The organism is Pseudomonas sp. Sample_21, assembly GCF_004307525.1.
In the GTDB taxonomy this organism is placed as follows: Bacteria; Pseudomonadota; Gammaproteobacteria; order Pseudomonadales; family Pseudomonadaceae; genus Aquipseudomonas; species Aquipseudomonas atacamensis.
The window spans coordinates 43,918-96,078 of sequence record NZ_RCNZ01000092.1 but is presented as its reverse complement, the minus strand read 5'-3'; the positions used below and the strand labels follow the sequence as shown (position 1 = coordinate 96,078).

Below are 52,161 nucleotides of genomic sequence, written 5' to 3'. Positions count from 1 at the left end.
CTCCCACAGGGGAATGCATTTCAAATGTGGGAGCGAGCCTGCTCGCGAAGAGGCCGGCAAGCTCACCACATTATTTTACCGTTTCACTTTTTCTTCAGACACTCACTCATGAACGCCTTGCGCGCATCGCCGGTCAGCGCTTTGGTTTTCGCGTCGGCATTGCAGGTGGTCATCTTCTGCTGCTGCGGGGTCAGCTCCTTGCCATCGTTGGCCGCTGGTGCCGCTTTCAGGCAGGTGCTCATGAACGCCTTGCGCTCGTCGCCCTTCAAGCTCTTGGCGGTCGCATCGGCATTGCAGGTGGTCATCTTGTTCTGTTGCGCCGTGGCGGCGAAACCCTGGGAACACACAAGCAGCCCGATCATCAACAACGGCACACGCAACATCTTCATGGAGTTTTCTCCTTGTTGCCGCACCGATGGATGCGGCCTCTGTCGCAGTGTAGTCAAAGCTTGTTACACCTTCCTGCCCTCGAGGTGGCTGCGCCGATACTGCTCCGGCGTGCACCCGGCCTGGCGGGCGAACATGGCGATGAACGCCGAGCCGCTGCTGTAGCCGAGGTCGAAAGCGATTTCCTGCACCGAACGCGAGGTTTCCAGCGCCTCGATCGCCGCCAGATAACGCAAGCGCTGACGCCATTCGCCAAAGCTCATGCCCAGCTCGCGGACAAACTGCCGGGCCAGGGTGCGCTCGCTGACATGCACTTGCGCGGCCCAATGCGCCAACGGTTGGTTGTCGCCCGGCGCGGCCTGCAAGGCGTCGAGAACCGTCAGCAAGCCCGGGCTGCTCGCATACGGCAGGTAACATTCCTGCACCGGTGCCTGTTGCAGTTGATCGACCAGTACCTGGGCCAGACGCTGATCGGCTTCATGCTCGGGGATCTTCACATCGCGGGCGGCGAAGTCCTTGAGAATCGCCTTGAGAATGTCACTGATCGCCAAGGTGCAGGCCCGCGCCGGCAATCGTGTGCAAACGCTTGGATCAAGACACACCGCGCGGTAGTTGACCGGCTGATGGCTGTAGAAACTGTGCTCGACCTCGGGCGGCACCCACACGGCGTACTGCGGCGGCGACATGAAGCGGCTGCCGTCGACATCCATGTGCAACACGCCATGGGCCGCGTATTCCAGCGTGCCCCAAGGATGGCGATGCGGCGCGGCATATTCGTGGGCATTGAAATCGGCGTAGCGGAAATACACCGCTGACGGCAATTCGCTGAAATCGAGCAGATCGATGTGTTTGCTGTTCATGCTGTCCGGATGCAGAGGCAGGTTGTCCGGTTCGCAGTATAGGCCTGCATCCAGACAGGCGATAATCGCGCTTCATCAACGTTCTGGTTTTTGTCCCATGCAATACGCGTTTCCCCTGCTGGCGATTTTCATCTGGGCCGGCAACACCGTGATCAACAAACTGGCGGTCGGCGTGATCTTCCCCGCCGAGATCGGTTTCTATCGCTGGCTACTGGCCGGCGTGCTGTTCACGCCATTCATGCTCACGAAAGTCATCGCCCACTGGCCGCAGATTCGGCCGAACCTGAGGCGGATTTTCGTCCTCGGCGTGCTCGGCATGGCGGTGTATCAGAGCCTCGCCTATTTCGCCGCAACACTGACCACCGCGACCAACATGGGCATCATCCTGTCGTTGATGCCATTGATGTCGCTGGCCATGGCGATCATCAGCCTTGGCCAGCGCCTGACCGCTGGTGCGTTGGTCGGTGCGGTGCTGTCGTTCGCTGGCGTGCTGGTGGTGGTGTCATCCGGCAGCCTCGATGCGCTGCTGCAACACGGGGTCAATCTGGGCGATGCGATGATGCTGGTCGCGACGCTGGCCTATGCGGTTTACAGCACGCTGCTGAAAAAGTGGCAACTGCGCCTGCCGCCGCTGGTGCTGCTGTACTTGCAGGTGCTGGTGGCGATTGTGGTGTTGTTTCCGCTGTTCGCGATGTCGCCGAAGACCGGGCTGAACCTGCAGAACGTGCCGCTGGTGCTGTATGCATGCCTGCTGGCCTCGATGGTCGCGCCGCTGGCGTGGATGCAGGCGGTGCAGCGACTGGGGCCGAGCCGGACGACGCTGTTTTTCAATCTGCTGCCATTGATTACCGCGCTGATTGCGGCGGTGGTGTTGAAGGAACAGTTGGCGATGTATCACCTGGTGGGTGGGTTGCTGACCTTGGCTGGGGTGGTTTTGTCGGAGCGCTGGACCACGGTGCTGGGCCGGCGGGTCGGCGTTGCCTGATAAGGCCCCTCCCACGTTGAAATGCAGACACCTGTGGGAGCGAGCCTGCTCGCGAAGAACGATGACGCGGTCTGTTTGGCTATAACCCTGCAGCCTCCAGCCGCGCCGCATGCTCGACAAACAGCCTTACCGGATCTGCGCCCTTGCCCACCAGCCCCAGCGACTGATTGACGATGTCGAAATGATCCAGCGGATAGTCATCACCGATCACCGTGCCCAGATGCGAGCTGTAACGGCCGACCATGCCGTCGCACTGCCCCGGCTCGCGAACGAAGGTCCTGGCGAACAAGCGACAACTGCGGTTGGTGCCGTCAAAAAGATTGCCGCCACGATCGGTCTTGCCCGGTTGCAGCGTCCCTGACCAGGAGTAATAGCGCACACCGTTGACCTCTTCCGGCCCCTGCCCGCCCCACGTTTCCGGCAGCCCTTGTGGATAACGCTGATTGAATATTGCAACGCCCGCCGTCGTCAGCGATTGGTGAGAGGCGTGGATATCCACCGGCAGTTTCGGCCCGTGATAACCCGTGTCGAGCAGTGCCATGATCCAGCCGATCAGGCGCAGCAACGCTTCGAGCAAGCGCCCCTTGGCGCTGTTGGCGGGATAGTGCTTTTCCAGATAATCCGCCAGTTCGGAGCCGTGATTAGGCCCGGCGACCGAAGTCACCGAGGCCACCAGATCCGGGCGCTTCGCCGCCGCATACCGTGCGGTCAACGCGCCTTGGCTGTGACCGAACAGATTGACCTTCGGCGCCCCTGTCTCGCGGAGAATTTCCTCGATCCGCGTAAGCAACTGCTCGCCGCGCACTTCCGTGGAATTGAGTGGCGAAACCTGCACCGCGACCACCGTCGCACCACCACGGCGCAAGGCCTTGATGATGCCGAACCAATACGGATAAAGCACCAGCCGGACAAAGCCGAGCATGCCCGGCACCAGCACCAGTGGATAACGTGTTGACATGGGGTACATCCTTGTGTGCGGTGGGTGGAGGCCAGACGTGCAAGACGCTCGCCAAGCATCCACCTCGACGATGACAACTCAACGATAAGCCTATTCCAGCTCTGACCCTGCCGACATCGCAGTCCTCAGCAGTTCCTGAACCGAGTCCGGCGTAAATCGCATAAAACTTTTCGCTTCGCTCAAGACTCACACCCTGAGTAGCGACCGCGTCTTCAGAACGTGGCGCCTATCGGATTAGCCTCCAGGAGAATGAAATGAGTGACGTGCATTTGTCTGATGTTCAAACCCTGCGCGAACGCGCGCGGCAACACGTGGAAAACGGCGCGGTCACCGAGGGCTACAACGCCAACCGTGAGGAAATACTGCGTTTGCTCAATGAGTCGCTGGCCACCGAGCTGGTGTGCACCTTGCGCTACAAGCGCCACTACTTCATGGCCAACGGCCTGAAAGCCAACGTCGCCGCCGACGAATTCCTCGAGCACGCCAACCAGGAAGCCGAGCACGCCGATCGCCTCGCCGAACGCATCGTGCAACTGGGCGGCGAGCCTGAGTTCAACCCTGACCTGCTGAGCAAGATGTCCCACGCGCAATACGTGGCCGGCAATACGCTCAAGGAAATGGTTTACGAAGATCTGGTGGCCGAGCGGATCGCCATCGACAGCTACCGCGAAATCATCCAGTACATCGGTGACAAGGACCCGACCACCCGCCGCATCTTCGAAGACATCCTCGCCCAGGAAGAAGAACACGCCGACGACATGGCGGATATCCTTAACGATCTGTAATCCCGTCACACCGCTTTCGCGAGCAGGCTCGCTCCCACACTGGAACGTATTTCAATTGAAGGAATGCGTTCGAATGTGGGAGCGAGCCTGCTCGCGAAGGCGCCCTCAGAGACGCCGCATTACTTGCTGGGTTTAACGGTCACCGGCGCCTTGCCCTGCTTCATCTGCTCCAGTAACGGCGCGCACTGATTCGGCTCGCCACCGCTAGGCGCCACCAGCGCCAGCAATCCCGCCGCCGGTGCGGCTATCACGCCCAGCGCAACCATCCCCGCCCCGCGCAGCATCAACGGTACGGCTTTGACACCGGCATCCGGTTTGATGAACTTGCCGCGCACATACAGCGGCGAGCGCAGGGAGATCAGACGCCAGCCTTTCGACTCTGGGGTCACAGTCAGATCGAGTTGCTCGGTGGCCATGTTCGCTGTGCCATCGATGTAGATGATCGCGTTCTCGGTATCGAAGACAAACAGCCGTGTCGTGGCCAGGCCGGTCTTGATGTCGAAGTCCGCGGCCGCGCAATTGATCTTCACTTCCTTGTCGCCAAAGATCTTGCCGACCACGTAGTTGCCGACGTTGAGCCCGGCCAGTTCCATCAGCTCGCGGCTGATCGCACCGTCGTTGATCAGCATCTTCAGATTGCCGTTGGCGCCACCGAGGAGCTTGGCCACGGAGTTGCCCCGGCCACTGATGTCGGCATCGCCATTGAGCTCACCGAAACTGGTTTTCATCGGCTCGAAGGTCGGGAACAGCTCTTTGAGTTTGAATTTGCGTGCGGTCAAACGCGCCCGGCCTTCCAGCGGCTCGGTGCGGCCATTGAGGCGGATCAGCGCATCCAGGGTGCCACCGGCCACGCCAAAGCGCAGCGGTTCCAGGCTGAGTTCGCCGTCGTTGAGTTTCAGATGGGTATAGAGGTCGTTGAACGGCAGCTTCTCGCTGTGAACGATGCGCTTGCCGGTGAACTCGACATCGGCATCCATGGCGCGCCAGCGATCAGTCTTAAACTCTTCGACCGGCAGGACCTTATCTGCCGGCTGCTTGCTCGCGCCGCCACGGGCCTTTTGCTCGGTGTTGGAATCAGCGCCGATCAACGGTGCAAGGTCGGCGAACAGCAGCTGATTGGAGAGCAACGCACCCGTGAGTTTCGGCCGTGGCTGGCTGGCCACGTAGGTCAAGTCGCCGTGAATATCGCTGTCGCCGATCTTGCCGTTGAATTTTTCATAAGTGAATTTCGCTCCGGCTTCGTCATGCAGCTTGGCGATCAGGTGGCCGTCGGTGGAATACGGTGGAGTGTCCGGCAGCGTCACGCCGGTCAGCGGGTAAAGATTGCCGAGGCTGTCGCCAGCGAGCTTCAAGCGCAGGTCGAGGGCGCCGAGATTCAGCGGGTCAGTCAGGGTGCCGGCCAGTTCGATACGGGTATCGCCGATCTTCGCCTGGGCCTGCAACGGGAACGGCTTGCTCGCGTCCTGCAAGGCCAGCAGCCCGCCGATCTTGCCCTGACCGGTGAGGTTCTGCGCGTGGTATTGGCCTTTGACCTTGAGTGCAAAGGCATAGTCCTGCGGTGCGCCGCCCTTGTCCTGAGCGGTTTTCGCCGCTTTTTCGCCGACAATCTCGCTGAAGGGAATCGGCTTGCCGAGCGGGTCGATCAGCACATCGAGGTTGGTCTTCAGGGTCTGGTCGTCGAGGGTCACGTGGCCCTTGTCGAAACCGATCGCGCCGATATCGACCACCCAGCTCGACGGCTCGGCGTTCGGGTCCTTGGGATCGAATTTGAACGTCCAATTGGCGCGGCCATCGGCCAGACGTTGCAGTTCGGCATTCGGCTCGGTCAGGTCGATACGCGGAATCACCACGCGCTGGGCCAGCAGGGCCAGCGGCGAAATGCGCAGTTCGACGCGTTTAAGCGTGACCATCTGCGGCTGCTTCGACCAGTCAGGATTACCCAGGCTCAGATCCTCGGCGACCACGTGCGGCCAAGGCACCCAAGAGCGCCAGCCGCCTTCTTCCGGCTCGCGCTGCCAGATCACCGCGAGGTTGCCATTGATGGCAAACGCCCGGTGCAGTTCTTCCGAAACTTTGGCGTTGATCGTGGGTTTGATCCGGTTCCAGTCGAAAAACGCGATGATCAGAATCAAGGCTGCCAGCAGCAGCGCGAGGATGGCGAAGGTCCAGCTGAAGATTTTTCCAGTGCGCGTCATGCACAAAGCTCCTGATCACGACCGCACGCCGACATCCCGACGCACAGCTGAAACGGCAGACCGAAGCGGCCCCTATGCAGTCTGTGACTGGCGAAAGGCCCGCAGGTTTAATTGAAAGGCAGTTTAAGCCATAAAAAGCCCGGCAAAACTGACCGATCGGTCGAGCAGTGTTACCGGGACCCGCACTTTTACGAGGCGCGAGTGAGTCGAAAATACCCACGACGGTGCAAAACCGTCGACCGCAAAGGCCCGATCTAGAGCCTTCGCGCGGAACAATCAATTCTGTTGATTATTACCATTGCGTTTATGAACTTTTATATCGACTTATCGAGAGTAGCATTGCCCTCGTACCCACTTTATCGCCCTCCCAAGGAGCCACTATCATGAAACGCCAATTACTGCTCAGCCTTACCCTGTCGATGCTAGCCAGCACTGCTTTCGCCCTGCCCGCTGCCGATCAGGCCACTCCGCAAGTCAAAGACAGCCACTCGGTGTTCAGCCAGACTCTGGCTGAAGACGGCTACGACAAAACCCCACAAGGCCAGACTCTGGCTGAAGACGGCTATGACAAAACCCCACAAGGTCAGACTCTGGCTGAAAACGGTCGCAACCGCCTCCAAGAAAAAGGTCTGGTTGAAGATGGCTATGACAAGACGCCACAAGGCCAGGCTGTAGCCGAAAACGGCCGCAATCGTCTCGAAGAAAAAGGTCTGGTGGAAGACGGCTACGACAAGACGCCACAAGGTCAAGCCCTCGCCGAAGGTGGTGGTGACCGTGTGATCGAACGCAACAGCGCCGTGAGCTGAGCCTATGACGGCCCAGCGAAAAAGCCCAATCAGCGGATTGGGCTTTTGACTTTTCAGCTTCTGTGAATCCCTCGCTGCATGACTCCCCGTTCGACGCCGACAAAGCCTATTTGCTAGAGTGCGGCGCTTGTCCTGCCGAAGAACACACCCTGCGATGCTGCCCCGCGCCGAACAGAAACAACAGACCCGCAACGCCCTGATGGACGCTGCCCGCCACCTGATGGAAAGCGGCCGAGGATTCGGCAGCCTGAGCCTGCGCGAAGTGAGCAAGACCGCCGGCATCGTGCCCACCGGTTTCTACCGGCACTTCGCCGATATGGACGAGTTGGGGCTGGTGCTGGTCAGTGAAGTCGGCCAGACCTTCCGCGAGACCATCCGCCTGGTGCGCCACAATGAATTCGTCATGGGCGGCATCATCGACGCTTCGGTGCGCATCTTCCTTGATGTGGTCAACGCCAACCGCTCGCAGTTCCTGTTTCTCGCTCGCGAACAATACGGCGGCTCGCTGCCGGTACGTCAGGCAATCGGACGCCTGCGGGAGAACATCAGCGCCGACCTCGCGGCGGACCTGGCGCTGATGCCCAAGCTGCAACATCTGGATCTGGCCGGCCTCAGCGTGATGGCCGACCTGATCGTCAAATCGGTGTTCGCCACCCTCCCCGACATCATCGACCCACCCGCCGAGGCCTTGCCGGAGCATCTGACTCCGCAGGCGAAGATCACCCAGCAACTGCGCTTCATCTTCATCGGCCTCAAGCACTGGCAAGGGCTGGGCAGTACCGAGTAATCCCTTCTCTATCTGACACAGCGCAAAGCCCCCGTGGGAGCGAGCCTGCTCGCGAAAGCGCTGGGTCAGCTGAATACATCTGTCTGACACGGCGCATTCGCGAGCAGGCTCGCTCCCACATTGAACATCTGTCATGGCCTCGCTTTGGTGCATGACAAATCCTTCATGCACCAAAACCTTCCAGAATCGCCGCGCCTGTTGAAAGATCAGGCACGCGCCGACAGCTATTTCCTACAGATCGCCCGATTGGCGCGGCGCTTGCTCTAGCCCAATCAACGTTCATTGCTGGAAGCTTTCCGATGCTGGTGATTCATCGCAGAATCGACCCTCAACCCGTCTGGGCCGCCGAGCTGCACCTGACCTTCGAAGCGCGCAGCAAAAGCCGTTTGCGCTGTTTCAGTGCCGAAGGCGAAGACGTCGGGTTGTTTTTGGAGCGCGGCCAGCCACCGCTGTATGACGGCGAATGTCTGCAGGCCGAAGACGGCCGTGTCGTGCGCGTCTGCGCCCGTCCCGAACAACTGCTCCACGTCACGTGCGCCAATGCGTTCGAACTGACGCGCGCGGCCTATCACCTCGGCAACCGCCACGTCGCCCTGCAAGTCGGCGATGGCTGGCTACGCCTGCTCGACGATTACGTGCTCAAGGCGATGCTCGAACAGCTCGGCGCCCGGGTCGAGGATATCGAAGCGCCGTTCCAGCCGGAACACGGCGCTTACGGCGGCGGCCATCATCATTCCCGCCACGGTGACGAAGACTTCAACTACGCGCCAAAACTTCACCAGTTCGGCGTGCGCCTGTGAATCCGGCCTGGGCGCTGCTGCGTCTGGCCAGTCCGCAACTGCCGATTGGCGGCTACAGCTATTCCCAGGGTCTGGAAATGGCGGTGGATAACGGCCGGGTCCACAACCCTGATGCCGCCCGGCGCTGGATCAGCGATCAACTGCTGCTCAATCTCGCCCGCTTCGAAGCGCCGCTGCTGTTGGCGCATTGCCAAGCCGCAGCAAATGAAAACTGGGCCGAATTACGACAACTCTGCGAGAGCCACCGCGTCAGCCGCGAAACCCGCGAGTTGCATCTGGAGAGCCGGCAGATGGGTTACTCCTTGCAGCAGTTGTTGAACGGTTTGCCGGAACTCGATGCGCCCGCCCGCGACTTTCTTGACCAGACCACAGAACCGCACCTGGCCTTGTGCTGGGCGCTGGCAGCACGCGCCTGGAGCATCAGCCCGCAGGACGCTCTTGCCGCGTGGCTGTGGAGCTGGCTGGAAAACCAGCTCGCCGTGTTGATGAAAACCCTGCCGTTGGGCCAGCAAGCCGCCCAGCGCCTGACCAGCGAACTGCTGCCGCTGCTGCAACAGGCGCAGCACGATGCAACCTGCATAAATCCCGAACATATCGGCAGCGCCGCGTTTGGCCTGTCCCTGGCGTGCATGGCCCACGAGCGCCAGTACAGCCGTCTCTTCCGCTCTTAGGGCTGTTTATTTTGGAGAATGAAATGGATACACAACCTCTGCGCGTCGGCATCGGCGGCCCGGTCGGTTCCGGCAAGACCGCGCTGACCCTGGCCCTGTGCCTGGCCCTGCGCGAGCGTTACAACCTCGCCGTGGTCACCAACGACATCTACACCCGCGAAGACGCCGATTTCCTGGTGCGCAACGAAGCCCTCGCGCCGGAGCGGATCATCGGCGTGGAAACCGGCGGCTGCCCGCACACGGCGATCCGTGAAGACGCCTCGATCAACCTCGAAGCGGTCGATCAACTGAACCGGCGCTTTCCCGGGCTGGATCTGATCCTGGTGGAGTCCGGCGGCGACAACCTCTCGGCGACCTTCAGCCCGGAGCTGTCCGACCTGACCATCTACGTGATCGACGTCTCCGCCGGCGACAAGCTGCCGCGCAAGGGCGGCCCGGGGATCTGCAAGTCCGACCTGCTGGTGATCAACAAGATCGACCTCGCGCCACTGGTGGGCGCCTCGCTGGAAATGATGGACAGCGACACGAAACGCATGCGCAACGGCAAGCCGTTCGTGTTCAGCAACCAGAAAACCGGTCAGGGCCTCGAGGAAATCATCGCCTTCATCGAACGTCAGGGCCTGCTGACCGCCGCCTGATCCACTTATCCACAAGGAAGCTTATCCATGACACTCAAACGCATTCGTGGCGCTCTGGCGTTGCTGCTGACACCGGCACTGGCGTTCGCTCACCCGGGCCATGGCGACAGTGGCCTCGTCGCGGGCATCAGCCACCCGATCGGCGGGCTCGACCACTTGCTGGCAATGCTCGCCGTCGGTTTGTGGGCGGCGCAGCAACAAGGCGCGGCGCGCTGGGCGCTGCCGTGCACTTTTGTCGGCACCATGTTGCTCGGAGGTTTGCTCGGTTTTGAAGGGCTGGAGTTGCCGGCGCTGGAGAGCGGGATAGCCGCCTCGGTATTGGCGCTGGGCCTGGCCGTGGCACTGGCGGTACGTCCGCCACTGGTGATGGCGGTGGCCGCGACGGCGCTGTTTGCGCTGTTCCATGGCGTGGCGCATGGGCTGGAGTTGCCGGACATGAGCAGTCCGTGGGCGTATGCGGCCGGGTTTGTCGCGGCGACAGCGGTTTTGCATGCGCTCGGTTATGGCGTGGTGCGAGTTCTTCCGCAGGCAGCGGCGCCGCTGGTGCGGTTGGCGGGTGCGGCTTCGGCGGCGACTGGCGTCTGGTTGTTGGCAGGCTGATTTTTAGCGCCTGCACTGGCCTCTTCGCGAGCAGGCTCGCTCCCACAGGTTTTGTGTACGCTGCAAATCCACTGTGGGAGTGAGCCTGCTCGCGAAGACGGCCTGACAGACACCGCCTCTCTCAAGCGGTGCTCTCTGCTACCATGTCGCGCAATCGCCCAAGCCCGTGACGCCCGCCCATGCCCCACGCTTCCCGCTCCACCGCCCTGCCCGAATTGACCGCCCTGTTTGGCCAAGTGCAGCAGCACTTCCTCGACGTGATCGTGCCGCTGTGGCAAGGCCCGGGCTGGAATGCCGACATGGCGTTGCCCTATGAGGCGCTGGACGCTACACACCAGCCGTTGCCAGCGCAACGCTATCGGGCGATGGCCTGCGCACGGCAGCTGTATCTGTTCTCCAGCCTGATCGGGGTTGTGGATAACGCCGAAGTCCGCGCCGCCGCGCTGTTCCGTTCCCTGCAACGGCACTTCCATGATGCCGAGCACGGCGGCTGGTTTTACAGCATCGACGCACAGGGCAAGCCGCTGGACCAGCGCAAGGATCTCTACACCCACGCCTTCATCCTCTTTGCCTGCGCGCATTATTGGGACAAGTCCCGGGATTCGCTGGCCGAATCGACACTCAACGCCGCGCTGGAAATCATCGGCCGCCGATTCGCCACCGGCGACGGTTTGTACGAAGCCTGCCTTGAGCGTGATTGGCTCACCCTGCAAACCGGCCCACTGCAAAATCCACTGATGCACTTGGCCGAAGCCTTCCTCGCCACTCTGACGGTGCGCGAAGACCCGCAGACGCAGAAGGCCCTGCTTGAGTTATGCACAGCCATGCACAAGCAATTCGTCGATCCGCAATATGGCGTATTGATGGAGAAGCCACTGGGGGCTGTGGATAACTGGTACGAACCGGGGCACCAGTTCGAATGGTATTTCCTGCTCGAATCGTCGGCGTTGTTGCGCGATTCGAAACTGCATCGGGCGCTGGATCGGGCATTTGCCTTTACCGAGCAGTACGGCGTGCTGGAGTCCTGCGGCGCGGTGCGGGCGATGCTCGATCTGGATGGCAATGGACGGCCGAGGGATTCGACCCAGCGCATCTGGGCTCAGGCCGAATACCTGCGCGCGCTGACCTTGCGGGCGGACAGCGAAGCGGTAGTGCTGCGCCAGTTGCAGGCGTTGCAGCAGCGGTTTCTGCATGCCGGCGGCTGGCATGAGTGTCGGGATGAAAATGGGGAGGTCAGCCGCAAGGACATGCCTTCGACTACGCCTTATCATTTGGCGACTTGCTATCACGGTTTGGCTGAATATCTGCGTTGACCTGTGCAAAGCAGGAATTTGGGGCTAGAGGGTTACTGTGTTCTCAGCAGACATCCGGGTCAGATCAGGCAATCCACTTCTTGTCCCCGGTGAAGCTGATCGTCAGCCACCTCGCCGCATCCGGTTCACCCAACTGCGCCGATATCTGCTCACGTAGCGCGTCCAGCTGCGCGACATCGCGCAGCGGATAATCCGCCGGCAACACCACATGAATTTCGATGAACCGCGCCCGACCGTGCTTTTGCACGTAGGACACGTAATCGTCGAAACCATGCTCGACCTTCGCCACCTCCATCACCTGCCTGACTTGCTCATCCAGCGTGTCCGGGGCGATTCCCAGCACATCACGCAATGCCGGCCCGAGGATCTTCAACGCCGGGGGCAGCATGGTCAGCGCCAGCACGATCAGGATCAGCGGATCGACATACACCGCCCACTCGCCATAGCCCTGGGACTTGAGCAGCAGCGCGGCGAGGAAACTGATCAACAGGCCCACCGAGAGCATCGCGTCGACCAGCCAACTGATGTTGTCGAACTGGATCAGGCTGGATTTGAGCGTGCGATTGCGCTGACGCACGTAGAAGAAGTAGGCGAACTCGACGACGGTGAATACCGCCGCGTAGACGATCACCAGACCCAGCTCGATATCGCGGCCACCATTGATGATGCCGAACACGCCGTTGAGAAAGGCGTAGATGGCGATCAACAGCAGGAAGCTGCCCTCGATCAGCAACACCATCGGCTCCAGATGCCAGAAGCCGAACTGGAAACGCTGATTGCTTTGCTTGGCAATCAGCCGGGCGGTGATCAGCATCAGGATTTTGATGAACGTCGCGATCAGCGAAAAAAAGCCATCGAACAGGATGGATTGCGAACCTGAAACAAAACCGGTGACGATCCCGGCAATCGACACCGCCAGCATCAGCAGCGTCGACTGTTTGAGCAGTGCCTGCTCACCTCGGTTACTCACTTGAACTCCTCATGAAACCTTGCACACCGCCGAATGCAGTGGGCTGGTTGAGTGCGGAGTTTAGCTTATCGTCCTGTTTTGCCTGTGCCGGCCTTTTCGCGAGCAGGCTCGCTCCCACAGTTTGAAATGCATTCTCCTGTGGGAGCGAGCCTGCTCGCGAATGGCTCAGCGCCGTATCAAGCCTTGTTACGCTCGATGGCAAACCCGGCCCAGGTCTGGCTCACCGGCATCAGCTCCAGGCTGTTGATGTTGATATGCGCCGGGGTGTTCATGACCCAGAAAATCGTCTCGGCGATGTCCTGCGGCTGGATCGGCTCGGCCCCAGCATAAGTGGCGTTGTAGCGCTCCTGATCACCGGCGAAACGCACCAGCGAGAACTCGCTTTCGCACAGGCCGGGCTCGATGTTGCTGACCCGCACGCCAGTGCCCTGCAAATCGCAACGCAGGTTCAGCGAGAACTGTTTGACGAAGGCTTTGCTCGCGCCGTACACGTGGCTGCCCGGGTACGGATAGTTGCCGGCGATGGAACCGAGGTTGACGATACCGGCGCCACGGCCGTGGGCGATCAGCCGAGGCAGCAGCAGGCGGGTGGCGTACATCAGGCCTTTGACGTTGGTGTCGACCATGGTGTCCCAGTCATCCAGATCGCACTTCGGCGCCGGGTCGACGCCGAGCGCCAGGCCAGCGTTGTTGATCAGGCCACGGAGTTTGGCGAACGACGGCGGCAGGTTGGCGATTGCCTCCTCCATCGCCTTGCGATCGCGCACATCGAGGACCAGACCATGCACTTCGGTCTGCTTCGACAGTTCGGCGCATAGGGCATTGAGGCGTTCTTCACGACGGCCGGTCAGGACCAGCTTCCAGCCAGCCTCGGCAAAACGCCGGGCACAGGCTTCACCAAAACCGGACGTCGCGCCGGTGATAAACAGGGTGTCGGACATCGTGTTCTCCTTGCTTCGGCCGCCACGGCAGCCCTTGGAATAGAAAATCAGCAGGCAGCATGCCCGCCCTCGCGAATACGGGCAACACTTGCCAGCTGTACAAAAAACAACCAGACCTGCCAAGGCCATAGCCAGCGTGGCCTGTAGCCATGTGCACGCATGTTATCCACAGTCTGCTCCACAGTTTCCGGGGGCAAGTGCAAACGCGCAAAGCCGCGCCACACAAGGCTTTGCGGGCGAAATGGAAAGTTTTTTGCTTGACCGTGAGGCGGGGGATGTGCGGCACAGGGCATTTTGCACGACGGACGGTGCAACCGGGTGATTGCGCGAGGCCAGCAATTACGGCGCTCCGCGAGGTCTTTCCAGAGTTTAGTCACAGACTTATCCACAGGCTTTTACACTCAACAGTACCCGACCTGGATGCGCTATAAAAAGGTTGACAATGGCGCCTCACGCCTGCCTGAAACTGACTGATCAAAAAACAATCACAAGCCTGCAGGCCACGGATTAAAAGGCCTGCAACCATATACACCCACGTTATTCACAGCCAGTTCCACAGTAACCGGGGACAAGTCAAAACTGTGGAAAAACAGCCGTTTGCAGCGTCTATATGTCGCGCTTTGGCAGCTTGGGGAATTTGTTTTCCACAATTTCGGGAATTAGCCAATTTACCTGTGGTGGATTCAAAAAAAAAAGCCCCGGGACTCTCGTCGCCGGGGCTGTGTACAACCGCGAGAAGAATCAGTGCCCGCCCAGATAGGCGTTACGCACCTCCTCATTCACCAACAGTTCTTTACCGGTGCCGGTCAGGCGAATCTCGCCGTTGACCATCACATACGCCCGATCCGACAGCTTCAGCGCATGGTTGGCGTTCTGCTCGACCAGAAAAATGGTCATGCCGGTTTTCGCCAGTTCCCGCAGCGTGGCGAAGATCTGCTTCACCACGATCGGTGCCAGACCCAGGCTCGGCTCATCGAGCAGCAACAGCTTCGGCCGGCTCATCAGCGCACGGGCGATGGCAAGCATCTGCTGTTCACCGCCAGACATGGTCATCGCCCGCTGATTGCGTCGCTCTTCAAGCCGTGGAAACAGCTCGAACATGCGCTGCATGTCCTCTTTGGCGTACTTGTCGCCAATCGGGATGGTGCCCATCAGCAGGTTTTCCTCGACGGTCATGTCGGGGAAAACCCGCCGCCCTTCCGGCGACTGCGCGATGCCGTTGGAGGCGATGTAGTGCGAAGACTTCTGCGTGATGTCGACGCCCTGATAGAGAATCTGCCCGCCCGCCGCTCTGGGCTGGCCGAAGATCGACATCAGCAGGGTCGACTTGCCGGCGCCGTTGGAGCCAATCAGGCTGACGGTCTCGCCTTCGTTGATCTGCAAAGAAACGCCTTTGAGCGCCTGAATCGGGCCGTAGAACACGTCCAGATTGCGTAGTTCGAGGATCGGTTGGCTCATACCAGCTCCTCTTCGTCGGCGCCCAGATAGGCCGCGATCACTTTCGGATCGTTGCGGATCGCTTCCGGCCCGCCTTCGGCGATGACGATGCCGTGGTCGAGAACCACGATGTGATCGGAAATGCTCATGACCATGCCCATGTCGTGTTCGATCAGCACCACGGTCAGATCGTGCTCGTCGCGCAGCAGCCGGATCATCGCGCTGAGCGCTTCGGTTTCCTGAGGGTTGAGGCCGGCGGCCGGTTCGTCGAGGCAGATGATTTGCGGCCGCGTGCACATGGCCCGGGCAATTTCCAGACGGCGTTGTTGGCCGTACGAGAGTTCACCGGCGAGACGGTTGGCGCAGTCGACCAGATCGACCACTTCGAGCCAGTAGAACGCGACATCCAGCGCATCGCTCTCGGCCTTGCGATAGCCCTTGGTGTTGAGAATACCGGCGAGCATGTTGCGGTTGACCCACATGTGCTGCGCGACCAGCAGGTTTTCCAGTACCGACATTTCCTTGAACAGGCGAATGTTCTGGAACGTACGGGCGAGACCGGCACGGTTCACCAGGTGAGTACCGCCGAACATCTTGTAGTACATGCGGCTGAGGAAGGATTTCGGCGAGACGAAATCAGTCGGTTTGAACGACTCGCCCAGCAACTGGATGACGTTGGTCTGCTGGCCGCGCACATTGAGTTCGATCTTGCCGCCTGTGGCCTTGTAGAAACCGGTCAGGCAGTTGAACACCGTGGTCTTGCCGGCGCCATTGGGACCGATCAGGGCGAAAATCGAATTGCGTTTGACCTTCAGGCTGACATCGCTCAAAGCCTTGATGCCACCGAAATGCATCATCAATTTTTCAACAGAGAGTACGACTTCACTCATGGCGCAGTCCTCTCGTAGTGAATGGCACCTTTGCGTGGTTTGACCCCGGTGCGGCTGATGCGGATCAGCCCGCGTGGTCGCCAGATCATCATCAACACCATCAGGATGCCGAACAGCAGCACGCGGTATTCAGCGAAGCCGCGCAGCAGTTCCGGAGCGACGGTGAGCACGAATGCGGCGATGACCACGCCAATGGTCGAGCCCATGCCGCCGAGCACGACGATGGCGAGGATCAGCGCCGATTCGAAGAAGGTGAACGAGGTCGGGTTGACGAAGCCTTGGTAGGTCGCGAAGAACACCCCGGCCAGACCCGCCGTCGACGCACCGATGGTGAACGCCGAGAGTTTGACCAGTACGTGGTTGAGGCCCATCGAACGGCAGGCGATTTCATCTTCGCGCAGGGCTTCCCAGGCGCGACCCACCGGCATCTTCACCAGCCGATGCTTGACGTACAACACCGCCAGCACCACCAGGAACAGCACTGCGTAGATGAAGTAATACTTCACGTCGGGGTTGTAGGTCAGACCGAAGAACTCATGGAACGGTACTCCGCCATCCTTCGCCCGCTTGCCGAACTCCAGGCCGAAGAACGTCGGCAGTGGCGCCGGCATGCCGTTCGGGCCGCCAGTCAGGGACAGCCAGTTGTTCAACACCAGACGAATGATTTCGCCGAAGCCCAGGGTCACGATCGCCAGATAGTCACCGTGCAGACGCAACACCGGGAAACCGAGAATGCAGCCAGCCAGGCCTGCGGTGATTGCCGCCAGCGGCAGCACGGTCCAGAAACCCAGACCCAGATATTGATAACCCAATGCCAGACCGTAGGCGCCGATGGCGTAGAACGCCACGTAACCGAGATCGAGCAGCCCGGCCAGACCGACCACAATGTTCAGCCCCAGCCCCAGCAGCACGTAGATCAAACCGAGGATAACCACCCCCAGCAGATAGGAGTTGGAGACAAACGGCACGATGATCGCCAGCACGATAATCAGCGGGATGATCCAGCGCAGCCGCGATTTGTAGTCCGCCGGCAGCACGTGCACGCCGGAACCGCTGCTCTCGAACCCGTCGAGGATCTTCAGGCCCTTGGGGGTTTGCAGGAACAGGCTGAGGGCAAAGCGACCGGCCATGACGATGGCAATGATCCACGCCACGCGAGTCGCTTCGAGGTTGAAGCTGTAGCCGTCGAGGACCACGCCGACAATCGGCCCGAACACGATCAGCGCAATCAGGCCGGCAAGAATCGCCTCGACCAGACTTTTTTTGATATCGATGGATTTTTCAGTGGTTGCAGACATCGCTTACACCTTCGACACAAGAGGACGGCCCAACAGGCCCTGCGGCCGGAAGACCAGTACGAGGACGAGCAGCGAGAAACTGAACACGTCTTTGTAGTCGGAGTTGACCAGACCGGAGAACAGCGACTCGGAGATGCCGAGGATGATCCCGCCGAGCATCGCGCCGGGCAGTGAACCGATGCCGCCCAGAACCGCTGCGGTGAACGCCTTGATGCCGATGATGAAGCCGGCATAGAAGTCGAACGTGCCGTAGTTCATGGTGATCAGCACACCGGCCAGTGCGGCCATGGCTGCACCGATGATGAACACGTAGGAAATCACCCGGTCGGTGTTGATCCCCAGGATCGAGGCCATCTTGCGGTCTTGCTGGGTCGCGCGGCACATGCGGCCGAGCTTGGTGTATTTGATGACGTAGGTCAGCAGCCCCATGCCGACGAACGCGGCGATCAGGATGAAGACTTTGGTGTAGGTCAGTTGTACGAAGCCGGTACCGACTTCAACACGCCAGGCACCGGTCAGCAGCGTAGGCACGCCCTGTTGTTTGGCGCCCTGAGCGATCTGTGCGTAGTTCTGCAGAATCAGCGAAATACCGATAGCGCTGATCAGCGGCGCCAGGCGGGTCGAGTTACGCAGGGGTTTGTAGGCAACACGCTCGATGACCCAGCCATACACCGCCGTGACGACGATGGTGAAGATCAGCGTGCCGAGCATCAGCAGCGGGAAGGATTCGATACCGAAGTAAGCCAGCAGAGCCAGACTGATTGCCGCCAGGTAAGCGGAAATCATGTAAACCTCGCCATGGGCGAAGTTGATCATGCCGATGATGCCGTAGACCATTGTGTAGCCGATGGCGATCAGGCCATAGACCGACCCGAGGGTCAGGCCATTGACCAGTTGCTGCAGGAAAATACCATCCATAACGCAATCTCACGCAGTGAGAACCTGCGCGCCATCGGCACGCGGTTCTTCTAGGAAAAATACAGATGTACGTCGGAGCAATGTCGGAGCGTGATCAGCCCTGACCACACGGAACCCCTTTGTGGGAGCGAGCCTGCTCGCGAAAGCGGTTGCACATTCAACGCAGAGGTTGTTTGTCAGTGCGTCTTCGCGAGCAGGCTCGCTCCCACAGGGGATCGGTAGTGATCAGATGATCGCTTCAGCCCTTACTTCTGCTTTTCCAGCTGGTGGTATTTGCCATCCTTGTCCCACTGGTAAACCACGTAGTCGGAGACTTTCAGGTCGCCTTTGGCGTCCCAGGTCTTCTCGCCCATCACGGTTTTCACCGGGTTGGCCTTCAGCCACTTGGCAGCGGCTTCGCCGTCGTTTTTCTTCGCGCCGTTGAACGCTGCCGCCAGGGTCTGAACCGAGGCGTAGGCGTACAGGGTGTACCCTTCAGGCTCGGTGCCGGCCTTGCGGAACGCGTCCACTACGGTCTTGCTTTCCGGCAACAGGCGCGGGTCGGCGCCGAAGGTCATCAGCACGCCATCGGTGAATTGCGGGCCGCCAGCGGTGGTCACCAGCTCGTCGGTCACGATGCCGTCGTCGGACATGAACTTGACGTCTTTCAGGCCTTGTTCACGCAGCTGGCGAACCAGCGGACCGGCTTCCGGGTGCAGGCCGCCGAAGTAGACGACATCGGCGCCGGCGCCACGGATCTTGGTGACGATGGTGCTGAAGTCTTTCTCGCCACGGGTCAGACCTTCGTACAGCACAGGCTTGACGCCGCGTTTTTCCAGCTGAGCCTTGGTAGCGTCCGCCAGGCCTTGGCCGTAGGTGTCCTTGTCGTGCAGCACGACGACTTTCTTGCCCTTGAGCATGTCGACGATGTAGTCGCCGGCAACGATGCCTTGCTGGTCGTCACGTCCGCACATACGGAACATGGCGCTGAGGCCACGCTCGGTAACTTGCGGGTTGGTCGAGCCCGGGGTGATCGCGATGATCCCGGCTTCGTCGTAGATTTCCGAGGCTGGAATGGTCGACGAGGAGCAGAAGTGACCGACCACACCGGCGACTTTCTGGTTGGTGAGGTCCTTGGCGACCGTCACCGCCTGCTTCGGTTCGCAGGCGTCATCACCTTTGACCAGGACGATTTTTTCCCCGTTGACGCCGCCCGCCGCGTTGACCGCATCGGCCGCCGCCTGTGCACCCTTCATGTACTGCTCGCCGAATGCCGCGTTGGCACCGGTCATCGGACCCGCTACACCGATCTTGATATCAGCTTGAGCAAACGCAGAAACACCCAGCGCAGTAGCGACTGCGAGGGCCAGAAAGCCTTTCTTGTAAAACGTCTGGGACATGAGGTGGTGCTCCAAGGTTTTTTTTAGTTGGCACTGCGACTTCACTTCACTCAAAGCTCAGAGCAAGGCCCGTGCCATCGGTTTTTTATTCTTCAAAAAGTCGCTGCGTTGTTGTTATTTCGACTGTTTCGGTCCCATTTTCATTGGGCGTGCAACCGTCTAAACCGCGGAAGGTGAAACCATTTGTTTTTTCAGGCGCAACCCGCACGCGCCATCATTGCAACCGCAGCGGCAAACGACGTGCAACCAGCCTGTAACAGCCCGCGTCACCGAACTGCACACTGCTGGTGCGGGACTGCTACAACCCGCACCATTACAGGCTAGTCGCTGGATGCAAAAGCGCCGCTTGCGGCAACAAATTTCAACACTCAAATGACGATGCGCAGGCACTGGCCCGCGTGATACAGGGAAAACCCGGCCTCGTACAGGCAACTGCGCAAGCCCACACCGGCCAGGGGCTGCATCGGTGCGAAGGGAATCGGCAGTGCCTGCGGATTGCCATTGCACAGGTAATCGGCGAAGGCTTTGCCGACCACCGTGCCGGTGGTGACGCCGCGACCGTTATAACCGGTGACGGCCACCAGTCCGGGCGCGGGCTCGAACAGCCGCATCAGGTGATCAGGAGTAAACGCAATGCGCCCGGTCCAGGTGCATTCCCACTCGACCGGCTTCAGATTGGGGAAGTAATGCTGCTGCACCCGATCGGCCCAGGCCTTGAGAAACCAGGTCGGTTTCTGGTTGCCATTGCCCAGGCTACCGAGCAACAGGCGCCCGTCCTTGTCGCGACGGATGCTGCTCAATACCTGACGGGTGTCCCACGAGCCCTGCCCGCCGGGAAGAATTTCCTGCGCGGCGTCTTCGCTGAGCGGCACCGAGGCGACCTGGTAGTAATAACCGGGAAAGAAATTGCGCTTGAGTTCGGTCCAGTCGCCTTCGGTGTAGGCGTTGGAGGCGATGACCACTTGTTCAGCGAGCACCGAACCCTGGGCGGTCTGTACCGACCACTTCTGCCCGACGCGCTCGAGGCGAGTCACTGGCGAATGATCGAACATCTGCCCGCCGAGCCCGAGCACGGCATTGGCCAGCCCGGTGACATAGGCCATCGGATTGAGCGTGCCGGCGCGGCGATCAAGCAACGCGGCGGCGATTTTCTGCGTGCCGGTGGCTTGCTCGCAGGCCTTGCCGGTGAGCAGTTCGACCGGTGCGCCACGGCGCTTCCACTGCTGCTCGCGACTGCGCAGATCCGCCTCGCCCTTGGCGTTATGCGCCATGTGCAAAGTGCCTTCGCGGCGCAATTGGCAATCGATGGCGTATTTATCCACAAGGCTGAACACCAGCGCCGGCGCCGCACCGAGCATGCGGTTGAGCTGACTGCCGACCGCCTCGCCGAACCCGGCTTCGATCTCGTCCGGAGGAATCCACATGCCGGCGTTGACCAGCCCGACATTGCGCCCGGAGCCACCGTGCCCTGCGCGATGCGCTTCCAGCACGCAGACGCTTTTGCCTTTTTCCAACAGATGCAGCGCCGCCGACAACCCGGTGAACCCGGCGCCGATCACGCAGACATCGACCTTGACCTCGCCCCTGAGCGCGGCGTTATCCGGGCGTTGTGGCGTGAGCGTTTCCCACAGACATTCTTCGCGTAACGGCATTGCCAGACTCCAACAGAAACCCAACAAACACACAAACCTGAGTGAGCCCCCTGTGGCGAGGGGATTTAGCGAAACGTCGCACCGCCCCGCTGGGTCGCGGAGCGGCCCCAAAATTTCAAAAGCGACGACTGCTTCGCAGCCGAACGGGGATAAATCCCCTCGCCACAGTGCTCACTCCTACAGACGATCTCCACCTTTCAGTCGAATGTAATGCCCTGCGCCAACGGCAATTCCAGCGAGTAGTTGACGGTGTTGGTCTGCCGGCGCATGTACGCGCGCCAGGCATCGGAGCCGGACTCACGGCCGCCGCCGGTCTCTTTCTCGCCACCAAAGGCACCGCCGATTTCCGCGCCGCTCGGGCCGATGTTGACGTTGGCGATGCCGCAGTCGCTGCCGACCGCCGACATGAACCGCTCGGCCTCACGCACGTCGGTGGTGAAGATGCACGATGACAGGCCTTGCGGCACGGCGTTGTTCAGGCGCAGCGCTTCCTCGAAATCGCTGTAGCCAACCACATAGAGAATCGGCGCGAAGGTTTCGCTGCAGACCACGTCGCTCTGCTCGGGCATTTCCACGATGGCCGGCGACACGTAGTAGGCGTTGGGGAATTGCTCTTCCAGTTGACGCTTGCCACCGAACACCCGGCCGCCTTCGCTCAGTGCCTGTTCCAGCGCATCCTGCATGTTTTCGAAGCTGTGCTTGTCGATCAGCGGGCCGACCAGATTGCCTTCCAGCGGATGGCCGATGCGTACTTTCGAATAGGCAGCCTTGAGGCGGGTGACGATTTCTTCCTTGACCGATTCATGGGCGATCAGACGACGCAAAGTCGTGCAGCGTTGCCCGGCGGTGCCGACGGCGCTGAACAGAATCGCGCGCACCGCCATGTCCAGATCGGCGCTCGGGCCGAGGATCATAGCGTTGTTGCCGCCCAGTTCGAGAATGCTGCGGGCAAATCGCGCGGCGACTTTCGGCGCCACTTCGCGGCCCATGCGCGTGCTGCCGGTGGCACTGATCAGCGCGACACGGGGATCATCGACCAGCGCTTCGCCGGCATCACGACCGCCGATCACCACCTGGCACAGACTCGGTGGGGCATCACTGAAATTTTTCACTACGCGATCAAACAGCGCCTGACAGGCCAGCGCGGTCAGCGGGGTTTTCTCTGATGGCTTCCACACCACCGGGTTGCCGCAGACCAGCGCCAGGGTGGTGTTCCACGCCCACACTGCGACCGGGAAGTTGAATGCGCTGATGACGCCGACCACGCCAAGCGGATGCCAGGTTTCACGCATATGGTGGCCCGGGCGCTCGGAGGCGATGGTCAGACCGTACAACTGGCGCGACAGGCCAACGGCGAAGTCGCAGATGTCGATCATCTCCTGCACTTCACCCAGACCTTCCTGAGTGATCTTGCCGGCCTCCCACGATACCAGCTCGCCAAGGTCGGCCTTGTACTCGCGCAACACTTCGCCGAACTGGCGCACCAGCTCACCGCGACGCGGCGCCGGCACCTTGCGCCAGTGCTCGAATGCATGATCTGCGCGACTGATGTGCTGCTCGACTTCGGCTGCGCCCTCCCAGTTCACCGAGGCAATTTCGCTGCCATCGATGGGTGAATGCACCGGCACTTTGCCGTTCTGGTACAGGGCCGGGTTGACTCCCAGACGATCAAGCAATGCGGCTACCATCGGTCTCTCCTCAAGCAAAAACAGAATGTGTGCGGCCATCCTTCGCATGGCCGGGCAGGCCTTTAGTTGTAGCCTCACTGCGGCGATGCAACAAACGACCTTTACGCCAGATATCATTCCGTTTATTCATGCTGCCTAGCGAAAGACAAGAAAAAGGACTGGCCATGCTGAACAAACGCCACTTGCCCTCGATCACCGCGCTGCAATGCTTCGAGGCCGTGACCCGGCACCTGAGTTTTACCCGCGCCGCCGAAGAGCTGAACCTGACCCAGAGTGCGGTGAGCAAACAGGTCGCGCAGCTTGAAGAACTGTTGCAGCACTTGCTGTTCCGCCGCGTGCGTCGGCGCTTGCAGATGACGCCGGCCGGGGATTTGTATCTGGTCGAGGTCAGAAAAATCCTCAGCCAAGTGGAGATGTCGACGCATTACCTGCGTTCCTACGGCGGCGAGACCGAAGTCCTGCGAGTCTCTACCCCTTCCACCTTCGGCGCCCGTTGGCTGGTGCCGCGCCTGAAAGGCTGGCGCCTGCGCCATCCGTCGATTCATCTGGATCTGTGCAACGAACAGGAGGCCGACGATCTGTTGCAAGGGCGCAGCGATCTGGCTTTCTATTTCGGCCAGGCTTCGCGTCCGGGCACCGAATGCCTGAAATTGTTCGGCGAACAACTGGTGCCGGTCTGCGCCCCGGCCAGCCTGCCGGACACACCATTCACTGACCCGACGCAACTCACCGACCTGGTGCTGCTGCAAAATGCCTCGCGACCGCAGGCCTGGCACGACTGGTTCGACAGTCAGGGCTACCACACCGAACACAGCTACCACGGGCCGCGTTTCGAAACCTTTTACATGTGCATCCGCGCCGCCCAGGTCGGTTGTGGCGTGGCGCTGCTGCCGCGGTTTCTGGTGGAAGAGGAATTGGCCGAAGGCAAACTGGTCATACCCTGGCAGCATGCAATGCCCAGCAGCGATGCCTATTACCTGGCCTACCCGGAGCACGCGGCGGAAGTGCCGAAGGTGCGGGATTTTGTGAAATGGATGCTTGAACAAATCGATAGCCCGGTGTGAGGTCAACCGGGATCCCTGTGGGAGCGAGCCTCCTCGCGAAAGCGTCGGGTCAGCCACATCATCTTTAACTGACACACCGCATTCGCGAGCAGGCTCGCTCCCACAGTGGATCTGCGGCGCTCTGAAAAAATGCTGGCAATCCCCACCGCCGATATGCGCCACTAGCGCCATCGATATAGACCGCGCCAGGCGCGGCGCAACTGGAGACCCGTTTATGAGCGAGAGTGTGTTTGCCGATCGCATCGTGCAGAACCTGCTCGACACCGACTTCTACAAGCTGACGATGATGCAGGCGGTGCTGCACAACTACCCCAACGTCGAAGTCGAATGGGAGTTCCGTTGCCGCAACGCCGAGGATCTGCGCCCGTATCTGGCCGAGATTCGTCATCAGATCGAGCGTCTGGCCGAGCTGAGCCTGAGTGCCGATCAGTTGAGTTTTCTCGAGCGCATCAGCTTTCTGAAACCGGATTTTCTGCGCTTCCTCGGCCTGTTCCGCTTCAACCTGCGCTACCTGCACACCGGCATCGAGAACGGAGAACTGTTCATCCGTCTGCGCGGGCCATGGCTGCATGTGATCCTCTACGAAGTGCCGCTGCTGGCGATCGTCAGCGAAGTGCGCAATCGCTATCGCTACCGGGAGACTTCGCTGGAGCAGGCACGCGAACAGCTGTATCGCAAGTTCGACTGGCTGACCGCCAATGCCTCGGCCGATGAGCTGTCGCAATTGCAGGTTGCCGATTTCGGCACGCGCCGGCGCTTTTCCTTTGGCGTCCAGGCCGAAGTGGTCAACGTCCTCAAGCATGACTTCCCCGGGCGTTTCGTCGGTACCAGCAACGTACATCTGTCCCGCGAGCTGGACATGAAACCGCTGGGCACCATGGCTCACGAGTGGATCATGGCCCATCAGCAACTTGGCCCGCGCCTGATCGACAGCCAGATCGCCGCGCTCGATTGCTGGGTGCGCGAGTATCGCGGTCTGCTCGGCATCGCCCTCACCGACTGCATCACTACCGATGCGTTTCTTGGCGATTTCGATCTGTTCTTCGCCAAGCTCTTCGACGGTCTGCGCCACGATTCCGGGGACCCGGTGGCGTGGGGCGAAAAGTGCATCGCGCACTACCACAAGCTCGGCATCGACCCGATGAGCAAGACCCTGGTGTTCTCCGACAGTCTGACCCTGCCGAAATCGTTGGAGATTTTCCGCGCGCTGCACGGTCGCATCAATGTGAGCTTCGGCATCGGTACCAACCTCACCTGCGATATCCCGGGTGTCGAACCGATGAGCATCGTGCTTAAAATGACCGCCTGCAACGGCCAGCCGGTGGCGAAGATCTCCGACGAGCCTGGCAAGACCCACTGCAAAGATCCGAATTTCGTCGCCTATTTGCGACATGTGTTTCAGGTTCCTGCCGAATCCAGTCTATCTAGCAAGGAGTGAATTCATGCAAGCCGTACAGCGTGAGATTGCTGAGCAGCTCAAGGTGCAACCACCGTTCGCCGACGATCAGGCCCTGCAGGCCGAAGTCGCCCGGCGCCTGACGTTCATTCAGGATTGTCTGGTCAATTCCGGGCTCAAGACCCTGGTGCTGGGCATCAGCGGCGGCGTCGATTCACTGACCGCCGGCCTCCTGGCCCAGCGCGCGGTACGTGAACTGCGCGAAAAAACCGGCGACGACCGCTACAAATTCATCGCCGTGCGCCTGCCCTACGAAACCCAGTTTGACGAGCACGACGCCAAGGCCTCGCTCGACTGCATCGCCCCTGACGAAATCCACACCGTGAACATCGGCCCGGCGGTCAAGGCGCTGGCGGCTCAGGTGTCGGCGTTCGAAGGCAAACCGGCGGCGTCAGTGGATTTCGTGCTGGGCAATACCAAGGCACGGATGCGCATGGTGGCGCAGTACACGATTGCCGGGGTGGCGGGCGGTCTGGTGATTGGCACCGACCACGCGGCGGAAGCAGTGATGGGTTTCTTCACCAAATTCGGCGATGGCGCCTGCGACCTCGCCCCGCTCAGCGGTCTGGTGAAAAATCAGGTGCGTGCGATTGCCCGCAGCTTTGGCGCGCCGGAAACGCTGGTCGAGAAAGTGCCGACGGCAGACCTGGAAGATCTTTCGCCGGGCAAACCGGACGAAGCAGCGCATGGCGTGACCTATGCCGAGATCGATGCGTTTCTGCACGGGGAAACGGTGCGGGACGAGGCGGCGAAGATCATTGTCGATACGTACAACAAGACTCATCACAAGCGGGTCATGCCGTTTGCGCCTTGATTTTTCAAAGGCATGAAAAAGCCCGCGGAGGAGTGATCCTCAGCGGGCTTTTTCTTTGGCCATCAGTGAAGCGGATGGCCTCTTCGCGAGCAGGCTCGCTCCCACATTGGCCCTGATTACTTGACGACGATGGTGCCTTTCATCATCGAGATGTGGCCAGGGAACGAGCAGAAGAAGCCGTAGCCACCGTCAGCCACCTTGGCAACGTCAAAGGTCACCGAATCGGTTTCCTTGGCGCCGATGATCTTGGTGTGGGCGATGATTCGTGCGTCGCCATCTTTCAGGTAGTTCTTGTCGATACCGGCTGCCAGGCCGTCGGTAGCGATTGGCTGCATGTCAGCTTCTTTGCTGATCACCAGGTTATGACCCATGACGTTCTTCGGCAGGCTGCCGGAGTGGGTCAGTTCGACGGTGAAGGTCTTGCAGCTCTTGTCGATCACGATTTCCTTGGTGTTAAAGGACATCTGATCGGTGGAATCAACGGTGGTTTTGCACTCGGCAGCCATCAATTGGCTGCTGGCCAGCGCCAGCAGGGATACCGCAACAACTTTGGAAAACATGGTGAATCTCCAAGGCAGGGTTAACAAAAACACTAGTGGTGGAAAGACTGCCTGAAATCATCGCAAGTTCATATGACTTGAGTCAAAAATTGTATACAACTTTCAGGCTATGACACTCATCGACACAATCTAACGGCCATTTCGTTGGCCCAGACCTATGATCGGCCCACCTACTGAAACGGAGTGCCAGTCATGTTCTTTAACGGCCTGTTGTGCAGCTTGCTCGCCGCCTACGCCTGTGGCGCCAGCGGTACTTTTGAATCACCCGAACGCGAAGTCTAGACCTTGGAGCGCAGCGTGCCAGCCGTTACCCTGTGCGACTGATCGACTCAGGAGTAACGCATGTCGCTGAAATCCGTTTGTGTGTTTTGCGGTGCCAACGCCGGTACCGTGCCGGCCTACACCGAAGCTGCCGTGACCCTCGGCCGGGCATTGGCCGAGCGTAATCTGACGCTGGTCTACGGCGGTGGTGCCGTCGGTTTGATGGGCATTGTCGCTGATGCCGCGCTGGCGGCTGGCGGCGAAGTGATCGGCATCATTCCGCAAAGCCTGATGGACAAGGAGATCGGCCACAAGAGCCTGACGCGCCTGGAAGTGGTCGACGGCATGCATGCGCGCAAGGCGCGGATGGCTGAGCTGAGCGATGCGTTCATCGCCCTGCCCGGCGGCCTCGGCACGCTGGAAGAGCTGTTCGAAGTCTGGACCTGGGGCCAGCTCGGCTATCACGGCAAGCCTTTGGGGCTGCTGGAAGTGAACGGTTTCTACAGCAAACTCACGGCTTTTCTCGATCATATCGTCGGCGAAGGCTTCGTTCGCGCGCCACACCGTGACATGCTGCAAGTGAGCGAATCGCCAGATTCCCTGCTCGACGCCCTCGATCAGTGGCAGCCGACCGTCACGCCCAAGTGGGTCGACCAAAAACCCGGTTAACCCCCGGACACCGATACAGGGCAGAATACGCGCCGCTCAACCTCACCTTCGACCCCAGAGGATCGCCCATGGCCAAACCCAATTACTCCTTCGCCAAACGTCAACGAGACCTGGCAAAGGAACAGAAGAAAGAGGAAAAGCTTCAGCGCAAGAAGCAAACCGCTGAAGAAGCGGCACTGAACCCTGACGGTGAAGTGGCGACCGATGATGATGTTGATGCATCCGATGCACCGAAAGATCAGACGCCCGACGCCTGAGCCCCACCGGGTTTGATGATCGAATCAGACCCTGCGGATTTGTGACGGGGCTGGCAGTTCTGCTGCCGGCCCTCACAGCCCTGCTTTCCCTGACACACCAAAATCACTGTGGGAGCGAGCCTGCTCGCGAAAGCGGTGTATCTGTTACAAATCCATTGGCTGACCTGACGCTATCGCGAGCAGGCTCGCTCCCACATCTGAAAACCCATCAATTCTGAGGCATCACCGTAACCCGCACTTCCGGGTCGTGATTACCGCCACCGAGAATCACCCCCCGCAACGGCGACACATCGGAGAAATCCCTTCCCCACGCCAGCGTGATGTGTTCCAGCGCCGGCTGCACATTATTGGTCGGATCGAAATCCACCCAGCCCGATACCGGACAGAACACCGATACCCACGCATGCGAGGCGTCGGCGCCGATCAGGCGTGGCTGCCCCGGCGGCGGCTGGGTCAGCAGGTAGCCGCTGACATAACGCGCCGCCAGACCGCGCGAGCGCACACAGGCCAGCATCAGATGAGCGAAGTCCTGACAGACGCCGCGTCGACGCTCCAGCACTTCCACCAGCGGCGTCGCCACCTGGGTGGCTTCGGCATCGAAGGTGAATTCGCTGAAGATCTTCTGCATCAGCGCCTGCACCCCGAGCAGCAACGGTCGCCCTGGCGGAAAACAGCTTTGCGAGAACTCGACGAAGCTGCGCTTCAAATGCACATAAGGCGACTGAAACCGGTAGCGACAGGCTTCGAGCAAGTCGGCGGACAACGGCTGACTGCTGTAGGTCAGCGCATCGCGGGTCTGCTCCCACGCGGGCGACTGGTTGAAATCCAGCGCCGGTCGCGCCAGCACCTCCACCGTCAGCCGGGCGTTGACCTGCAATTCATCATGGGGCCGCTCAAACGCCAGACGCGTCAACGGATTGCCGAATACGTCCAGTTCATCACGGCGCATGGTCGGCTCGGGGCTGATCAGCAACTGCTGCTCGGTGCAGCGCTGCCAGCTGCATTCGCGCGGCCACAAGTGCGCCAGTTGCTGCGCGAGGGAGACCGGGCTGTCGTAGTGATAACAGGTGTCGTGAAAGATCTGATATTGAGCGCTCATCACACGGACACCGTACGCTGACTAACATCATCGACATGGGCGAAATGGCGCAGGGCCAGACGATCCGATACCTGGCCGCTGGCTTCGGCGATTTCCTGCAACAGATCGGCCAGACCATCCAGCGCGGCACGTACGCTGGATTTGCTGAACAAAGGATTTTCCAGACAACCGAGATCAAACCGCGACAGGCGCTCGACCAGTTGCGGCAGCGCGGTTTCCCGAGGCGCGGCGAAATCGTCGTTCAGGCGTTTCAGCGTGCGGGTCACCAGTTTCAGCTGAAACAGCACCGCGTGGGGGTTCTGCTCATCCAGCAGCAGCAAATCCAGCACCGGAATCAGTTGCGCCACCGCCAGATAGCGCGAGCGATAGGTAATGCTGCTGTTACCCAACTCCAGCAACCACTCCAGCCCCGCCTGATCGAACGCACCCGCACCGCGCAGAAACGCCGCCAGACTGCTGCTGAGAAATTGCAGGCGTTCGATGCGCCGGCCGATCATCAGAAAGCGCCAGCCTTCGTCGCGGGTCATGTCATCCAGGGCAAACCCCGACAGCGCTGCCAGCGACATCACCAGACGGTTGAGGAAGTCCAGCAGTTCGCCGAAGTCCGGTTCATCGACTTCCAGCTCCAGCGCCTCGCGCTGCAATTCGACCAGCGCCTGCCAGTTTTCCCGGGACAGCTTGCCGCGCACTTGCGAGGCGGCCCATTGCAGGCGTTGCAAATTGGAACGCAGGCTGAACGACCAATCCTCGCCCAGCAACGCAGCGAGCAGGCGCTCCGGCAGTTCGCCCTCATCCGGCAACAGCGCCAGCCGCTCGCCGAGATCGACCGCTGCTTGCAGCGCCTGCGGATCATCGCCATCGACGTAACGCGTGAGCATGATGCGCAGCAGCCGCGCGCTGTCGTCACAGCGCTCGCAGTAGCGGCCGAACCAGAACAGATTTTCCACCACCCGCGACGGCAGATATGGATCGCGGCGGACCAGATCGTGCACGCCGACATTGCGCTGCGCCTTCCACTGCTCGCCACTCGGCGCACGGTCGCTGAGCACCCAGGTGTCCTTGCTCGCCCCGCCGCGCTGCATCGACACCACCTCGGCATCGGCGTCGGCCGCCACTCGGGTCAGACCACCCGGCAACACGCGGTAGCCGTCGTGGCTGGCCACCGCATACATGCGCATGCCGATCGCGCGGGGTTGCAGATGACCGTCCTCGGCTTGCCAGACCGGCGCCTGCGACAGTTGCGCAAGCTCTTGCGCGACGTAGGCATAAGGCCTTGCCTGCATACGCTGCGCCAGCTCGAGGCGCTGGCTTTCATTCAAGTCACGGCCGAAAACAGGCGCGAAGCTCTGCGACGGGAACGCCGGTTTGATCAGCAGCTCCGGAAGTTTTTCCAACGCCTGCGCCAGCACTGGCGCTTCACCGCACCACCAGGTGGCGATCGACGGCAGGATCAGTTCTTCGTCAAACAGGAACTGGTTGATCTTCGGCAAAAACCCCAGCAGCCCCGGCGATTCCAGCACCCCGCTGCCTAGCGCATTGGCCACCAGCACCCGCCCCTGACGCACCGCCTCCAGCAGACCGGGGACCCCGAGCGCCGAGTCGGTCCGCAGTTCCAGCGGGTCGCAGAAATCATCGTCGAGGCGGCGCATGATCGCGTGCACCCGGCGCAGGCCGCTGAGGGTTTTCAGGTACACCGTGGCATTACGCACAGTCAGATCGCCGCCCTCGACCAGCGGATAACCGAGCTGGCGCGCCAGATACAGGTGCTCGAAATAACTTTCATTGAACCGCCCCGGCGTCAGCAGCACCACCAGCGGTGCGTCATCGCCCTGCGGTGCCTGACGGGCCAGGGTTTCCTGCAAGGTGCGGAAGAAACCGGCCAGATGCTGAACCTTCAGATCACGGTACAAATCGGGAAAGGCGCGGGAGACGATGGTGCGGTTTTCCAGCGCATAGCCGGCCCCGGACGGCGCCTGGGTGCGATCGGCAGTGACCCACCAGCGACCATCCGGCGTGCGCGCCAGATCCACGGCATACAAATGCAGAAAGGCTGACTCGGGCGGGGCAATGCCCTGACAGGGCCAGAGAAAATTGTTGTGCCCGAACACCAGCTCGGCGGGCAGCAGGCCTTCGCTGATCAACCGCTGCGGACCGTACAGATCCGCCAGCACTGCATTGAGCAAGCGCGCACGCTGAGCGATGCCAGCGGACAATTGCTGCCATTCATCAGCCGCGATCACATGGGGCAGCAGATCCAGCTCCCACGGCCGGTCAGCGCCCTTGGGATCGGCATAGACGTTATAGGTGACGCCGTTTTCCTGAATCTGCCGCGCCAGCAAGGCCTGACGCTGCACCAGTTGCGCCGGGCTGCTGCGCTGCAACTGATCGAACAGGCGCTGCCAATGCGCACGCACTGCGCCGCTGCCGTCGAGCAGTTCGTGATAGGTGCCCGCAGTCAGCGGGTAGCGGTCTAACAGGTCAGGCATGGAAAGCTCGGCAGACAGCAGGGAACGGTCAGACTAACGCAGGCACATGACACGCGGATATACGAAAAATCCGCGTGTTGCGTAGGCTCTAGTAACGGCGCAGGTCGATGGTCATCGGTAGCTCGTCATTGATTTCTACCTTGGGTACGGGAAGTTTCCCCGGCGTGTGTCCGAGGCGGAAAAACCGCGCCATGCGCCGGCTCTCCGCTTCATTGGCATTGACCGGCAAGGTCTCGTAATTGCGCCCGCCGGGATGGGCGACGTGGTACTGGCAACCACCCAGCGAACGCCCCATCCAGGTATCGAGCAGGTCGAACACCAACGGCGCGTGCACCGGTATGGTCGGATGCAGACAGTTGGCTGGTTGCCACGCCCGAAAGCGCACCCCGGCGACAAACTCACCCACCCGCCCGGTCGGGTGCAACGGCACCGCGACGCCATTGCAAGTCAGCAGATAGCGCTGTGGCGGCAAGCCGTTGAGTTTGACCTGCAAGCGCTCCAGCGATGAATCGACGTAGCGCACCGTGCCGCCCGCCGAGCCCTCCTCGCCCAGCACGTGCCAGGGTTCGAGCGCCTGACGCAGCTCCAGCTCGATGCCATTGACGGCGTAGTCACCGACCTTGGGAAAACGAAACTCGAGATGCGCCGCGAACCACTCCGCACGCAACGGATAGCCGGCGTTGTTGAGCTCGACGATGACGTCGGCGAAATCCTGCTCGATAAAGTGCGGCAGCAAAAAGCGATCGTGCAGCTCGGTGCCCCAGCGTGCCAGTTTCGCCGGCGCATAAGGCTCGCGCCAAAAGCGCGCGACCAGCGCCCGCAGCAGCAACTGCTGAGCCAGACTCATGCGCGCATGGGGCGGCATTTCAAAAGCGCGCAGTTCCAGCAAGCCGAGACGCCCGGTGGCGCCGTCCGGTGAATACAGTTTGTCGATGCAGAATTCGGCGCGATGGGTATTGCCGGTGACGTCGATCAGCAGATTGCGCAACAGTCGATCGACCAGCCACGGTGCACATTCCTCGCCCGGTTCCGGCATCTGCGCGAAAGCGATTTCCAGTTCGTACAAGGCGTCATTACGCGCCTCGTCGACGCGTGGCGCCTGGGACGTCGGGCCGATGAAGAGGCCGGAAAACAGGTACGACAGCGAAGGATGGTTGTGCCAGTAACTGATCAGACTGCGCAGCAGATCCGGCCGCCGCAGAAACGGTGAGTCCGCCGGTGTCGCGCCGCCAAGGACGAAATGGTTGCCGCCGCCGGTGCCGGTGTGGCGCCCGTCGATCATGAACTTCTCGGTGGTCAGCCGGGTCTGTCGTGCCTGTTCATAGAGAAACTCAGTGCGCTCGACCAACTCGTCCCAGGTCGCCGATGGCTGCACGTTGACCTCGATCACGCCCGGGTCCGGAGTGACACGGAAATTGCTCAGGCGCGGATCACTTGGTGGTTCATAGCCTTCCAGCAGCACCGGGCAATGCAGTTCTTCAGCGGTGGCCTCAATGGCCGAGACCAGTTCCAGATAATCCTCGACCCGCTCCAGCGGCGGCATGAACAGATACAGCCGGCCTTCGCGGGCCTCGGCGCAGAATGCGGTACGGGTCAGCCAGTCAGCGGACTCGTCGATTTTCGGCACCCGCTCATCCAGCGCAGCAGGTTCGCCGTGCACACCGAGCTGCGCGGCATCCGGTAGTTCAGCGAAGTCCTGATTCGGATCGTTGGGATGGATGAACGGATATTCCGCCGCTTTCACCCACGGCTGCGACGCCAGCGGCAAGCGATAACCCAGCGGCGAATCCCCCGGCACCAAGCGACAGTGCTCATCGCGCAGATACCATCGCCCGCTCTGCCATTGATCGCCCTTTGCCGTGCGCGCCAGCGGCAGCACCTGGCCGATCACCTTGTTCAGGCCCTGACTGAAGACCTTGCGCAATCGCGCGCGCTCCAGCGGTTCTTCCAGCCGCGAATCTTCGGCGCTGACGTTGCCGGGCAACGCGCCCTCGCGCCAGAGGTAATAGAGATGATCCTCGTAGGCCGGGAAGACGAAGCGTGCAGGCAACTTCAGGCGCTCGGCGACGCTGGCAAGAAAGCGTCCGGCCAGTTCGCCGTCGGCGCCGTAGTCCTGCTGTTCGTCGGCGATCAATGCGTCGTTGTGCCAGATCGGCTGACCGTCGCGGCGCCAGTAACAATTGAGCGACCAGCGCGGCAATTGCTCGCCGGGATACCACTTGCCCTGACCGAAATGCACCAGCCCCTGCGGTGCATATTGCTTGCGCATGCGTTGAAACAGTTCGGCGGACAGCCGACGCTTGTCCGGCCCCAGCGCGGCAGTGTTCCATTCGGCGCCGTCCGGGTCGTCAATGGAGACGAAGGTCGGTTCGCCGCCCATGGTCAGGCGCACATCGCCTTCGAGCAGATCGGCATCGATCTGCCGCCCCAGCGCCTGGATCGCCCGCCACTGTTCATCGGTGTAGGGCTTGGTGACACGTGGCGCTTCCCAGATTCGCTCGACCGACATTTCGTGGCTGAACTGTGTCTCGCAAGGTTCGACCAGACCACTGATCGGCGCCGCCGAGGACGGATCGGGACTGCACGCCAACGGTATATGCCCTTCCCCGGCGAACAACCCGGACGTCGCATCAAGGCCAATCCAGCCGGCCCCCGGCAGATACACCTCGCACCAGGCGTGCAGGTCGGTGAAGTCGACTTCGGTGCCCGACGGGCCGTCGAGGCTTTTCACGTCGGCGGTCAGTTGAATCAGGTAGCCGGAAACAAACCGCGCCGCCAGACCGAGATTACGCAACAGCTGCACCAGCAACCATGCCGAATCACGGCAGGAACCGGAGGCGTGTTGCAGTGTGTGCTCCGGAGTCTGCACGCCGGGCTCCATGCGGATCAGGTAGCCGATGTCTTCGCTGAGGCGCTGATTGAGCGCCACCAGAAAATCCACCGCCGGCAGTGGCGTGCGGTCGATGCTGTCCAGGTAAGCCTTGAACGTTGGCGTCAGCGGCAGGGTTTCGAGGTATGGCGCCAACTCCTTGCGCTCGTCGGCGGCGTAGCTGAACGGGATTCGCTCGGCGTACGGTTCGAGGAAGAAATCGAACGGATTGAACACCGCCATTTCCGCGACCAGATCGACTTCGATGCGCAGCTCTGCGGTTTTTTCCGGGAACACCAGACGTGCCAGGTAATTGCCTTGGGGGTCTTGCTGCCAGTTGATGAAATGCTGCTCGGGCGAGACTTTCAGCGCATAGGAAAGAATTCGCGTGCGGCTGTGGGGCGCCGGGCGCAGGCGGACGATCTGCGGGCCGAGTTCGACAGCGCGGTCGTAGCGATAATGCGTGACGTGATGCAATGCGACATGAATCGACACGGCGTGCCTCCTGCGAGCCTTGGGCGTATGGGAAAGCGCGCAAGACTTATGCCATGCACGGGCTTGCGCGCTTTCGCGAAATGCTCAAGGCAGTACAGCACCAAAACCGGGCGATGCGAGGAAATGGTTTGGCTCAGTTGCACGCAAATGTTGCGAACGCTGATTCTTGCGGTGTTTGATCGGACGCTTTCGCGAGCAGGCTCGCTCCCACATGTGCAATGCGTTCCCCTGTGGGAGCGAGCCTGCTCGCGAAGAGGCCAGCGGCAACAACTTGATCGTTCCCACGTTCTGCGTGGGAATGCAGCCGGTGACGCTCCGCGTCACAACCATGTTCGACAATACTGCGAGTAACGGCTGGAACGCGGAGCGTCCCGAGAAGCATTCCCACGCGGAGCGTGGGAACGATCAGCAAAACGCCAACCCGAAGGTTGGCGTTCTGTTCAGCTCAAGCAGTGTTTAGCGCGGCACGACCGGCTTGCGTGTCGGCTTCGGCCCTTTGCCTTTGGCCGCATCCTTGCGCTCCTTGGCCGCCTGCTGGTTGCGGGCGAATGCCGCAGCCTTGGCCTGTTCACGCTTGTCCCACGGATTACCGCCATCACTGGCACGCGGCGGCAGACCGGTGTGCTGGGTGAGAATCTTGGTGGTCTTCTCTTTGGCGACCTTGTGGCTGCCGGCCGGCGTCGAGTTCTTGCGACGGGCGCTCTGGTAGCTGTCGGTGGCTGGCTGATGCGCCGGTATCAGTTGATCCTTGCCCGGGCCGATCAGATCGGCGCGGCCCATGCGGATCAGCGCTTCACGCAGCATCGGCCAGCCTTTCGGGTCGTGATAACGCAAGAATGCTTTGTGCAGACGACGCTGATCTTCGCTCTTGACGATGGTCACGCCGTCGCTCTTGTACGTCACCTTGCGCAGCGGGTTCTTGCCCGAGTGGTACATCGCCGTAGCGGTGGCCATCGGCGACGGATAGAACGCCTGCACCTGGTCGGCGCGGAAGCCATTGCCCTTGAGCCACAGGGCGAGGTTCATCATGTCTTCGTCGGTGGTGCCCGGGTGGGCGGCGATGAAGTACGGAATCAGGTACTGCTCCTTGCCCGCTTCCTTGGTGTACTTCTCGAACATGCGCTTGAACTTGTCATAGCTGCCGATGCCCGGTTTCATCATCTGGTTGAGCGGACCTTCCTCGGTGTGTTCCGGGGCGATCTTCAGGTAACCGCCAACGTGGTGGGTCACCAGCTCCTTGACGTACTCCGGCGACTCGACGGCGAGGTCGTAACGCAAACCGGAGGCGATCAGAATCTTCTTCACACCCGGCAGGGCACGGGCGCTGCGATACAGCTGAATCAGCGAAGAGTGGTCGGTGTTGAGGTTCGGGCAGATACCGGGGAACACGCACGACGGCTTGCGGCAGGCGGATTCGATTTCCGGGCTCTTGCAGGCGATGCGGTACATGTTCGCAGTCGGGCCGCCGAGGTCGGAAATGACCCCGGTGAAACCCGGCACCTTGTCGCGGATCTCTTCGATTTCGCGAATGATCGACTCTTCGGAACGGTTCTGGATGATGCGGCCTTCGTGCTCGGTGATCGAGCAGAAGGTGCAGCCACCAAAGCAGCCACGCATGATGTTCACCGAGAAACGGATCATGTCGTACGCCGGGATCTTCTCCTTGCCGTACGCCGGGTGCGGCACACGGGCGTAAGGCATGCCGAACACGTAGTCCATTTCTTCAGTGGTCATCGGAATCGGCGGCGGGTTGAACCAGACATCGAGCTCGCCATGCTTCTGCACCAGCGCACGGGCGTTGCCCGGGTTGGTTTCCAGGTGCAACACGCGGTTGGCGTGGGCGTACAAAACCGGGTCGTTTCGCACCTTCTCCATCGACGGCAGGCGGATCACGGTCTTGTCGCGGGTCATGCGCGGGCTGGCCAGAATCTGCACGACCTTGGCTTCCTGCGGATCTTCGACCGGGCCTTTTTCCTGCTCGATGGCGCAGGCCTGGGTGTCCTGGGTATTCACGTACGGGTTGATGATTTTGTCGACCTTGCCCGGACGGTCGATGCGCGTGGAGTCGACTTCGTACCAGCCCTGTGGCGTATCGCGACGGATGAACGCGGTGCCGCGCACATCGGTGATGTCTTCGATCTTGTGGCCCCACGACAGGCGCTGGGCAACTTCGACAATCGCGCGCTCGGCGTTGCCGTACAGCAGAATGTCGGCGCTGGCGTCGATCAGGATCGAGTTGCGCACGCGATCCTGCCAATAGTCGTAGTGGGCGATGCGGCGCAGCGAGGCTTCGATGCCGCCGAGCACGATCGGCACGTGCTTGTAGGCTTCCTTGCAGCGCTGGCTGTAAACCAGGCTGGCGCGATCCGGACGCTTGCCGGCCATGCCGCCGGGGGTGTACGCGTCATCGGAACGGATTTTCTTGTCCGCGGTGTAGCGGTTGATCATCGAGTCCATGTTGCCCGCCGCGACGCCGAAGAACAGGTTCGGCTCGCCGAGCTTCATGAAGTCGTCTTTGGACTGCCAGTTCGGCTGCGCGATGATCCCGACGCGGAAGCCTTGCGACTCCAGCAGCCGGCCGATGATCGCCATGCCGAACGACGGATGATCGACGTAGGCATCACCGGTAACAATGATGATGTCGCACGAATCCCAGCCGAGCTGATCCATCTCCTCCCTGCTCATCGGCAGGAATGGCGCTGGCCCGAAACATTCGGCCCAATATTTTGGATAGTCAAATAACGGCTTGGCTGCTTGCATGTCGACGACCGGTGTTGAAGTGAAAAATCGCGGGCGCGGAATATAGCACAAATTTTGACCAATTCCGACGACGGTGGTCGGTTTCTCTGTGCGCTGCTCTCGCGCCGCCAACCCGCCACACATTACGCGTTTTTGTTGAACGCACGACGCACGAAACGGCAAGGAAGCCGCCCGCCCGTCGCACTCCCAAGAGCAGCGGGGCATTAAACGAAAAGGAAGACAGGCAATGGCACCCAAACCGCCAACCAGAGGCATCACGACCGTCTCGGTTCATAACCCGCGGCCCGATTATTCGATCACCCGGCCTGGTTTCACGGCGCTTTTCGATGGCGGACCGGGGCACAAAATTCCCACACGCCCGACTCCCACAACGGTATCGACATCGATCGATCACGGACTCAACCGCATTACCTCCGTGCCTGCGCGGGCAACGGTCAGCACGACAGCGGCCGCCGAATCGGCTGCAGTTGTGCATGAGCGGCCCTTGGGAGATTACTGGATCACTTCGCTGGTCGTGTTGCCGTCAGCCAATGCCGAAGGCATTTCGACGCTTAAGGGACGTCAGTATGTCCAAGTGCCTGAGGGTGGCACCGTGCAGGTCGGTCTGGACCCCGCCAACGGTCTTTACCGGGCGAAATTGCCCAGCGAATTGCACCCGTCCGGTCCGCTGTTGCAGTTCGATGCCGAGAGCCGTCTCTGGCAACCCGTCGATACCTGGGCGCCATCGACCTATCCGCTATCCCCGAGCCGGCTCGAGGCGTTTCGCACCGATCTGGATTTCAGCACGGCCGAGCCGGGCGGCGATGGCCTGTTGCGCTTCAACGGCAAACTCTATGTGCAGATCGAGAATCAGGCCTATCAGGTCTTGCATGATCTTGATGCATCAGCGCCGCAGAGGGCGGTCATGCGTATCGTTCGCCCCGACGATCCCATCGCCAGCGATGCCACGAATGTTTACGTCGCATCCCGTCCAGGCAGGTCGGAACCGATCATTTTCGACGCTCGCTACGGCTGGCGAGGGACCAGTGTAACGGGGGCAGCCGGGATGCAGAGAGCGACAGGAGTGGCGCCCTCGGAGCTATGGCAGCGGGTGGAAGTCGGAATCAGACTTGGCCACTTCAACAAACGAATCGAGCAGGACACCGCTAAAAGTGAACACCTGAAGGAGGTGTGGCGCAGCATCAGGGAAGCGGGGGGCGAGCGCTCAGACGCGGTCAAGCGCGAAACGATGGCGCTGCTTGATCGTGAATTACACAGCCATCAGGCGCTGAGGTACCTTGAAAAAGCAATAAAATTCCATAAGCAGCAAAAACCCGCGGTACGGCACTTCATGAAGAAGGAAGACTACGACAAAAAAATGATTGCGATGCACAAGATCCAAATGAGCTTTTACGATCAATTGGTCGAATGCGGCTTGACCCGCCATGCGCTGGGAGGTCCATTGATCGACATCGACAGGCTCCCGCGAACAGTCAACGTCCTGGGGAAAATTCTCGGCCATATGCGAGAGCGCCAGCACATTGCCGACAATCTGGTGAACACCTGGCGGGTCCCGCCGGACGAATTCAGTGCGTACGCTCTGACACCAATGGACACTCACGACGTCGTGGCTTCGTGGGTATTGGCCAAAAGCCTGATGCTGGACGACCATCAATCAGGCGGAAACTACCCTCAGGCCTCCGAACTGGCGACCAGATTTGGTCAGGTAACTTTCGTGTATGGAGCGCTGGGTAAAATTCCGGAGACTTCGCACCCTGCGATATTGCGTGATCTGCTCCAGGAATGCACAGCCCTTCGCTACTGGTACGAGCGCCTTGATCTGGCACCCGATGAGCAGCACGCAACGTCACGCACGGCTATCACCGCCGAGCTGAAAATATTCGAAGAGACGCTGACTCATCGCCTGTTCCAATATCAACGCCAGCCTGATGTACCGGCGCTGCCGATCAACGATCAGGCCATTGATTTCGAGTATGTTCCGGAGCAGGACAGATCCGGCTTCCAACCGCCACCCAAGCGCATTTTCAAGGCAAAGAAACACGGTATTTACAAGATCCATGTCGGCGAGTCCCGACGTACCGCGCACAACGAAGAAGTCATCGATGTACGCAGTCTGCACGACCCGCAACAGCCAGTGCAGACCTATGAACAAAGAGCTGGTGAGTGGCACCCCGTCCGCACAACGCAGGACACAAACCTGCCCGACCTGACTCTCAGAGCCAATCAGCACCTTGAGCAAACCGACGCACATGTGCGCGAAGCCCGGCGCGAAGAGTCGCGCAAAAACCATCCGGACAACATTGTCGAGATGCTTGAGCGCAAGGCCGGGGCAATGGATGAGATCGCACTCCAGCTTCGGCGACAGGAGCCGACCGATGGCGAAACAGATGCGCTGATCCAACGCCTGCAGGACACCAGTGAACGCCTGCGCAGCGAGGGCGAAAACATTCGTGTCCGGATCTACAAGGACATACATTTTCTGAGCCCCGACCGATTGCTGTATCTGATCGACAAGGGCGAAGTACGTGCGCAGAAAATCGAGACCCGGTTGAAACGCGGCAAGGGGCAGAATCGAGACTTTATCGACGTCTATCTACTGACGGATGCGCATACCTACGACCCCCTCTGGCACGCGCACTTTCATTACGCGAAACCGGATACGCCCGATCTCAACTTCAATGTTTCCGGCGCGCACCTGAAAACCCTTGAGCAAAGCCGCATGGGTGTGCGTTCGCAGCGCCGGGAAGAACGGGCGCAGCGGCCACACAAACCTATCTGGCGCGCCGCCCTCGATGGCCACGCAGCACAGAAAATTTTCGACCTCGCCGCCACCTCTTTCCATCCCGAGACACATCATCAGGCATGACGCCGAACCGGCCGGCAGCGTCCGTTGCGGACGCGACCGCTCAATCACTACAAGGAACGTAAGACATGCGCAGCAAAACGCCGCACCCAGTTAGTCCCCCCGGTAATTTTCATCTTCGACCGGATACATCCGCCGATGCCATCCCGCAGCGCCCACTCCTCACGCCGCGCCCCAGTCTTGACCCAACCGCGTTGAGCGGCCCGCCAATCCGCGCGAACCGGCGCATGGACAGCAACGATCCTGATGCGATCATCCCGGCGCCGAATGTCACAGTGCATGCGGCTGCATCAGCGCTGGAAACCATGGTCAACACAGGCCACCCCGTCGAGCATTACCGCCTCGCTGTCGCAACCGGCTTGCCTGACGCCGACGCCGAAGGCCTGAGGACATTCAAGGGTCGTCACTACGTGGAAATGGCCGACGGCGGTTTCGTGCAGGTGAGCAAGGATTCGCCGAGCGGCCTCTGGCGCGCCGGGCTGGCGAGCGAATCGAAGCCCTCCGGACCGCTGATGCTGCACGATCCGGAGAGTGGCAGGTGGCATGCGCTGGAGTTCTCGCCGCCGAGCACCTTCGCTTTATCGGTGACACGCCTGCAAGCGTTTCGCACGCCGTTCGACTTCAGTCATAGCTCACCCGACAGCGATGGGCTGTACCGCCATGACGGCAAACTCTACGCAGTGATCGACAATCACAGCTATCAGGTCCTGCACGATCACGATGCTTCGACGCCTCTGACCGAGGTGATGCGCATCGTCCGCCCTGAAGATCCTGTCGCCGCTGACGTCGATAACATCTACAGCGCTACGCGCCCGGGCAGATCAGAGCCTGTCGTATTCGATGCCGATCAGGGCTGGCAGGGCATCGTGGTCGGCGGGGCCGGCGGGATGCAGCGCGGCAGTGCCGACCAACCTGCTTCACCGGGGCTGCGCGAGCGGCTCAATGCCGCGGTCAATCGACTGCGAACGCCCCAGTCGCGACTGCGAAAACTCTATCCATCTCTGGACAGCGAGCAAATCCGCACGCTGTTGCGCACCCAGGGTGACGATGTACCAAGCTTTTTGACGCGCCTCGAGAATGAATACAAGACCCTGAAGCTGGAGCTGGCGACCTGGTTGAAAACCAGTGAGCTGGCCGGCGGGGCGACCAATCCCTCGGTGGAGCGCGCCGCGCAAGAGATCAAGCGCTGCTGGAAACGTCAGACAGGAACAACGTTGCAACTGGATCTTGGCGACGCAGGCATTGTTCCGCTGTCCGCAGATTTCAGCCATGTCCGCACGCTGCACTTGCAGGCGGTCGCCTGGTCGGAGGGGGGCGAAAACTTCCTCAAGGGGTTCACTGCCCTGGAGCGTCTGAAAATCAATGCCTCGGCGCTCGCCAGGCCGCCGGCGAACCTTGCGCAAATGCCAGCCCTCAAGGAGTTGGACCTGCGAGCGAACCACATTGAACTGAGCGACCAGACCGCCAGCGAGCTGGCTTCGCTCAGCCAACTGGAAAAACTCGACCTGTCGGACAACCCGCTGGGCAAGGCCCCGGATTTCAGCGGCATGCCTGAGCTCAAGTCCGTGGGTCTGCGCAATGCACAACTGGATGACTGGCCAACCGGATTGCAGCATCAATTGGCGATGGAGTCGCTCGATCTGCGCAATAACCGATTGCGTGAAATTCCGCAGACAGTCATCAGCCCGGCGAGTGATCAATTGCTCGCCATAGCCAACATCAACCGCATCACCCTGATCGAAGGCAACCCCTTTGCCAGCGGCTATTGGCGGCGGCTGGAAGTCTACTGGCAGCGGGTTACGGCGGAATATCCGGCACTGATCACCAGCGCACGCACAGGTGCATTCCGGATTGATGGCGACATCCCTGAAGTCGCCATGCTGCTGCAGATGTATCCGGACAAAACGCCACAAACCGCCCGGGAATACCTGATTGGCCTGGGGGACAGTGCAGAAGCCACGATCAGCCAGCGTTTCGCAGAGTTCAAGGCGCTCGATGCGCAACTGCTGGCCTACGTCGCCGACAGCCAGCCGGGAACATCCAGCGTGGCCGGCCGGGAAAAGGCTCGGGCAGAACACATTGCCCGGATCATCAAGGACTGCTGGCTCCAGCAATCGCCGCACCTTGCGCTGCCACCACTGAAAGGACCGCTACCGCCACTGACTGCCGACTTCAGTCGGTTGACGTTGCTCACTCTTGATAGCGTCGTCTGGTCCGACACTGCCGACACGTTCCTGTCGCGGTTGCCGAATCTGGAGAACTTGACGATCAGCCATTGCGGTCTGGAAAAATTGCCCGCAGAGATCAGCGCGATGAGCCGGCTCACCCACCTGAATCTGACCTCAAACCAGATAAAACTCGATGAGAACAGCGCTGGTGCATTGAGTGCATTGCATCAGTTGGTCAGCATCGACCTGTCGAACAACCCACTCCAGATGCTGCCCGATTTCAGTGCGATGTCCGGGCTGCAGACACTGGGCCTGAAGAACACCGGCATCAGTGAGTGGCCCATCGGCCTGGCTGACAAGATCACCTTGACCGGCCTCGACCTCAGCAACAATAAACTGCGCGAAGTCCCCGACGCACACATCAACCCGCCAGCCGATCAATTGGCTGTGGTCGCGCGGATCAACAACCACACGCTGCTTGAAGGCAATGACTTCCCTTCGCCTTACTGGAGGAAGTTCGATCGCTACTGGCGAAAACTCAACGAACTGCATCCGCAGTTGATGACTCCGGCCCACCCCGCTGTATTCGACAGTGAGAACTCGCGCGCGCAGCGCTACCGAAAACTGTTTCCGAGCAAAAGCATCAAGGAATGCCGGGAGTTTATCTGGAACCATGACAAGGCCACTGTCGCGACCAGGCTGTTGGAGCTCGAACAGGATTTCGCCGTGTTGAAAAACCAGCTGGATAACTGGGTTTTTTCAGGAGGCAGCAATCCTCTGCGCTATATCCGCGTCAATCAGTTGCAGATCAACACCCAAACCCGCAATGAGCGCATCGAGGCACGGGATCGGATCATCAGTTGCTGGCGACGTGAAACGCCGCAGAAACACGCCTTCGACGGCACGCCGATAGGTCTGGAGCTGGATTTGAGCGGCCTCACGTTGCCGACCCTGCCGGATCTGAACACCGATTTCAGCCATGTCGGCTCGCTCAAACTCAACAACATGAATCTCACCGAATCCCCGGAAGGTTTTCTGACCCGCTTCCGCCATTTGCGCTGGCTGAACATGGCCAACAATCGTCTCAGGGATCTCCCGCCGGCCATCGGCGAAATGCACGGGATGACCCGTCTGTTCCTGCAGGGGAATCAACTCGAACTCACCGCCGAGACCGCGCAGATACTGGCCGGAAGAACGACCTTGAGGGCCTTGTGGATACACGACAACCCGCACTTGAACGTGAGCCCGGATTTCAGCGCGATCACTGATATCCGCGAAGTCGACATGTCAAACACCGGCATCGGAAGCTGGCCAGCCGGACTGTTCGATCAGCCCCTGTTGGGCAGGATACTTCTGAACAACAACCGGATCACGAACCTGCCCAGCTTTGTCGTCGCACCGGCAGCGGATCGGCTGAGGCATTCGATTCAGGTCAACAGCGGCACTCAGATAAGCGATAACCCCCTGAACGAATACACTCGAGAACGCCTGGCCGGCTACAGTGAGCGGCTGCGCCACTCCGCAACATCGCTTTACAATCCTCTGAACCTGCTGACCACTTCTGCCCCGGCAGCCCGCCCGCAGCCGGCGCTAATGAACGCTGCGTCGGCCTATCCGCAGTTGACCATCGGTATGACGGCAACCGAGGCGACGAAACGCACCGCGCAGCTGGACAGACTGAAAGCACAGGACGGCTCGGATGGCTTTTTCAACATCATTTCCAGACTCGGCCACCACGCCGATTTCCGTCGGCAGGTCTGGGACGTGGTCGATGCCATCAGCGAGAACAACGTGCAATCACGCGCTCTGCGCAGAGATGTTTTCGATCGCGCCTGCGAAGCCGGCTGCACTGACCTTGCCGCCGCCACGTTTACTGACCTGCAAGTGCTGACCATGACGCATACGGCCAGAGTGCAGGCAAGGCAAGACGGGGATGGCACTCGCCTGGTGGACCTGTCCAGAAGTCTGTTCAGGCTAAGGCAGGTCGATGAACTGGCCGCAGCAGATATCGCTGAGAGCAGGACAATCGCCAACGATCCACAGGCTCCAGCGCGTGAGCGCAATACCCAGCGCCTGCGCCTGAGCGACCCGCATGAAATGACCATGGCCTACCGCTTTGGCCTCAAGGATCGGCTGCAGTTGCCGTTTCAGCCGCAGACCCTGTCCTTTATCGGCATGGCCGGCGTCACACCGCCCATGCTGGAAGTCGCCTACCGTAAAGTCATCGCCTTGGACGGCTCTCCCGAAGAGTTTCAGGCTCTGGTGTCGATGGAATTCTGGCAGGACTTCATCACGCACAAATATCCGTCCCGGTTCGACGCCGCACGTCAGCCTTATCAGCAGAAACAGGCGGCACTGGACGAGCAATTCGCGAAAAAAGTACTGACCCAGGCCGAATACGACGCGCAAACCAATGACGTCACTGCACAGTTGGCCATTAGCGAAGCGACGCTGATCCAGTCACTGACGCGCGAGGAAATTCGCCCCGGTGAGGCAGTTGAAAAGCCTGCCAGCAGCGAGACGGCAGTTTCGGCCGATTGAAGCAGGCCACGACAGCAGCCGGATGATCCGGCCTGCTGTCATTCGTCGTCGTCGAAGTTGTAACTGCCCGGTGCGAGGTTTTCGAAGCGCGTGTATTTACCGATGAACGCCAGCCGAATGAAACCGATCGGGCCGTTACGCTGCTTGCCGATGATGATTTCGGCGATGCCCTTGTGCTCGGTTTCCGGGTGATACACCTCGTCGCGGTAAACGAACATGATCACGTCGGCGTCCTGCTCGATCGCTCCGGATTCCCGCAAGTCGGAGTTCACCGGGCGTTTGTTCGGGCGCTGTTCGAGGGAACGGTTGAGCTGCGACAGCGCCACTACCGGACAGTTGAATTCCTTGGCCAGGGCTTTCAGGGATCGCGAGATCTCGGAAATCTCGTTGGTGCGGTTGTCACCGCTGGACCCGGGAATCTGCATCAGTTGCAGGTAGTCGATCATGATCAGGCCGACATCGCCGTGCTCACGCACCAGACGCCGGGTTCGCGCGCGCATTTCCGACGGGCTGATGCCGGCGGTGTCATCGATGAACAGTTTGCGGTCGTTGAGCAGATTGACCGCCGACGTCAGGCGCGGCCAGTCGTCGTCTTCGAGTTGGCCGGAACGCACCTTGGTCTGATCGATTCGGCCGAGCGAAGACAGCATACGCATGATCAGCGATTCGCCTGGCATCTCAAGGGAGTAAACCAGGACAGCCTTCTCGCTGCGCAACACGGCGTTTTCCACCAGGTTCATCGCGAAGGTGGTTTTACCCATCGACGGTCGGCCGGCGACAATGATCAGATCGGACGGCTGCAAGCCGCTGGTCTTCTCGTCGAGGTCGGTGTAACCCGTAGACAGACCGGTGATCGCGTCGGCGGTGTTGAACAACGTGTCGATGCGGTCGATGGCCTTGGTCAGCAGCTCATTGACGCCGACCGGGCCGCCGGTCTTGGGCCGCGCTTCGGCGATCTGGAAGATCTGCCGTTCGGCTTCGTCGAGGATTTCTTCAGCGGTGCGACCTTCCGGGTTGAAGGCGCTGTCGGCAATCTCGGTGCTGATGCCGATCAATTGGCGCAACGTCGCACGCTGGCGGACGATCTGCGCATAGGCCTTGATGTTGGCGACGGAAGGCGTGTTTTTCGCCAGTTCGCCAAGATAGCCGAGGCCGCCGACTTGCGACGTCTGACCTTCCTTGTCCAGCTGTTCGGCAAGGGTCACGACGTCGATCGGCGAGTTCTGATCGGCCAGTTTGGCGATCGCGCGGAAGATCAGGCGGTGGTCATGTCGATAGAAATCGCCGTCGGAGACTTGATCGAGCACGCGTTCCCAGGCGTTGTTGTCCAGCATCAGACCACCGAGTACGGCCTGTTCAGCCTCGATGGAATGCGGCGGCACCTTCAGGGCAGCGGTTTGCAGATCGTATTGCTCGGGAGCGGAGATATCGTTCATGGCCACTTGAGTATTAGTGAAAAGCAGGGAATTCAGAAAGACAAAGGGCACGACCTGTAAACAGGATCGTGCCCGATGTTAACCGCCTGACGGACAAGCCGCCAGCCGATCCGTGTTGCTTAAGCTGCTACCACGACAACGCGTACGGTGGCTTCAACTTCGGCGTGCAGGTGCACGGCCACGTCGAATTCACCCACGTTGCGGATGGTGCCGTTCGGCAGACGAACTTCGCTCTTCTGCACTTCAACGCCGGAGGCGGTCAGTGCGTCAGCGATGTCGTGAGTACCGATCGAACCGAACAGCTTGCCTTCGTCGCCAGCGGTGGCAGTGATGGTCACTTCCAGCTCGGCCAGTTGGGCAGCACGGCTTTCAGCCGATGCCTTACGGTCTGCGGCGGCTTTTTCCAGCTCGGCGCGACGCTCTTCGAACGCAGCCAGGTTGGCAGCGGTCGCAGCGGTAGCCTTGCCGAAAGGCAGCAGGTAGTTACGGCCGTAACCGGCCTTAACGTTTACTTTGTCGCCCAGGTTGCCCAGGTTGGCGATTTTTTCCAGAAGGATCAGTTGCATGTGAAAATCCTCTAACTTTTAACCTTCACCGTTCGCGCTGTCGGTGTCTTTCGACACGTGACGACCGCGAAAATCAATCAGGCTGTCGACAATGGCCAGAACCACGAGCAACGGATAGATCAGCTGCATGAACAACAGCAGCGTGACGTACAACCCCACCAGCCAGAAACCGGCCAGTCGCTTCTGCCCGACCAGCCCGTGAATCAGGGCCAGCCCGGCGAACACCAGCGGTACACTGCACAACGGCGTCAACATGGCCATCTGTGCACCGAGATTCGGGCCCAGAAGCATCAACGCCAGCAGTAACATCGCCGGCCCCAGCGGGATGCGGATGGCGCGAAACTCGCGACCGAAACCACCCGGGTTGTACAACAACGCCTGCCAATGCCGCCCGACAATCAGGCTCAGCACGCTGACGATCTGCAACAAGGCCGCAATCAGTCCGGTCAGGACCGGTGCAATCAGGGACGCGAAACGCGCTTGCTCATCGACCGACAATTGCTTGTAGGTCTCACCGAGAAGTGCCGGCATGACCTTTATAAGGGCCTGCGCGAGCATCTCGATCTGGGCCGCAAACGCGACCCCGAGCACCACTGAAAACACCACTCCGATCACTACGCTGACCAGCAGCGTGCGGACCCAGGATTCGCTTGCGCGCAAAACCAACGCAAGCCCCGAAGACCCCAGCAGCACCAGAAGTGCCCGTGGGTCGTCGGCATACAGCCACCAGATCAAGGCCGGCAGCAGTCCCAGCGACAGAACGCCAAGGGCGTCCGTCAATCCGCGCCGCAGCAGCACAAGGCTCCCGGCGGCAGCACCCAACCAATACAACAACGGCAATGTTGCACATCCGGCCACCACGAGAGTGGCCTGCATTCGGCCTCGCATGATGAACTCAGCTAAGGCGCGCATGCATTCAATCCTTTGCTACTTGTCGACTGCCCGGTCTCAGCGGCCGTGGCTGTCGGTGTAGGCCAGCAGGGCCAGGAAGCGGGCGCGCTTGATAGCGGTGGCCAGCTGACGCTGATAACGAGCTTTGGTACCGGTGATGCGGCTTGGAACGATTTTGCCGGTCTCGGATACGTAGGCTTTCAGAGTGTTGAGATCTTTGTAATCGATCTCTTTCACGTCTTCAGCGGTGAAGCGGCAGAATTTACGACGACGGAAGAAACGTGCCATTTGATAGGCTCCTTAATAAGGTCCGTGGATTACTCGTCAGCGTTATCGCTGTTGTCGCTGTCATCACTGTCGGTGCCTTCGGCGCCTTCGTGCTCAGGACGGTCGCGACGCTCACGGCGCTCACTGCGGTTTTCTTCAGCCTTGAGCATCTCGGACTGGCCGGTAACGGCTTCGTCGCGACGGATGACCAGGTTACGGATCACTGCATCGTTGTAGCGGAAGTTGTCTTCCAGCTCGGCCAGGGCCTTGCCAGTGCACTCAACGTTCAGCATCACGTAGTGAGCCTTGTGAACATTGTTGATTGCGTAGGCCAGTTGACGACGGCCCCAGTCTTCCAGACGGTGGATTTTGCCGCCGTCTTCTTCGATCAGCTTGGTGTAACGCTCAACCATGCCGCCGACTTGCTCGCTCTGATCCGGGTGGACCAGAAAGATGATTTCGTAATGACGCATGAATGCTCCTTACGGGTTGTAGCCTGCCGCTCAAAAACGGTCAGACAAGGAGTGAATGACACTTATGGACTTGCTGGCGCGGGGCACATGCGTGCCTGCCGTCACAGCAAGGGGCGCAATTGTAGAGAAGGGACTGCGGGGGCGCAAGGCAATTGGTGATTATTTGAACAACCACCGATCTTCCAGACACCGTGACCGAATGTGGGAGCGAGCCTGCTCGCGAATGCGGCCTGTCAGGCAACAATGACGTCGACTGACACTCCTCTTCGCGAGCAGGCTCGCTCCCACAGTTGATTGCGTGAAGCTTATTTCTTCGCGGCAGCCTTGGCCTTCGCACCGCGCTGGCGCTGGGCTTCGAACAGACACACGCCTGTGGCAACCGACACGTTGAGGCTGCTGACGCTGCCGGCCATCGGCAGATTCACCAGATAGTCACAATGCTCGCGGGTCAGGCGGCGCATGCCTTTGCCTTCGGCGCCCATGATCAGGATGGTCGGGCCGGTGAGGTCCTGGTCATAAATGCTGACCTCGGCTTCACCTGCGGTGCCGACTACCCACAAACCGCGCTGCTGGAGTTTTTCCAGAGTGCGCGCCAGGTTGGTCACGGCCACCAGCGGAATCACTTCCGCGGCGCCGCAGGCGACTTTACGCACCACCGGAGTCAGCGTGGCCGACTTGTCCTTCGGCACGATCACCGCCAGCGCACCGGCCGCATCGGCCGAGCGCAGGCAGGCGCCGAGGTTGTGCGGATCGGTCACACCGTCGAGCACCAGCAACAGCGGCGCGCCTTCGGTGCGATCAAGCAACTCGTCGAGCATGGCCTCGCCCCAGACCTGACTCGGGCTGACTTCCGCGACCACGCCCTGGTGCACGCCTTCAACCCAGGCGTCCATTTCGCGACGCTCGGCCTGGCCGACCTGAACACGGTTTTCATTGGCCAGCTCGACCAGCGTCTGCACGCGCGGATCGTTGCGGCTTTCCGCCAGCCAGATCTGCTTGACGCGTTTGGGGTGGTGACGCAGCAACGCTTCTACCGCGTGAACGCCGTAGATTTTTTCCAACTGACTCATGACTTCGCCTTCGGTTTACGCGCCCCGCCACTCTTGGCTGGAGCGGAACCCGCTTTTGGCGGGCCCTTACGGTGTTTGCTTGGCTTGGCTGGCTTGCCGTCGGTCGCCCTGTCAGGCGCCGACCGTCCGGTCTTTCCCCCGGACGCCGCTTTACCACCGTTTTTCGCATCGGCCAGCAAGGCCTTCTTCAATTCACGGCTTTTGCGCAGTTCAGCGTTTTTCGCCACGGCGTCGCTCGGGCGATAGGCCTCGGCGACCTTTTCCTTGGCCGGACGACGGCTGGCGGTTTTCGCTGGAGCCTTTTCTTCCGCAGCCTTGGCAGCAGGCGCAGCGGTTTCGGTGCCACGTTTCTTGCGACCAATCGGCGCGCTGATGGTTTTCTCGGCCATCTCGAAGTCGATCTTGCGCTCGTCTAGGTCGACGCGCATGACGCGTACTTCAACGGTGTCGCCAAGACGGAAACTGCGCCCGGTGCGCTCGCCCGCCAAGCGGTGATGCACAGGATCGAAGTGGTAGTAATCGCCCGGCAGCGCGGTGACGTGCACCAGACCTTCGACGTAGATATCGGTCAGCTCGACGAACAGACCAAAACCGGTCACTGCGGTGATCACGCCTGGGAACGACTCGCCAACGCGATCCTTCATGAACTCGCACTTGAGCCAGTTCACCACGTCGCGGGTCGCCTCGTCGGCACGGCGCTCGCTCATCGAGCACTGCTCGCCAAGCTGCTCCAGCGCCGCTTCGTCGTACGGATAGATGCGCGCTTTCGGAATGGTCATCGCACCGGCACGACGGACGTGCGGGGTGTCCTGTTTCGAATGGATCACGCTGCGGATCGCGCGGTGCGTGAGCAGGTCCGGATAACGACGGATCGGCGAGGTGAAGTGGGTATAGGCTTCGTAATTCAGGCCGAAGTGGCCGTCGTTTTCAGCGCTGTACACCGCCTGACTCAACGAACGCAGCATGACGGTCTGGATCAGGTGGAAATCCGGACGATCCTTGATGCTCGCGAGCAAAGCCTGATAATCCTTCGGCGACGGACCGTCCTTGCCTTTGTGCAGGGACAGGCCGAGCTCACCAAGGAATGCGCGCAGCTTTTCCAGACGCTCTGGCGGCGGACCGGCGTGAACGCGATACAGCGCAGGAATTTCGTGCTTCTTGAGGAATTCGGCAGTGGCCACGTTGGCGGCCAGCATGCACTCCTCGATCAGCTTGTGCGCATCGTTACGCACGGTCGGACGAATTTCGGCAATCTTGCGCTCGGAGCCGAAGATGATCCGGGTTTCCTGGGTTTCAAAATCGATCGCGCCACGTACGTGACGGGCGGCCAGCAACACCTTGTACAAGGCGTAGAGCTGTTTGAGGTGCGGCACGACGTCGGTGTACTCGCCGCGCAATTTGCGCGCTTCGGTCGCCTTCGGCGTTTCCAGCATCGCGCTGACCTTGTTATAGGTCAGACGAGCGTGGGAATGGATCACCGCCTCATAGAAGCAGTAGTCGGTCATTTCGCCGGACTTGGAGATGGTCATCTCGCAAACCATGGCCAGACGATCGACTTGCGGGTTCAGCGAGCACAGGCCGTTGGACAGTTGCTCGGGCAGCATCGGAATCACGCGCTCGGGGAAATACACCGAGTTGCCGCGAACCTGAGCTTCGTTATCCAGCGCCGAGCCGATCTTCACGTAACTGGAAACGTCGGCAATCGCCACGTACAACTTCCAGCCACCGGAGAACAGACGCAACTTGCCCGGCTTGGCTTCGCAGTAGACCGCGTCATCGAAGTCGCGGGCGTCTTCGCCGTCGATGGTGACGAACGGCAGATGGCGCAAGTCGATGCGCTTCTCTTTGTCTTTTTCTTCGACTTCCGGCTTGAGCTTGGCGGCTTCTTTCACAACCGCCTCAGGCCAGACGTGCGGAATATCGTACGTGCGCAGAGCAACGTCGATTTCCATGCCCGGCGCCATGTAGTTGCCGACCACTTCGACCACATCGCCTTGCGGCTGGAAGCGCGGCGTTGGCCAGTGGGTGATTTTCACTTCGACGAACTGACCGATCTGCGCATTGGCGTTGCGGCCCGGCGTCACCAGCACTTCCTGCTGGATCTTCGGGTTGTCGGCAACCACGAAACCGATGCCGCC

41 protein-coding genes are annotated in these 52,161 nt (G+C 60.6%); 16 read left to right on the top strand and 25 right to left on the bottom strand.

Features of this window, described 5'->3' with window-relative positions:
• Positions 1-83 precede the first annotated feature (83 nt).
• Positions 84-389: a PsiF family protein gene (locus tag D8U71_RS17965; protein WP_016771900.1), complete on the bottom strand. Its 306-nt coding sequence runs from the start codon at positions 387-389 to the stop codon at positions 84-86.
• A 63-nt stretch (positions 390-452) separates the two neighbouring features.
• Positions 453-1,247, bottom strand: coding sequence for a helix-turn-helix transcriptional regulator (locus D8U71_RS17960; protein WP_130888331.1), 795 nt, complete (start codon positions 1,245-1,247; stop codon positions 453-455).
• Between the two features lie 97 nt (positions 1,248-1,344).
• Between D8U71_RS17960 and D8U71_RS17955 the strand changes: the two genes are divergently transcribed.
• A complete protein-coding gene (locus D8U71_RS17955) occupies positions 1,345-2,232 on the top strand; it encodes a DMT family transporter (RefSeq protein ID WP_130888330.1) in 888 nt (295 codons plus the stop codon).
• Between the two features lie 79 nt (positions 2,233-2,311).
• Here the strand turns inward: D8U71_RS17955 and D8U71_RS17950 are convergent, their stop codons facing one another.
• The gene (locus D8U71_RS17950; protein WP_130888329.1) at positions 2,312-3,190 is read right to left on the bottom strand and encodes a triacylglycerol lipase; all 879 of its coding nucleotides are present in this window, start codon (positions 3,188-3,190) and stop codon (positions 2,312-2,314) included.
• 254 nt (positions 3,191-3,444) lie between these two features.
• On the opposite strand from D8U71_RS17950, the gene D8U71_RS17945 reads away from it, so the two are divergent.
• Positions 3,445-3,975, top strand: a complete 531-nt coding sequence (locus D8U71_RS17945) for a ferritin-like domain-containing protein (protein ID WP_016771904.1) — start codon at positions 3,445-3,447, stop codon at positions 3,973-3,975.
• 119 nt (positions 3,976-4,094) lie between these two features.
• Here D8U71_RS17945 and D8U71_RS17940 read toward each other — a convergent pair whose 3' ends face one another.
• Positions 4,095-6,170: an AsmA family protein gene (locus tag D8U71_RS17940; RefSeq protein ID WP_130888328.1), complete on the bottom strand. Its 2,076-nt coding sequence runs from the start codon at positions 6,168-6,170 to the stop codon at positions 4,095-4,097.
• A gap of 383 nt (positions 6,171-6,553) precedes the next feature.
• Between D8U71_RS17940 and D8U71_RS17935 the strand changes: the two genes are divergently transcribed.
• The 7 genes from D8U71_RS17935 (at position 6,554) to D8U71_RS17905 (ending at position 11,785) form a co-directional block, all read left to right on the top strand.
• Positions 6,554-6,976 carry a hypothetical protein gene (locus D8U71_RS17935; RefSeq protein ID WP_016771905.1) on the top strand — a complete coding sequence of 141 codons (423 nt, stop codon included), beginning with the start codon at positions 6,554-6,556 and terminating at the stop codon, positions 6,974-6,976.
• A gap of 154 nt (positions 6,977-7,130) precedes the next feature.
• Positions 7,131-7,763 (top strand): TetR family transcriptional regulator, encoded by a 633-nt coding sequence (locus D8U71_RS17930; protein ID WP_016771906.1) that lies wholly within the window; start codon positions 7,131-7,133, stop codon positions 7,761-7,763.
• A 299-nt stretch (positions 7,764-8,062) separates the two neighbouring features.
• On the top strand, positions 8,063-8,563 hold the full coding sequence (gene ureE / locus D8U71_RS17925) for an urease accessory protein UreE (protein WP_125917518.1): 501 nt from the start codon (positions 8,063-8,065) through the stop codon (positions 8,561-8,563).
• Positions 8,560-9,234 (top strand): urease accessory protein UreF, encoded by a 675-nt coding sequence (locus tag D8U71_RS17920; RefSeq protein ID WP_130888327.1) that lies wholly within the window; start codon positions 8,560-8,562, stop codon positions 9,232-9,234. The genes ureE and D8U71_RS17920 overlap by 4 nt, the downstream gene beginning before the upstream one ends.
• 23 nt (positions 9,235-9,257) lie before the next feature.
• Positions 9,258-9,872, top strand: coding sequence for an urease accessory protein UreG (ureG, locus tag D8U71_RS17915; protein WP_016771910.1), 615 nt, complete (start codon positions 9,258-9,260; stop codon positions 9,870-9,872).
• A 27-nt stretch (positions 9,873-9,899) separates the two neighbouring features.
• Entirely contained in the window at positions 9,900-10,472 is a 573-nt protein-coding gene (locus D8U71_RS17910; protein ID WP_130888326.1) for a HupE/UreJ family protein, read from the top strand.
• A gap of 179 nt (positions 10,473-10,651) precedes the next feature.
• Entirely contained in the window at positions 10,652-11,785 is a 1,134-nt protein-coding gene (locus D8U71_RS17905; protein WP_125926258.1) for an AGE family epimerase/isomerase, read from the top strand.
• 64 nt (positions 11,786-11,849) lie between these two features.
• On the opposite strand, the gene D8U71_RS17900 is transcribed toward D8U71_RS17905, so the two are convergent.
• From D8U71_RS17900 to D8U71_RS17860, 9 genes are all read right to left on the bottom strand, one after another.
• Positions 11,850-12,755 (bottom strand): cation diffusion facilitator family transporter, encoded by a 906-nt coding sequence (locus tag D8U71_RS17900; RefSeq protein WP_024011386.1) that lies wholly within the window; start codon positions 12,753-12,755, stop codon positions 11,850-11,852.
• Between the two features lie 176 nt (positions 12,756-12,931).
• Positions 12,932-13,696 carry an SDR family oxidoreductase gene (locus D8U71_RS17895; RefSeq protein ID WP_016771914.1) on the bottom strand — a complete coding sequence of 255 codons (765 nt, stop codon included), beginning with the start codon at positions 13,694-13,696 and terminating at the stop codon, positions 12,932-12,934.
• Between the two features lie 741 nt (positions 13,697-14,437).
• Entirely contained in the window at positions 14,438-15,154 is a 717-nt protein-coding gene (locus tag D8U71_RS17890; protein ID WP_016771915.1) for an ABC transporter ATP-binding protein, read from the bottom strand.
• Positions 15,151-16,023 carry an ATP-binding cassette domain-containing protein gene (locus D8U71_RS17885; RefSeq protein WP_016771916.1) on the bottom strand — a complete coding sequence of 291 codons (873 nt, stop codon included), beginning with the start codon at positions 16,021-16,023 and terminating at the stop codon, positions 15,151-15,153. The genes D8U71_RS17890 and D8U71_RS17885 overlap by 4 nt, the downstream gene beginning before the upstream one ends.
• Entirely contained in the window at positions 16,020-17,321 is a 1,302-nt protein-coding gene (livM, locus tag D8U71_RS17880; RefSeq protein ID WP_016771917.1) for a high-affinity branched-chain amino acid ABC transporter permease LivM, read from the bottom strand. The genes D8U71_RS17885 and livM overlap by 4 nt, the downstream gene beginning before the upstream one ends.
• 3 nt (positions 17,322-17,324) lie before the next feature.
• On the bottom strand, positions 17,325-18,239 hold the full coding sequence (locus D8U71_RS17875; protein ID WP_016771918.1) for a branched-chain amino acid ABC transporter permease: 915 nt from the start codon (positions 18,237-18,239) through the stop codon (positions 17,325-17,327).
• Between the two features lie 245 nt (positions 18,240-18,484).
• Entirely contained in the window at positions 18,485-19,618 is a 1,134-nt protein-coding gene (locus D8U71_RS17870; protein ID WP_041480713.1) for an ABC transporter substrate-binding protein, read from the bottom strand.
• A gap of 368 nt (positions 19,619-19,986) precedes the next feature.
• Positions 19,987-21,270 carry an FAD-binding oxidoreductase gene (locus D8U71_RS17865; RefSeq protein WP_130888325.1) on the bottom strand — a complete coding sequence of 428 codons (1,284 nt, stop codon included), beginning with the start codon at positions 21,268-21,270 and terminating at the stop codon, positions 19,987-19,989.
• 197 nt (positions 21,271-21,467) lie between these two features.
• Positions 21,468-22,958, bottom strand: a complete 1,491-nt coding sequence (locus D8U71_RS17860) for an aldehyde dehydrogenase family protein (RefSeq protein ID WP_130888324.1) — start codon at positions 22,956-22,958, stop codon at positions 21,468-21,470.
• Positions 22,959-23,122: 164 nt separating this feature from the next.
• Here D8U71_RS17860 and D8U71_RS17855 point away from each other — a divergent pair, with 164 nt between their 5' ends.
• The 3 genes from D8U71_RS17855 to nadE all read left to right on the top strand — a co-directional run bounded on the left by D8U71_RS17855 (position 23,123) and on the right by nadE (position 26,292).
• Positions 23,123-24,022 (top strand): LysR family transcriptional regulator, encoded by a 900-nt coding sequence (locus D8U71_RS17855; protein WP_016771921.1) that lies wholly within the window; start codon positions 23,123-23,125, stop codon positions 24,020-24,022.
• Positions 24,023-24,236: 214 nt separating this feature from the next.
• Complete coding sequence (pncB, locus tag D8U71_RS17850) at positions 24,237-25,460, top strand: nicotinate phosphoribosyltransferase (RefSeq protein ID WP_024011382.1); 1,224 nt, start codon at positions 24,237-24,239, stop codon at positions 25,458-25,460.
• 4 nt (positions 25,461-25,464) lie between these two features.
• Positions 25,465-26,292 (top strand): ammonia-dependent NAD(+) synthetase, encoded by an 828-nt coding sequence (gene nadE, locus D8U71_RS17845; RefSeq protein WP_016771924.1) that lies wholly within the window; start codon positions 25,465-25,467, stop codon positions 26,290-26,292.
• Positions 26,293-26,408: 116 nt separating this feature from the next.
• Here nadE and azu read toward each other — a convergent pair whose 3' ends face one another.
• The gene (gene azu / locus D8U71_RS17840) at positions 26,409-26,852 is read right to left on the bottom strand and encodes an azurin (RefSeq protein ID WP_016771925.1); all 444 of its coding nucleotides are present in this window, start codon (positions 26,850-26,852) and stop codon (positions 26,409-26,411) included.
• 342 nt (positions 26,853-27,194) lie between these two features.
• On the opposite strand from azu, the gene D8U71_RS17835 reads away from it, so the two are divergent.
• Entirely contained in the window at positions 27,195-27,782 is a 588-nt protein-coding gene (locus D8U71_RS17835; protein ID WP_016771926.1) for a TIGR00730 family Rossman fold protein, read from the top strand.
• Positions 27,783-27,850: 68 nt separating this feature from the next.
• The gene (locus D8U71_RS17830; protein ID WP_016771927.1) at positions 27,851-28,039 is read left to right on the top strand and encodes a hypothetical protein; all 189 of its coding nucleotides are present in this window, start codon (positions 27,851-27,853) and stop codon (positions 28,037-28,039) included.
• 208 nt (positions 28,040-28,247) lie between these two features.
• On the opposite strand, the gene D8U71_RS17825 is transcribed toward D8U71_RS17830, so the two are convergent.
• The 4 genes from D8U71_RS17825 to D8U71_RS17805 all read right to left on the bottom strand — a co-directional run bounded on the left by D8U71_RS17825 (position 28,248) and on the right by D8U71_RS17805 (position 37,748).
• Positions 28,248-29,138 (bottom strand): transglutaminase family protein, encoded by an 891-nt coding sequence (locus D8U71_RS17825; RefSeq protein WP_016771928.1) that lies wholly within the window; start codon positions 29,136-29,138, stop codon positions 28,248-28,250.
• Positions 29,138-31,624: a circularly permuted type 2 ATP-grasp protein gene (locus tag D8U71_RS17820; protein ID WP_130888323.1), complete on the bottom strand. Its 2,487-nt coding sequence runs from the start codon at positions 31,622-31,624 to the stop codon at positions 29,138-29,140. Before D8U71_RS17820 ends, D8U71_RS17825 begins: the two co-directional genes overlap by 1 nt.
• A gap of 88 nt (positions 31,625-31,712) precedes the next feature.
• A complete protein-coding gene (locus D8U71_RS17815; RefSeq protein WP_130888322.1) occupies positions 31,713-34,988 on the bottom strand; it encodes a transglutaminase family protein in 3,276 nt (1,091 codons plus the stop codon).
• Positions 34,989-35,444: 456 nt separating this feature from the next.
• Entirely contained in the window at positions 35,445-37,748 is a 2,304-nt protein-coding gene (locus tag D8U71_RS17805; protein ID WP_016771932.1) for a YgiQ family radical SAM protein, read from the bottom strand.
• Positions 37,749-37,974: 226 nt separating this feature from the next.
• Here D8U71_RS17805 and D8U71_RS17800 point away from each other — a divergent pair, with 226 nt between their 5' ends.
• Entirely contained in the window at positions 37,975-40,614 is a 2,640-nt protein-coding gene (locus tag D8U71_RS17800; RefSeq protein WP_130888320.1) for a hypothetical protein, read from the top strand.
• 224 nt (positions 40,615-40,838) lie between these two features.
• Positions 40,839-45,320 carry an NEL-type E3 ubiquitin ligase domain-containing protein gene (locus D8U71_RS17795; RefSeq protein WP_177434919.1) on the top strand — a complete coding sequence of 1,494 codons (4,482 nt, stop codon included), beginning with the start codon at positions 40,839-40,841 and terminating at the stop codon, positions 45,318-45,320.
• Positions 45,321-45,358: 38 nt separating this feature from the next.
• On the opposite strand, the gene dnaB is transcribed toward D8U71_RS17795, so the two are convergent.
• The 7 genes from dnaB to rnr all read right to left on the bottom strand — a co-directional run.
• Positions 45,359-46,756 carry a replicative DNA helicase gene (gene dnaB / locus D8U71_RS17790; RefSeq protein WP_016771936.1) on the bottom strand — a complete coding sequence of 466 codons (1,398 nt, stop codon included), beginning with the start codon at positions 46,754-46,756 and terminating at the stop codon, positions 45,359-45,361.
• 119 nt (positions 46,757-46,875) lie between these two features.
• A complete protein-coding gene (gene rplI, locus D8U71_RS17785) occupies positions 46,876-47,322 on the bottom strand; it encodes a 50S ribosomal protein L9 (RefSeq protein ID WP_003221136.1) in 447 nt (148 codons plus the stop codon).
• 18 nt (positions 47,323-47,340) lie between these two features.
• Complete coding sequence (locus tag D8U71_RS17780; protein ID WP_016771937.1) at positions 47,341-48,234, bottom strand: hypothetical protein; 894 nt, start codon at positions 48,232-48,234, stop codon at positions 47,341-47,343.
• 36 nt (positions 48,235-48,270) lie between these two features.
• Positions 48,271-48,501: a 30S ribosomal protein S18 gene (gene rpsR, locus D8U71_RS17775; RefSeq protein ID WP_002551829.1), complete on the bottom strand. Its 231-nt coding sequence runs from the start codon at positions 48,499-48,501 to the stop codon at positions 48,271-48,273.
• A 29-nt stretch (positions 48,502-48,530) separates the two neighbouring features.
• The gene (rpsF, locus tag D8U71_RS17770) at positions 48,531-48,953 is read right to left on the bottom strand and encodes a 30S ribosomal protein S6 (RefSeq protein ID WP_016771938.1); all 423 of its coding nucleotides are present in this window, start codon (positions 48,951-48,953) and stop codon (positions 48,531-48,533) included.
• 305 nt (positions 48,954-49,258) lie between these two features.
• Positions 49,259-50,023 carry a 23S rRNA (guanosine(2251)-2'-O)-methyltransferase RlmB gene (gene rlmB, locus D8U71_RS17765; RefSeq protein WP_024011372.1) on the bottom strand — a complete coding sequence of 255 codons (765 nt, stop codon included), beginning with the start codon at positions 50,021-50,023 and terminating at the stop codon, positions 49,259-49,261.
• Positions 50,020-52,161, bottom strand: a 2,142-nt coding sequence (rnr, locus tag D8U71_RS17760) for a ribonuclease R (RefSeq protein ID WP_130888332.1), incomplete at its 5' end; no start/stop codon positions are given. The genes rlmB and rnr, both read right to left, overlap by 4 nt.

Excerpts from the sequence above, each read along its gene's own strand:
- D8U71_RS17885 (WP_016771916.1), bottom strand. The coding sequence starts at position 16,023 with ATGAGTGAAGTCGTACTCTCTGTTGAAAAATTGATGATGCATTTCGGT.
- pncB (WP_024011382.1), top strand. The coding sequence starts at position 24,237 with ATGAGCGAGAGTGTGTTTGCCGATCGCATCGTGCAGAACCTGCTCGAC.
- rpsR (WP_002551829.1), bottom strand. The coding sequence starts at position 48,501 with ATGGCACGTTTCTTCCGTCGTCGTAAATTCTGCCGCTTCACCGCTGAA.
- D8U71_RS17820 (WP_130888323.1), bottom strand. The coding sequence starts at position 31,624 with ATGCCTGACCTGTTAGACCGCTACCCGCTGACTGCGGGCACCTATCAC.
- D8U71_RS17870 (WP_041480713.1), bottom strand. The coding sequence starts at position 19,618 with ATGTCCCAGACGTTTTACAAGAAAGGCTTTCTGGCCCTCGCAGTCGCT.
- D8U71_RS17875 (WP_016771918.1), bottom strand. The coding sequence starts at position 18,239 with ATGGATGGTATTTTCCTGCAGCAACTGGTCAATGGCCTGACCCTCGGG.
- D8U71_RS17910 (WP_130888326.1), top strand. The coding sequence starts at position 9,900 with ATGACACTCAAACGCATTCGTGGCGCTCTGGCGTTGCTGCTGACACCG.
- ureG (WP_016771910.1), top strand. The coding sequence starts at position 9,258 with ATGGATACACAACCTCTGCGCGTCGGCATCGGCGGCCCGGTCGGTTCC.
- D8U71_RS17935 (WP_016771905.1), top strand. The coding sequence starts at position 6,554 with ATGAAACGCCAATTACTGCTCAGCCTTACCCTGTCGATGCTAGCCAGC.
- D8U71_RS17890 (WP_016771915.1), bottom strand. The coding sequence starts at position 15,154 with ATGAGCCAACCGATCCTCGAACTACGCAATCTGGACGTGTTCTACGGC.
- D8U71_RS17860 (WP_130888324.1), bottom strand. The coding sequence starts at position 22,958 with ATGGTAGCCGCATTGCTTGATCGTCTGGGAGTCAACCCGGCCCTGTAC.
- D8U71_RS17830 (WP_016771927.1), top strand. The coding sequence starts at position 27,851 with ATGGCCAAACCCAATTACTCCTTCGCCAAACGTCAACGAGACCTGGCA.
- D8U71_RS17835 (WP_016771926.1), top strand. The coding sequence starts at position 27,195 with ATGTCGCTGAAATCCGTTTGTGTGTTTTGCGGTGCCAACGCCGGTACC.
- livM (WP_016771917.1), bottom strand. The coding sequence starts at position 17,321 with ATGTCTGCAACCACTGAAAAATCCATCGATATCAAAAAAAGTCTGGTC.
- D8U71_RS17855 (WP_016771921.1), top strand. The coding sequence starts at position 23,123 with ATGCTGAACAAACGCCACTTGCCCTCGATCACCGCGCTGCAATGCTTC.
- dnaB (WP_016771936.1), bottom strand. The coding sequence starts at position 46,756 with ATGAACGATATCTCCGCTCCCGAGCAATACGATCTGCAAACCGCTGCC.
- D8U71_RS17930 (WP_016771906.1), top strand. The coding sequence starts at position 7,131 with ATGCTGCCCCGCGCCGAACAGAAACAACAGACCCGCAACGCCCTGATG.
- azu (WP_016771925.1), bottom strand. The coding sequence starts at position 26,852 with ATGTTTTCCAAAGTTGTTGCGGTATCCCTGCTGGCGCTGGCCAGCAGC.
- D8U71_RS17795 (WP_177434919.1), top strand. The coding sequence starts at position 40,839 with ATGGACAGCAACGATCCTGATGCGATCATCCCGGCGCCGAATGTCACA.
- D8U71_RS17895 (WP_016771914.1), bottom strand. The coding sequence starts at position 13,696 with ATGTCCGACACCCTGTTTATCACCGGCGCGACGTCCGGTTTTGGTGAA.
- D8U71_RS17905 (WP_125926258.1), top strand. The coding sequence starts at position 10,652 with ATGCCCCACGCTTCCCGCTCCACCGCCCTGCCCGAATTGACCGCCCTG.
- rpsF (WP_016771938.1), bottom strand. The coding sequence starts at position 48,953 with ATGCGTCATTACGAAATCATCTTTCTGGTCCACCCGGATCAGAGCGAG.
- D8U71_RS17800 (WP_130888320.1), top strand. The coding sequence starts at position 37,975 with ATGGCACCCAAACCGCCAACCAGAGGCATCACGACCGTCTCGGTTCAT.
- rplI (WP_003221136.1), bottom strand. The coding sequence starts at position 47,322 with ATGCAACTGATCCTTCTGGAAAAAATCGCCAACCTGGGCAACCTGGGC.
- D8U71_RS17805 (WP_016771932.1), bottom strand. The coding sequence starts at position 37,748 with ATGCAAGCAGCCAAGCCGTTATTTGACTATCCAAAATATTGGGCCGAA.
- D8U71_RS17950 (WP_130888329.1), bottom strand. The coding sequence starts at position 3,190 with ATGTCAACACGTTATCCACTGGTGCTGGTGCCGGGCATGCTCGGCTTT.
- D8U71_RS17955 (WP_130888330.1), top strand. The coding sequence starts at position 1,345 with ATGCAATACGCGTTTCCCCTGCTGGCGATTTTCATCTGGGCCGGCAAC.
- D8U71_RS17960 (WP_130888331.1), bottom strand. The coding sequence starts at position 1,247 with ATGAACAGCAAACACATCGATCTGCTCGATTTCAGCGAATTGCCGTCA.
- nadE (WP_016771924.1), top strand. The coding sequence starts at position 25,465 with ATGCAAGCCGTACAGCGTGAGATTGCTGAGCAGCTCAAGGTGCAACCA.
- D8U71_RS17825 (WP_016771928.1), bottom strand. The coding sequence starts at position 29,138 with ATGAGCGCTCAATATCAGATCTTTCACGACACCTGTTATCACTACGAC.
- D8U71_RS17940 (WP_130888328.1), bottom strand. The coding sequence starts at position 6,170 with ATGACGCGCACTGGAAAAATCTTCAGCTGGACCTTCGCCATCCTCGCG.
- ureE (WP_125917518.1), top strand. The coding sequence starts at position 8,063 with ATGCTGGTGATTCATCGCAGAATCGACCCTCAACCCGTCTGGGCCGCC.
- D8U71_RS17965 (WP_016771900.1), bottom strand. The coding sequence starts at position 389 with ATGAAGATGTTGCGTGTGCCGTTGTTGATGATCGGGCTGCTTGTGTGT.
- D8U71_RS17945 (WP_016771904.1), top strand. The coding sequence starts at position 3,445 with ATGAGTGACGTGCATTTGTCTGATGTTCAAACCCTGCGCGAACGCGCG.
- rlmB (WP_024011372.1), bottom strand. The coding sequence starts at position 50,023 with ATGAGTCAGTTGGAAAAAATCTACGGCGTTCACGCGGTAGAAGCGTTG.
- D8U71_RS17780 (WP_016771937.1), bottom strand. The coding sequence starts at position 48,234 with ATGCGCGCCTTAGCTGAGTTCATCATGCGAGGCCGAATGCAGGCCACT.
- D8U71_RS17865 (WP_130888325.1), bottom strand. The coding sequence starts at position 21,270 with ATGCCGTTACGCGAAGAATGTCTGTGGGAAACGCTCACGCCACAACGC.